Below are 57,671 nucleotides of genomic sequence, written 5' to 3' on the forward strand. Positions count from 1 at the left end.
GAGTAGGAGGAAGAGTTGGAATTGAATCTGTAGTTGAACTTGACTCTGTAGTTGCAGTTGAACTTGACTCTGTAGTTGCAGTTGCAGGTTGAGTTGGATCTGTAGTTGTGCTGGTAACTGTAGTTGTAGTTGTAGTTGTAATGGTGGTTGGTCTGGGGGTACCCGTCCCAGTCACAGCGATAAAATCATTCGCCTCGATCAGCGCCGCCGGAGTGTCTATCAAAATTGCTAAAAGCTTGCCATCTTGCGTCGTAATTACTGTATCCCTGACATTTGCACCGTTACCTTGGCGAACTTGCAGTTGAGCGAAAGATAAATTGCTCGGCAGTCCAAAGAAATCCTCTGTGTCATTGTAATCAGTAATTAAAGCCAAACTGCCAGGCCCGGCTCCCAATCCAAAGACATCGCTGCCGCTGCCGCCAATCAGAGTATCCGAACCCTCACCTCCGATCAGAGAATCATTACCCTCTGCCCCAAATAAATTGTCATTGCCGAAACTGCCCAAAATTGTATCGTCGCCGATACCTCCGGCCAAGGAGTCATCGCCAAAACCGCCGTCGATACCATCATTACCTTTGCCGCCAAACAGGAAGTCATTACCTTCATCTCCCAGTACCGAGTCGTCGGCTTCATCGCCGCGAAGGGTATCGGAACCGCTGCCGCCAAAAGCTGTATCGTCAGCCTTCCCACCGAATATCTGGTCATTACCAGCCTCTCCGAAGAGCGAATCGTTGTCGGCATTGCCGTACAAAGTGTCGTCGCCGTCGCTGGCGCTAAAGTAATCGTTGCCGCCACCGCCCAACATTTGATCCCTGCCACTACCGCCGTTGAAAGAATCGTTCCCAAAATCCCCGTAGAGAAAGTCGTCATCAGCATTCCCGAACACGGAATCGTCGCCGTCATTCCCTGTGAGCGTGTCGTTGCCAGTACCGCCGGCAATCACATCAAAGCCTCCGTTGCCAAAAACTAAGTCGTCCCCAGCATCTCCCACCACGCTGTCTATCCCGTCGTTGCCTTCGAGGATGTCGTTGCCCAAACCGCCGCGAATCGAGTCGTCGCCGTTCCCGCCGGAAGCAAAATCGCGGCCTTGGTTGCCAATGAGTTCGTCATTTCCTTCACCGCCAAGCAACGAATCTGCTCCGTCAGCTCCAAGAAGCTGGTCGTTGCCGCCGTCGCCCTCTAGGGTGTCATCTCCTCCCGCACCCAGGGGCGTGTCATCGCCATCTAAACCGCGAATTCGATCGCCCAGCGGAGTTCCTAGAATAAAGTCGTTGCTGTCTGTGCCGATCAGGTTTGCCATACGGGATACACCGGTCCTCAATAAAATAAATTGTTTGAAATTATGTTAATCGCCTTCGTGACAAGGGATTGCTGCTTGCCTAGGTTAGCATAATTGAGATTTTGGCAATCTGACGAAGGGGCGCTGGAAGTTTTGCTCGTGTCCGCAGTTGCGATCGGGGCTGGTATAATGCCCGATCGGCAATCTAATTTAGTTATTCTGGATTTTTTCAAATAGAAATTAGTCGATCGCACTCAAGAAAGTCAAACTCGACAAACGAAATGAGGAAGAATGAAAAATGAATAACCTTTTTCCTTCTTGCTCCGCCTCAAACTTTTACTTCAGATACCACTAAAAAAAATGCAACTGTAGGCCCGTGTTCCAAATCATTAGGTCATCTGTCCTTCCCAATTCTTCAATCTAAAATCTAAAATCTAAAATCTAAAATGATCGAGAATGTCTTGTAGTTTTATTCGGTAACAGGTAACACTATCTCAAATTCAGTTCCTCCCCCCAAAGTAGAATTCACATTAATTGTTCCGCCGTGGGTTTCGACTACTATCTGGCGGGCGATCGCCAATCCTAACCCCGTGCCTTTTCCTACTGCCTTCGTTGTGAACAGATGGTCAAAAATCCGCTGTTTCACTGATTCTGTCATGCCCGCACCGTTATCGGCAATCTGAATTTTGATGTGCCGATCGCCCCACTGACTGGTACGAACTGTGATACAGTGTGGATTGGCTTTAATTGCCTCCAAACTGCGTCCTTGGTGTGATTCTTCTAGGGCATCGATCGCGTTAGCAAGCAGGTTCATAAAGACTTGGTTCAGTTGACCGGGAAAACATTCGATGGGGGGGAGATTGCCGTAGTCTGTGACGACTTCGATCGCAGGATGGTGTTCGTTAGCTTTCAGCCGATGTTTCAAAATTAAGATGGTGCTGTCAATGCCCTCATGGATATTAAAGGGAACTTTGTAGTCTTTATCGGCCCTGGAGAAGGTGCGGAGGCTGGTGCTAATGCCGCGAATGCGATCGCATCCCACTTTCATTGACAACAGCATCTTTGGCAAATCTTCTAAGGCATACTCTAAATCAATATCCTCAGCATCTTCTTCAATTTCGTCGCCGGGATCGGGAAGTTTTTCTTGATATAATTTTAAGTGCCCAATCAGATCTTTGATCGTAGTCGTTGCTTCCTCAATATTGCCGTTAATAAAGCCGACAGGATTATTGATTTCGTGGGCTATTCCTGTGACGAGATTGCCCAAGGCGGACATTTTTTCGCTTTGCACGATCTGTAACTGTGCTTGCTGCAAATCAAGGAGCGATCGCTCTAATTCTTTTGCATAAGCTTGAGATTGTCGGTACAAGCGGGCATTTTCTAGAGAGATAGCGGCTTGGACGCACAAAAGTTGGATGACTTCAGTGCGATCGTCTGTAAATGCAGCAACTGTCAAGTTATTTTCCAGATATAGCAACCCGATTAATTTACCCTGATTTAAAATCGACGTGCACAGCACACTTTTTGGCTTTTTCTGCATCAAATACGGATCGGCAATAAAATCGTTTTGTACTGCTGCATTATCCAAAACCACAGTTTTCCAAGTCCGCTTAACATAGTTAAGCACAGCAGCGGGAACCTCGTCGCTAGGTGACAGCGGTACAGACATTGAGATGACATCTTGATGGAAGGAAGCTACAGCTTCGATGGCGAGATTCCCATCCTTAACCAACAGCAGAACTGCTTTGGTTGCCCCGGCATTTTCCATCACCACAGACATCAGTGCAGCCAGTAATTTTTCTAATTGGATTTCACTCGATAGAGCCTGGGAGGCTTTGAGAATAGCTGCGAAATCGAGGGCTTCAGGAATACTGCGGCTGCTAGAGAGACTTGTGTGGAAGGTTTGATGTAAAATTGACGATTTATTGATTGTGTGGAGGCGAGTTTCGCTGATTCCAAAACGATTTTCTATTGCCTGCAATATGGGAGCAAGAAGTTGGGGATAGCGTTTTTGTAAGTCATCGATTTTGGCTTTCGCACCCCAGCGAGCATAACAGTAGTAGGCTTCTTGCATATAAGCTTGCGCCACTTTTTCTTTGCCCCAGTCGAGGTAGAATTTAGCTGCTAGTTCGTTAGCGAGGGCTTCTTCTTGGATGTATTCGTTTTCTTTCGCTCCAGAAATAGCGCGATCGTACATTTCAATAGCTTCTGCCCTCTGTCTGGCAACTCGGTATTTCTCTGCTTCTACCAACTGCCACTTATGCAAATAATTCATGGGGGCGTGTTGTGCCCAATGCTGCAACTTCCTTTGATTTTCCTGAACTCGTTGCCCCTGCGTTTCTAACTGAGTCTCGGACTCAGGAGTGGCAAGGGCTATGAGTGAGTCATAGAAATATAAAACAGCTTCGGAAGTAAGTCCTAGGCCTCCCGCTATATACTGTCTTGCTCGATCGACATCTGCCCAGGCCCCAGCAATGTCTTCCAGCAGGAATCTCAACGTCGTCCTGTACAGATAGAAGGTGTAGAGTCGGTACAAATCGTTAGAGGCAAGCGACTGAGAAACCAGCTTCTCCTCATAGCGTTCCTCTTCAAAGGAAATCTCAAACTTGTTTGGATTACCCAATAAAAACAGCGTTGTTTCCCAATAAATCGAACAATAATTTGCCGTCGTTAGTTGGTTGAGGTCGAGTAATTGCTGACGGTATGCCCGAATTTGGGGCTCAAGTTCTGCCAAAGGTTGACCGCACCAGTAGGAATTTAGACAAAATCCATGGCCATTATGCCCGACAAACTCTAGATTGCCTGTTTCTAATCCGGCTTGATAGCCTGCCTGAAAAATGGGGAGGGTCTCCCGCAAATGCGATTTGCGATGGTACAACATGGCTGCGATCACAACACAAGTTGCAGAGCGAATATTTTTGGCATCCGCCCCACTGGCAAGACGATAAGCTAATCGGCCAAATTGATCGGCTACCGTCACATCTTGTAGAAAGTTGTTGAGAATCCCCCCATAAAAACTATAGCTATAAGCTGAAGTACGACTGTTGCCATATTGGATAGATAAATTTACCTGTAAGGCAGTCACCAGTGGAAACAAAGACGAACCAACCAGATAACAAGCTGACACCATACTTGCCGCCACTTGCATCGCAGCCAGCTTTTGGGCATCCACCATCGCTGGCAGATCGAATAACTCTTCAATGGGTCGATCGCCGATCGAGCTCTTAATTTCCTGCACTGCTTGCTGAATATCTTCTGATGTAGGGCTATCGGGCAATTCAACTCCTAATTCTTTGAGACTCAACAAACCGATAGCAATTGCTTCTAAAAACTTGTTCTGGGACGATAAAGCCTGAATTTTGACGGTGTAAACGCTGACTCGCTCTAGGGGAGTTCTGGCATGATGAATCACAGTGTCAATCCACCGATCCATCTCGTCAAAATCCCCACAGAGTGAAGCCACTTCTGCGGCTATTTCGTGCAAGTTCAAGGTCATCTCGTACTGTCGTTGCCAAGCGCTCTCTCCCAGCAAATTTAGCCCGATCGCAGCATACTCGCGAGCAGCTTGATAAGCAGTAGCGCCTCTGGCTTTGCGGCAAGCCGTGAGGTTGAGTTGTGCCAGATGGTCGCGTTCTGTTTGGTCTTCAATCAGCGCAATACCATAATTCAACTGATTGACGACTGAAAAAATTTGCTCTTCTATAGCTGCAGGTGAAATTTGCTGGATCAGCAATTGTCCAATCTGATAGTGAACGCGCGATCGCTCTTGTTCGGGAATTAAAGAATAGGCGGCTTGCTGAACGCGATCGTGCAAAAACTTGTAATTCACCACCTGCGAATTTTCTGCCTCCTCCCGTCTTTCTCGCCCCATATAAAACTTGTATACTTCACTTTCAGGCAGGATTAACCCCTCTTGCAAAGCCTTCCACAAATCCGCCGCCGTTTCCGTTTCCAATTGCTGGGAGACAACTGCCAAAGTCCCCAAATCAAACTGATTGCCAACACAAGCAGCCAACTTCAACACATTCTGAGTCCCTGGCGGCAATTTTTGCAACTGCAACGCCATAAACTCGACCACATCATCCGTCAGCGCTGCCTCCCGAACTCGCACAATATCGCACTGCCAATAACCAGCAACCCGGTCAAACTCAATCAGCCCATCCTGATGCAGTGCTTTGAGAAACTGCGTTGCAAAAAAGGGATTTCCTTGGGTTTTTTGTGCCGCCAAATCAGCCAAAGGTGTTGCCCAAGATCGATCGCAATTGAGCGTATCAGCAACCAAATGATTTAGACTTTGTGAACTCAACGGTTCCAGCGTCAGAGTATTCACCGTCGCCCCAGCTTTTGCCATTGCATCCAGTGTCAGCATCAACGGATGTGCTGCAAATACTTCATTATCTCGGTAGGCACCAATTACTAATAAATAGCCGCTTGCTGACTCGGTAACCAGCAGTTGCATTAACCGCAGCGAGGCGGAATCAGCCCACTGCAAGTCATCCAAAAACATCACCAGGGGATGTTCTGGTTTGGTGAACACGCGAATAAAATTTTGAAAGAGCAAATCAAACCGATTTTGGGCTGCAGTTCCTGATAATTCGAGTGCGGGCGGTTGTGGCCCAATAATTCTTTCTAGTTCGGGGATTACTTCAATAATGACTTGTCCGTTATCGCCCACTGCTTGCAATATTTGAGTTTGCCAATTTTTCAACTGCTGGTCACTGGCGGTCAACAATTGTCCCATTAAATCTCGAAATGCTTGGACAAAAGCTGAGAAAGGAATGTTGCGGTTAAATTGGTCGAATTTGCCTTTGATGAAATAGCCGCGCTGGCGGGCAATTGGTTTGTGAACTTCATTGACAATTGCAGTTTTCCCAATCCCAGAAAAACCCGCGACTAACATTAACTCACAGCCTCCACCCTGTTCTGATGGCTGCTGGGAAAAACCTGATACTCGATCGAATGCGGAGAGTAATTCGGCAACTTCGGTTTCGCGGCCGTAGAGTTTTTCGGGTATGAGGAAGCGATCGCCCACATCCCTCTGCGCGATCGTAAAACTCTCTATCCTACCGTTTTCTTCAAGTTGCTTCAAACAAAATTCTAAATCGAATTTCAGTCCCAACGCACTCTGATAGCGGTCTTCGGCATTCTTTGCCATTAATTTGCTGACAATCTCCGAGATTACGGGTGGGATTTCAGGATTAATTTCATGCAGTGACGGTGGTTGCTTAGCAATATGACAGTGTACCAATTCCATTACATCGTTGGATTGAAACGGCAATTGTCCCGCCAGCAATTCGTAAAAAGTCACGCCCAAAGAGTAAAAGTCTGTGCGGTAGTCAATGCCGCGATTCATCCTTCCGGTTTGTTCGGGAGACAAATAGCCGAGTGTCCCTTCCAGCACGTTAGGATTCATCAGGATTTGAGTTTCCCTTGGCAGCAAAGATGCAATACTAAAGTCAATAAGTTTAACTTGTTTTGTTTGGGAATTAATTAAAATATTGGCTGGTTTAATGTCTTTGTGAATTATCCGGTGGCGATAGAGTATATCTAATGTATTGCTCAGGTCGATCGCCACTTGCAAAAACTCCATGAGAGTCGGCCGAGTTTCCCCTTGTTCCCTCCATTCTTTCAGAGAAATCCCCCCAAAGTCTTCCATTACCAGTGCATAGCTGTTTTGGTAGGGTTCCAAACTGTAGGTTTCGATGATCCCGGGCAAGTTGAGGTTTTTGGCGATCGTGTACTGATTGCGAAATTGCACCAGTTCGCTGAAGGTGGGATACTGAGTCCGCAAGACTTTGATGGCGACGGGCTGTTTGTCACCCCTGCGGAAAGCTCGATAAACTAGGGTGCGAGTTCCTGAGTAAATGCGATCGAGAATTTGATAACCTGTCAATGTAAAATTTATACTTGCCATACTTTTATTCTTCCCGTCCTCCGCGGGCTATTTCCCCATTAGCAGAAGCCAATACACTTTCCCAGTCTCGTAATTGTTATTTTAAATCAATATGACATATATCGCTCAATGTTGGTGATGGGGATCACTGAAGTAAGGTAGTTTAAAAACTGGGCAATTCCTATTTTTATTAAAAATTAAATAGCCTCATCCATATTGGAATAGTGAATAATAAACTAACGCAGCCGAGGCCGATCGCAGTTACGGCTAATTCGCGATCGAGATTGAAAGCTTCTGCCAGCAAAGTAGTACCAAAAGCAGGAGGCATTGCCATTTGTAGCACTAGCACAAGTCGCGGCGCGCCCGCGATGCCAAAAAACGTTAATCCCGTGCCAATTACCAAGGGAATTAACAGCATTTTAATCGCCAGAGAAGCCAAAACTGGTTTGAGGTTGTGCAAGGAATTCAACTTGCTCAACTGCATCCCAATCGTAATTAAAGCTAAAGTAATTACAGTCCAAGCGCCTGTTGTTAACAATTCTGCGATTTGTGCCGACAGCGGCAAGCTGCGCGATACAAATCCTAGACCAAAAGCCCACAGTCCCGGATTCTGAAAAATTGCCCGCAGGGGACTTAACCAACTCTGACGCCGATCGCTTTTACCGCAGTGAGAAGCAATAGCAACTCCCAGTATATTGATTCCCATGGTAGTGCCTAGCAAGTCGTAAAACAACGCCCAGGCAAAGTGTTCCGCGCCTAATAAGGACAAGGTGACGGGAATGCCTAAAAAACCCGTATTACCCACCATCGTTGCCAATAAGAAGCTGCCTTGAGTGGGCAAACTCCAAGCGCTGGTGTGTTCCGGGCTATTGTGGGCGATCGGATTAAGATTCTTGAAACGTTCCTGGCCGACACCGAAATTTATCAAAATCCCAGCGAGTCCTCCACCTGCTAGAATGGCCGCCCAAGCTATCAGCGGCGCCATCCAAATAGCGCCCGACAAATTGGCGCTGCGGATAAAAGCAACAATGCTCAATGGCGTGCCAAAGAAGAAAAGAAACTTGGCTAAATATGTAGAATAGCTTCTTGGTAGCAGGCGGCCGAGAAAAAATCCCAACGCCACCCATCCGATCAGATTTAGATAAAGTTTGAGCAGCGGATTTTCTAAATGAAGCATGATTGACTAAATATTTACTAAATATTTACGCATATCCACTACTTTTGCCAAAAAAGCCCACATTTACCCTACCGCCGCAGTTTTCCCTGGCACCGCAGCGCTAAATATTAATGCTTATTCCGCCTCGCAGATAATTTTCCATACAGGCCTTGACATCCACAGAAGCGCGTGTAATGATGAAGTTGAGGAATAAATCAACATAGGTTAAAACTATGGCACGGCAAGCAAAACAATCGTCTCAAGTCAAAAGTTCCAGCAGCCAAGCAGCCTCCAATACTCGCACCAAATTTACCCTCTACAATTTTGCCGGAAACGCAAAGGCATTCTATCTAGTCGATCGCATTAATTTAGAAAGAAAGCCCGGTGATATCCCAGAAAAATCCGTCGCTCACAGCATCATCATCATCGACCGTTCCGGCTCAATGTATTATGACTTAGAACCGCTGAAAGAAACCCTAATCAAGCTTTTGACCTTAGACGAATACAACAATTACCAGCTAATTGTCAGCCTGATTTCCTATGCTAGCAATGGGGACGTAATTTGTCATTTCCAGCGAATTCCCATTCAAGAAGTGCTGAAGTTTGACTCTCAATACATCAAAGAAATTCAAAAAATCCACACGGCGGGCTGTACCTGCATATCGCAGTCGATGCAACTCGCTAAATCTCTGGTTAAAGCGGGAGAAATGACAGCGATCAATTTGCACACAGACGGCTATGCAAATGACCCCAGTGCCAATTCGGAAGCTGCCAAACTAGGGGAAATTTGCGAAGAACTCAAAGACATGGATGTGTTTGCCAACACGATATCCTATGCCTATGCTGACTTCAAACTTCTCTCCAAAATCGCCAACACATTATCTGGAAATTGCATCCGCGCTGGCGAAGTCAAAATGGTTTATGATGCTCTTTACGACAGCACAAAACTGTTAGGCAGTTCCGTTGCACCTGCGCTGGAAGAACCGTTAATTAAGGAATATGATTATCAAGTTTTTGTTTCCAAAAGCGGCAAGAAAATCAACGGTTCATCGAGCACGCTGAAAATCTGCGGGCTGAAAGCAGACGATCGGGGACTGTTTTACAAATATCAGAAAATCGCCAAAGATGAGTATGACAAACTAGATGTTCCCGTTGCTCAAACTGATGAGTCGGTGTTGGCTTTTGCGAAAGCTAACCTCGCTGACGGCAATTTAAATACGGCTAAGTATGCGCTGGCGAGCACCTTCGACGCTACTTTGACGGAAAAACACGCTAAAGCTTTGACAAATGCCCAAATAGCCGAGTTTACGGAAGATTTGGAAGAGGCTGTTTTTGCGCCTGATGTGGTGAAAAATCATGAAATTGGCGATCGGGTAAAAGTCAGCGAGAAAATTTCCCTGCTGGAGTTAATCAAGATATTGGAGGAAAACAGCAACAGCATCATCATCAACTTGAAACACTTGCAAGAAAATTATCAGCGAAAAGGTTTGAAGCGAATTGAAGGAAAGCGAGACGAAAACGGCAACCTTGTCAAGCCTTGGCTGAAAACTGAATTCTTAGATGGTGGCGAATACGTGCAAATGGGTTCATTTGCCATCAATCAAAATACCGCTACCATCAATATGCTGATTACCCGAAAAGCTAAGCTGGTAAAAGTTGAGGATGAAACTTTAATCGCAGAAGTGGCGGGAATTCTAGTTACAGACCTCAATACTTTCAACAATTATACCATTGTCAGCGACGGCGAAGTTAATATCAAGTCGCTGCGAACCAAAATCAGCAGCAAACCAGTGTTTGATTTGCTCAAGAAATGCGGTGTCCTTGAAAAAGACGGTTCGCCTGTGCAAGAATTTGACTTCCGTTCAGAGTACGATATTAAGTTAGAGACTTTGCCCCTCGTGCCTTTTGACGGGCGTTACGGCAGCCTTGACGGAGTGTTTGAGGAACTCGCAGAAATCAAAATTCTCTCTAGCATTCTCTCGGCTCATTTGAAGGAGGAATCCGAGGCTTACACTGCGGAACAATTGGAAGAATTGAAACAGCATTATCTGTCAAAAAGCCTTTACATCAATTTTCCGACGACGACGGAATACACAGATTTAAAAAGTGCGATCGCCAACGGTTCAGTAGATTCGCGAGTCAGCTACAAAATCGACATCGGCAGCAAAAACATCCTCAACTTCGGCAAATTGCACTCGGCCAACAAATTTCTCGATCGCCTTTATGAAGTTTACCACAAAAACACGGGCGAAAAGCTAGCCAAACCGACATTTGACATCACCTTAGATGAGCCTGTTGTCTTCGCACACAAAACGCTGTCATCCCGAACAAAAATCACCAAAGTTGACGACTTGATGAAACTGATTTTCGATGAGTTTTTGGGGTTGGAGGATAACGGAATTGTTAGCGCTACTTTAGCCAAAGTTGGTGCAGATAGTTTGCTGCGCCTTTTGCAAGCGAAATGGCAGGGAGAAGATGTCAAGCGAGACGAATTTGTCGCTGCTTTAGCTAATGCGAATGAGCGACTGGAAGCTTATGCCGAAAAAGTGTACAGGGAAAAAGTTTCACCGCTGGTTTTCTATATCGGTTCTACCGGACTTATCCCGGATGAAATGGAGGCAAAAGCGGCAACTGCTGAGGAAATTAATTCTAAATACGGCAACTTGCAATTTTCTAAAGATGAGCAAGAGGGGATGTTTTTTGAAGTCGGCGACTGCATTATTAGCGTGTATGCTAAGAATGAGTATTTCACCGTAGGGAAGTAGGAATTAGGGTGGGCATTATTTGCCCACCTTGGTTAAATATTTTTATTTAAAGCGCGATCGAGTCCACGCCGGAGAGTTTGCTGAGAGTTAACTGCTTTACTGCATCAGTTTGTGGAAATTATTAACAGAGCGATCGCAAGAGGATTTTCTATCTATATGATTGCGGGAACTATAACTGCGTTTTAGCGATTTCTGGCAAGATTAGGGCATATTGAGGAGATCATTTTGAACTCGCAATCTGCCTAGCAGCTTCTCGCAGCCGCTCCATATCGCGCATCGGTGGTATACCAAAGAGCCGCTTGTACTCTCGGTTGAAGTGCGAGGAATCGTCATAACCGACACGGTAAGCAGCACTGGTAGCGTCAAGGTTTTGACCCAGCATCAGACGGCGAGCTTCCTGGAGCCGCAGTTGCTTCTGGAACTGCAAAGGACTCATGGCAGTGACAGACTTGAAGTGATGGTGGAAGCTCGATACACTCATTCCCAGCTCTCGTGCGATGCTTTCAATCCGAAGCGGCTGGTTAAAGTCTTTACGAAGTCGATCGACGGCTCTAGCAATTTGGTGGGTAGAGCCACCCAGAACGGCAATTTGACGCAGCCGATCGCCTTGCGATCCCATCAGCAGTCGATAAATGATTTCTCGCTTAATCAGGGGTGCAAGCACATGAGCTTCCACCGGGGAATCGAGCAACCTGACGAATCGCACCGTAGCGTCTAGCAGATTGGTATCCAGTGGACTGACATCGATCGCTTTGACACTAGCCTCCCTTTGAGCTGAGGGATAGCCTGCCTCAACCATGACTGAGCCAACCAGGGTGGGGTCGAGATCCAGACGAAGCCCCAGGTACGGTTTTTCCTGGGTTGCTTCTAGAATTCGGCTGGCAATCGGTAGTTCGACCGTCCCTAATAGATAGTGCATCGGATCGTACTGGTAGCGATCGCTGCCTAGCAGCACTTCTTTGCTGCCCTGAGCAATGACACAAAAGGAAGGAATCGAGACACTATGAACGCATTCCGAAGGTGAGGAGGAGCGGTAGAAGTGCAATCCTTGGAGCGGCTCAATCGTCCCATCATGACGAATCGCCCGTGCAATCCGCTCGGTCAGTTCGTCTCTGTGGGCTTGCGCTCTATCTGCCTCGCGCTTTGCCTGCGGGTCGTTCATTAACTCCATATCGGGCTTTTCACTCAGTTTGGCAGCGTTCATTTCTAAGTTTGCAGGATTGTACAACAATTTTAGACGATCGTTCTATTGCTTGCCCTTGAGGATTCTTAGAATTAAGCTAAAGCAATGAAAAACCATTTCGGCTTCTTATAAGCATTCTGGATTTTTATACAACAGTAAACTCAGTTTTGATTGGGCAACAGATTCGCCGACTGACAACCAAAAGGCCATCAAGGCGAACCTTGCTTCTTAAAAAAATCATCCCGATTGATAGAGCAGGCGCTCGCGTGCTCGATCTCTACAATTGGGGTAGCCAAAGGAATTCAGACGGTCAGGAACCTCAGCCTAAAGGCATGAGGCTTGAAGGAGAAATCTAACAAGCCGTTCCCCTAGGGCCGAGCGTCTTAATTGACTGCGTTTTTTGAGTTTCGAGAACAAAGGACGCCCGATCGAAGGGGCAGAAGCGCCTGCGGTGGGTGCAGAGCGTTAGAAGAGCCGGCGCGAAAAACAAACACTTGTCCAGGGGTGGTTTGAAAATTTTGCAAGGAGAATCATGGACGATAATCAAGAACGGAAAGATTTCAGTTCAACCGAGAGCGATTCGCAGCTCAGCGCGGACGAAGAAACACTGCTCGACCAACTCGGTATTACCGGCGCAGCTCGCCGCAAATTCTTGGGGCAAAGCATGGCTGCCCTACTCGGCACCTTCGCCTTCCACCTGCTGGCTAAAGAGGAGGCCTTTTCCACGCTCGCCGCGGAGGCCGACGCCGTGTTCGCCCAGACCGCTGGGGTTGAAAACGCCGTTAAGGTTCTTTTGAAAATCAACGGCTCGACCCAACGCCTGGAAGTGGATTCGCGCACGGCGCTGCTAGACGCCCTGCGCGAAAGACTTGGATTGACCGGCACCAAAAAAGGATGCGATCAAGGACAGTGCGGCGCTTGTACAGTCATCGTTGACGGGCGCCGCGTGCTTTCTTGTCTGACACTTGCCGCTAGCTGCGAGGGGAAAGAGGTGACGACCATCGAAGGGCTCGCTGACGGCGACAATCTTCATCCGATGCAGGCGGCGTTCATCAAACACGACGGCTTCCAGTGCGGCTACTGCACGCCGGGGCAGATATGTTCGGCGGTGGCGCTTCTGCAGGAAGCCAAAAACGGCGACGCGAGTCACGTCACTAACAATTTGCGGACGAGCACGCAGAATTTAACACTCTCTGATGAAGAAATCAGAGAACGCATGAGCGGCAACATTTGCCGTTGCGGCGCGTATCCGGGCATCGTTGCTGCAGTCAGAGAAGTTCAGTCCGGGCGCGAAACAGCCCAGGCTTGGCATTTTGCGAGCGATGAAGAAATTGCCGTTGCATTAAACGAGGAGGGCAAAGCCGATGCAACCGTTTAAATATTCCAGCGCCACCGACGCGGCAAGCGCCGTTGGCACCGTTTCCGCTAATCAAACGGCAAAGTTTCTCGCAGGCGGGACAAATCTGATTGATTTGATGAAAGAATACGTCGAGCGTCCCAGCGAACTTGTTGACATCTCAGGTTTGAATCTGGCGGAGATTCGATCGACCTCGAACGGAATTTCGATCGGCGCGTTAGCCAAAAATACCGAGACGGCTAACCATCCGCTCATCCGGCAAAATTACCCGCTTCTGTCAATGGCGATTTTAGCCGGCGCCTCCGCGCAGCTTCGCAATATGGCGACTAACGGGGGAAATTTAATGCAGCGCACCCGTTGCCAGTATTTTTACGACATCGCTATGCCGTGCAACAAACGCGATCCCGGCAGCGGATGCGGAGCGCTTGAGGGGCTTAATCGCATTCATGCCATTTTTGGCTACAGCGACAAATGCGTGGCGACTTACCCGGGCGATATGGCGAATGCGCTTTATGCGCTGGACGCAGTAGTGAGGATTCGCGGCACGAACGGGCAAGAACGCACAATCCCGCTCCAGGATTTTCATCGCTTGCCGGGAAACACGCCTGAAAAAGATAACAATCTTCAGCATGGGGAATTGATCGTCGCCATCGAAATGCCGAAGAATAACTTCGCCAACAAATCTTATTACCTAAAAGTTCGCGATCGCGCTTCCTATGCTTTTGCACTGCTTGCCGTGGCTGCTGCTTTAGAAACAAGCGGCAACACCATCAAACAGGCACGTGTTGTTTTGGGCAGCGTCGCGCATAAACCTTGGCGTTCACCCGAAGCGGAAAGAGTTCTGATTGGAAAACCTGCTACGGAAACAACTTTTCAGGCTGCTGCCGAAGCGGCTCTCAAAGATGCGAAACCGCTTGAACATAACGGTTATAAAGTCGAACTCGGAAAACGCGCCATTGTTCTGGCTTTGCAGCAAGCGATGACGAGCGGTGCGGCCTAATTAGGGAGAATAAACGAAATGGCAAGATACATCGGAAAAGAAATGAGCCGCGTGGACGGCGTAGCCAAAGTTACGGGTCAGGCTAAATACGCGGCGGAATTCCAGGTTCCCAATCTCGCTTACGGTTTTATCGTGCTGGGAACCGTAGCAAAGGGCACGATTAAATCAATCGACACGCGTGAGGCTGAAGGCGCCGCAGGCGTAATTCGCGTCTTCACGCACCTGAACGCACCGAAGCTTGGTCCGAAGTCTTCCACGGAGCAGGCCCCGCCCCGCGCCACCGAGGAGGAAGACAAGTCGTTTCGGGCGCTCCAGTCCGACAAAATCTTCTTCAATATGCAGCCCGTGGCACTCGTCGTCGCCGAGACATACGAGCAGGCACGTTATGCGGCACGTCTGGTTAAAGTCTCCTACAACTCACAGCAGCACGCGACCGACACTGAGGCGGTGCGCGGGAGCGCGCGCGTCCCCACTAAAGGGCAGCCTCCGAAGCCGCGCGGTAATCCCGAAGAGGCGATGCGCGCAGCGGCCGTGAAGGTAGAGGCCGAGTACCGCATCCCGATCGAGCACCACAACCCCATGGAGCCGCACGCGGCGATCGCGGTCTGGCAAGGCGATAATCTCACCATCTTCGACAAGACGCAGGAAGTCTATGGCGTCCGCGAACATTTGGCTTCGAGCTTCGGCCTGCCCGAGGAAAACGTGAACGTCGTCTCGCCCTTTGTCGGCGGGGCTTTCGGAGCGTCGCTGCGCCCGAACTATTATCCGGCGCTGACAGCGATGGCAGCCCGCGAACTCAGGCGCCCGGTCAAGGTTGTCTATACGCGCACGCAAATGTTCACTGGCCACGGCTATCGTCCGCACACGATTCAGAAGATCGCGCTCGGCGCGGAGCGATCGGGAAAGCTCTCCGCGATGATTCATGAAGCCGTGCACAACACCTCCACCCTCGAGGAATTCTCAGACGGCACCACGGGTTTCACGCGCCAAGTCTACGCGTGCCCGAATCTCTACGCGCCGCTGAAGATTACCAACACGGACCTCGCCACCCCGACCTGGATGCGCGCACCGGGGGCCGTTAGCGGTATGTTCGCGCTCGAATGCGCGATGGACGAGCTGGCCTACGCGCTGCGGATCGACCCGCTCGAACTTCGGCTGATCAACTATGCCGAAACCGACCCCGAGAGCGGCAAGCCATTTTCGAGTAAGGCGTTGCGGGAGTGCTACCGGCTGGGCGCGGAAAAATTCGGTTGGAAGAATCGCAAGTTCGAGCCCCGATCGATGCGCGACGGACGCCTACTCGTCGGTTGGGGAATGGCGACCGGCGTCTGGGGCGCTTTCCAGATGCCCGCTGCCGCCCTCGTCACGCTGCAGGCGGACGGCACGGCGCGAGTCGCCAGTGCGACCAGCGACATCGGACCTGGCACCTACACGGTGATGACCATGATCGCTGCCGAGTATCTGGGGCTGAAGTTGGAGCAGGTGAAATTTGAACTCGGCGACACGAAGTTGCCTCGATCGCCGTCGCAGGGGGGCTCTTGGACGACGGCGAGCGTCGGCTCGGCCGTGTGCGGGGCGGCTCTGGCGATCGGCACGAAGTTGCTCGCGCTGGCGAACCAGGAACCGAATTCTCCGCTCAAGGGGGCAGCCTCCTCCGATGTCGAGATGCTCGACGGGCGACTGCGACTAAAAAGCGACCCGGATCGTTTCGTCAACATCTCCGCAGTGATGAAGCGTAATGATCTCACCGAAATCACGGAAACATTCGAGTCGCGTCCCTCAGAGGAGCGCAAGAAGTATGCGACGTTGGCGCACGGCGCGCAGTTCGTTGAAGTGAAGGTCGATCCGGATGTGGGGACTGTCCACGTTACGCGCGCCGTTGAAGTGACTGCTTGCGGCAAGATCATGAATCCGAAGGCCTCGCACAGTCAGGAAATCGGCGGTGTTGTCTGGGGCATTGGTATGGCGCTGCAAGAGGCGACAGAAATCGACCACCGTTACGGGCGGATTATGAATCCGAATTTGCAGCACTATCACGTGCCGGTTAATGCCGATGTCTTGGAGATCGAAACTATATTCGTTGAGGAGGAGGATAAAGTCGTCAATCCGCTCGGTGTCAAGGGCATGGGCGAACTCGGCATGGTCGGCATCCCGGCGGCGATCGCCAACGCTGTTTTTCATGCCACGGGCAGACGCATCAGGGACCTGCCGATTACGCCGGACAAGCTGCTTTGAGTGAGATCCTGGGATGAATGAAGTGCCAGCGGTAGTCGCAGCGATCGCCTCCACGAACCTCAGGGGGAACGGTGCGCGCTGGCAACGGTGGGCAGTGTGGAAGAATCTTCGTACCGCCGCCTTGGTGCAACGCATGGGAAGGGGTGCAAGACTGGTCCTGAAAAAAGTTAATTATAGATATTGAACTATTATGTAGTGTGCTATATAATAGTGATTGACTGGATTTTTAAATGGATAACAACTCGAACATCAACGAACGGCGACGCGTGGGGAGGCAGCTTTCGTTTGCCCTCTATAGTGCGTCGAACCGCTTCATTCGGCTTCATCGGCCCTTTCTTGAGCCTTTGGGCCTGACCTATCCTCAGTTTCTGGTCATGCTCGCTCTCTACGAGGGCACCCCGCGCACTGTTGGGGAAGTAGGGCAAGAACTCGGTATGGATAACGGAACCTTGACGCCGCTCTTAAAGCGCCTTGAGAGCGCGGGGTTGGTGACGCGCACCCGTGACCTGCTGGACGAACGTCGGGTTCTTATCGATCTGACAGAAGCGGGCGAGGCACTCCGCGAGGCAGCGTGCTCGATCCCTGAAAAGATCGAGACGGCCTGCCGTCTCTCCGATGAAGACCTTGCCGAGCTTCGCGACACCTTGAACGGGCTAGGTCATCCCCGTTCGGCCAAGGCTCTCGACCACGAACCACCTTCCAACTGACACCATCTTTTGAGGTTTCACGATGTCAAACGCAACACACCTTTCAAACGGTCTCATTGAATTAGAAAATGAACCATCACAAACGCTCTCTTTTGAAGAGACAGTTCGAGCGCGCCGCTCATTCCGCTCATTTTTACCAACACCCGTCCCTAACGCTCAAATTTTGCAAGTCTTGGAAGATGCACAATATTCTCCATCGAATTGCAACACGCAGCCGTGGAACACACACATCGTTTCGGGCGAAAAGATCAAAGAATTGGGCCGCATTCTAACCGAGCAAAACGAAGCGGAGAATTTCACGCCGGATTTTAGCTTCGATATGGAGTGCTTTTATGGCGCCTATAGTGAACGCCGAATTGAACACGGCAAAACCTTTTATGAGGCGATGGGTGTGGCGCGGGGCGACAAGATCGCGCGTCATAAAGCCGCTGCAAAAAATTACACCTTCTACGGTGCACCTCATGTCGCTCTGCTCTTCATGCCTTCCTTTGGAGATAATGTGCGCGTTGGCGGTGACATTGGAATGTATGGCCAGACGTTTTTGTTGTCTCTGACGGCGCGCGGTTTAGGAGGTATTCCGCAGACCGCCATTGGCTTTTTTGCACAGACCATCCGCGAATATTTGGGTATCTCCGATGAACTCAAGCTGATGTTTGCCATTGCGTTTGGCTATCCAGACTTCACAGCACCAGTCAACAGTGTTCGGATGGGGCGCGTTCCCGTCTCAGAGAGCGTGACCTTTCACCATTAAAAAATGTTCGGATGGGGATGATTGGTCATTTAACAGATGTAACCCACAGACCAGAAGTAAAAGCCACGCTGGCGCAGGCTGACGCCGGGCAGATTGGTGGCTACCGCGCGCCCGGCGGACGAGGCCGCGCGCCCCTACTTCGAGAATCACTCGGGGTAAGACCGGCCCAAATGATGTACAGCAGTGGAATGAGACTCTTACCCAGTACAAGGAAATCGTTTTATGAAGATAGGCATTCTTGGCACGGGCCATATCGGCACGACGCTGGTGACAAAACTGAGCGCGGCCGGACACGACGTGAAGGTCGCCAATTCGCGCGGTCCCGAGACAATCGACGTCGACATCCTCAAGAACGGTGCCCGTGCGGTCACCTCCGCGGAGGCGGTCACACGGGTTGATGTGGTGATCGTGTCCACGCCGCTTGGCGCCATCCCCCGGATCGCACCACTGTTCGCAGACGTGCCCGCCGAAACGGTGGTCATCGACACGTCCAACTATTATCCCAAGCGTGACGGCGAAATTGCGGCGATCGAAGGCGGGCAGGCCGAGAGCGAGTGGGTCGCCGAGCAGATCGGTCGCCCAATTGCCAAGGCATGGAACGCGATCACGTCCGCATCCTTCGCCGACAAGGGCGCGCCTGCAGGGGCAGCGGGTCGCATCGCAATCCCCGTCGCCGCCGATGGCGACCGGGAGCGCGACGTGGCGATGACGCTGGTCGACGAAACCGGTCTCGACGCGGTCTATTCAGGCACGCTTGCCGAGTCCTGGCGCCAGCAGCCCGGCTCGCCCTGTTACTGCACAGACCTCAGCCGCGAGGAGATGCCTGCCGCGCTCGCCTCGGCAGAACGTGAGCGCTTGCCCAGGCGCCGCGAGCTTGCGATCGAGGCGATCGTGGAGCGGGTGGGTGATAGCACTACCAACCCTGATTCTGACTATGCCGTGCGCCTGACCCGCGCGCTGTTCATGTGAAGGCGGTCATGGGCTGGAGAACAACTTCCCCGCCCGTCACGCCGATCGTCCCGACCGACCACAACAGTGAGACGTAACATGGCTCGTCACATGATCATCGCATCATGCGTTGAGCCGCGCCACGCCTCTTCCCGTTCGACATCCACACAAACAACCCGAGAGCAATCATGGCGACCGACAACAGCCCACTCATCTTCCTTATGGGCGTCACCGGCCAGACCGGCCGGCTAATCCTAGAGGATTTCGATCGCACGCCCGGCAATGCCCGCATCCGCGTCGGCGTGCGTAAGCAGAAGGATCTGGAGCGTCTGCGCGGCGAAGGCCGCGACGCCGTCCTGTTCGACCTCGACGATCCGCGAACCTTCGGCCCGGCGCTTTGTGGCGTCGATCGCATGAACATCCTCACCGGCTACACCATCGCAATGACCCACCAGACCAAGACCGTGGTCGACGCGGCGAAGAAGGCGGGCGTGCAGCACATCGTCAACCAGGGCGTCTTCGCGGCGGAAGACGCTACCGACTCGAAATATTGCTGGTTCGCCCTGGTCGAAGCCTACATCGAGGCCAGTGGCATCGCTTGGACGCACTTGCATCCGAATGTGTTTCTCGAAAACATGCTTAGCATGTCGCCGCCCATCGGCGGCACCTTCTCGACCTTCTGGGGCGAGAACCGAGTCGGTTACGTCGCGCTTCACGATTTGGCCGCAGTGACCGCCAAGGTCTTGCGCGACGGTCCGGAGCGCCATGGTGCGAAGGACTATTATCTCAGCACCGAAACCATGACGGGAACGGAACTGGCCACCGCACTCAGCGAAGTGCTGGACCGTGAGATCCGCTGCAACGTGCTCGGTGCGTCGGAGATGGAGGCGCTGTTCAAGCAAGGCACGGTGGAAGTCGAGGACTGGTATGCCCGCAGTTCGTTCGAGCTTCTGACACAGTTCGCCGATGGACGGATGGGCTATATGGGCACCGTCAAGGACGACGTGCCTTTCCTGCTCGGGCGGCCCGCCACCAGCGTGCGCGACTGGGCAAGGGCGAACAAGGCGCAGCTGCTCGATCTGGTTGATCGGCGCGCCGACGAAACTCCCACGGAATAACCCTCTTTTATCACTAGCGCGGGAGTATAATTCACTCCGGGTAAGACCGGCCCAAATGATGTACAGCAGTGGAATGAGACTCTTACCCAATACAAGGAAATCGTTTTATGAAGATAGGCATTCTTGGCACTGGCCATATCGGGAAGACTTTGGCACGCAAACTCAGTGCAGCCGGACATGACGTGAAGGTGGCCAACTCTCGCGGCCCTGAGACGATCGAGGCCGATGTGCTGGCTTTCGGCGCACGCGCGGTCTCGACGGCCCAAGCTGTGGAGGACGTTGACGCGGTGATCCTCTCGATCCCTCTCAACCGCATTCCCACAATCGCGCCGCTAATCGCTAACCTACCAGCCGAGACAGTCGTCATCGACACGTCGAATTACTATCCCCACCGCGACGAAAAGATCGATGCTATCGAGGCCGGGCAGGTTGAGAGCCTTTGGGTGGCCCAACAGCTAGGCCGGCCGATCGCCAAGGCGTGGAACGCGATCGGGTCTGGCTCCTTCGCCACCTTGGGCAAGCCTGCTGGAAGCCCTGACCGTATCGCCCTCCCTGTGGCTGCTGACCGCCAGAACGATCGCTCCGTGGCGATGGCGCTCGTCGAAGACACCGGGCTTGATGCTTTCGACGCGGGCACGATCGCCGATTCGTGGCGTCAGCAACCCGGCACGCCCTGCTATTGCACCGATCTCACGCGCGAACAGATGGCGGCAGCGCTGGCATCTGCCGACGCATCACGATCGCCAAAGCGCCGGGACTTAGCAGTTGCAGTGATTCAAGAGCGGCTTGGGGACGCCACGACAAATCCGGATGCCGATTTCGGGGTTCGTCTGAGCCGTGCGATTTATATGTAAAAGCCACAAATTGCGGTGAGGCCAAAAGGGAAAGTGAAGGGCATATATGCCATTTCCCTTTTCATTGTGCGACCTGACCACACAACAGTGTTACCGACCTAGAACGCTTGACTGAAAAAAGAAACGTGATGACGAAGCTTTCGGTATTAGACCTTGTGCGGATCAAGCAGGGTGGAGATGCCCGCTCCGCCCTCGACGACACGCGAGACCTTGCGGCCCACCTGGAGCGGTGGAATTACGGGCGCATCTGGATCTCGGAGCACCACAACGCCTCCGGGATCGCGAGCGCCGCGACCGCGCTCGTGCTTGCACACATCGGCGCGGCGACGAGCACGATCCGCCTCGCCGCGGGCGGCATTATGCTTCCCAATCACGCTCCCTACGTGATCGCGGAGCAGTTCGGGACGCTCGCCCAACTCTTTCCAGGCCGCGTCGATCTAGGGCTCGGCCGCGCGCCCGGCACCGACCAAATGGCAGTCCGTGCGCTGAGACGGCCGCCCCAAGCCTCCGACTCGTTTCCCCAGGACGTGATCGAGCTTCAGGCGTACTTTGAACCTTCGTCGCCCGGACAACGGCTCGTGGCGGCTCCCGCCGATGGGACGGAAGTCCCTTTGATCATCCTGGGTTCGAGCCTGTTCGGCGCGGCGCTGGCAGGAGATCTCGGCCTGCCCTACGCCTTCGCCTCGCACTTCGCTCCCGACCTTCTCCTGGACGCGCTGAGGATCTACCGCGAGCGGTTCAAGCCTTCCAAGCAGATGGCTCGCCCTTACGCGATGGTCGGCGTGAACGTTGTGGCCGCTGACACCGACTATGAGGCGCGCCGCCTCGCGACCTCGCAGCAGAAGTCGTTCGCCGACCTTTTGCAACACGGCACGTCCGGTCCCCTGGAGCCACCAATCAACAACATCGACGACTACTGGTCGCCCCGAGCAAAGGCGCAGGCGGGGCGCCTGCTCGCACGCTCGGTAGTCGGTGGGCTGACCATCGTCAAGGAGGGACTGGAAGCACTGCTACAGGAGACCTCCGCGGACGAGCTTATCCTCGTGTCCGATGTCTACGAACGTGCAGCCCGGCTTCGGTCGTTCGAGATCGTGGCATCGGTCATGGGTTTGACGACACCTTAGAGCTAGAAATTAGTCGCTCCTCAGTAACGATGGCGCTCGTCGAAGACATTGGGCTTGATGCTTTCGACGCCGGCACGCTCGCCGATTCGTGGCGTCAGCAACCAGGCACGCCCTGCTATTGCACCGATCTCACGCGCGAACAGATGGCGGCAGCCCTGCTGGCATCTGCCGACGCATCACGATCGCCAAAGCGCCGGGACTTAGCAGTTGCAGTGCTGCAAGAGCGGCTGGGTGACGCTACGACAAATCCGGATGCCGATTTCGGGGTTCGCGTGAACCGTGTGATTTGTATGTAACGTGAGTTCGGGATAAGAAAGGGACAAGCAAGTAAGCTAAAAGTCATCACACCAAAGCTTTACAGGCTTGTCCCATGATTAGTTTAGAAGAATAATTTTGCAGGATTGTACAATAACTTGCAAGTATCGTTATATCGTGTCCTATGCTGAAGTCCTTATAATCAAACTTAAACAGTGAGATACAAAAATTTTTAGGCTGAGCAATGAAAGAAATACACGATATTAAGGCTGCTTTAGAGCAAGTAAAAGACACCACGAAAAAGCTAGCCTTGGCAACTTTAGTTAAAGTGGAAGGTTCAACTTATCGCCGTCCTGGTGCGCGAATGTTGATGGGTGCAGATGGCTTGATAGTAGGTGCAATTAGCGGTGGCTGTTTGGAAAGTGATGTATTTGAGAAAGCACAGCAGGTAATGAACACTGGTAGTCCTTGTGTGGTTAAGTATGACTCCACCTCCGAGGAAGATTTAATTTGGGGATTGGGGCTTGGCTGTCAAGGCATTGCTTATGTTTTGATTGAATCGTTGCCAGTAAACGAGCCGAACCAAATTAGTTTTGTCCACAAATGCCTTGATGCTCGGTTTGAGAGCGCTATTGCAACTGTATTTAATATAGAGGGTGAAAGCAAATCTAAAATAGGCGATCGCTTGCTACTAAATTCAGATATCATCAACCACATCAGCGATGAGGAATTAGCAGCAGCGGTTTTAAGGGATACACAAGCAGCACTTCAACACAAAACCTCGGTAGGGAAACAATATCAGTTAATAGGCGGGAAAGTTGAAGTTTTTATTCAAGTCATTCAGCCGCCGCTGTCGCTGGTAATTTTGGGTGCTGGGTATGACGTTCTTCCCGTTGTTCGCTTTGGCCAACAGTTAGGATGGCATATTACTGTAGTTGATAACCGCCAACGGGAAGCAAGCCGCAAGCGTTTTCAAGAAGCCGATCGAGTTGAATTTTGTTCTCCTCAGGATGTATTAAAAAAAATCGATATAGATGAGCGTACTGTTGCTGTAGTTATGACTCATAATTATTTAGACGACCTGGAATTGCTGAGAGTGTTATTGCCTTCTGGCTTAAAATACTTAGGTGTACTTGGCCCTAAGAAAAGAACAGCCCGATTATTGCAAGAGCTACAAGAAGAAGGAGTTATCCCCACTCCACAACAGCAACAAAATTTATATAGTCCGGTGGGACTCGACATTGGGGCCGATAATTCCGAAGAGATTGCTCTGGCGATTATCGCCGAAATTCAAGCAGTAACAGCAAAGCATCAAGGTGGTTTTTTAAGAAATCGCACTGTACCAATTCATGATTCAATCAATAGTCAATTATCAAAAAATTAATGGCTAATACGAGTATGTTCTTAATAATCAAAAATTCACAACTTGGGTATGGTATTTAAAATTGGTCTAATTATTCTCGCTGCTGGAGCTGCAACCCGCATGGGAAGACCAAAACAATTGCTTTCTTATCAAGGACGCAGCCTGATACTCCATGCGGTTGAAGTTGCCTTAGCTTCTATGAGCCAACCTATCATAGTAGTCCTGGGAGCTTATGTAGAACAAATTAAACCGGAACTAATGCCAAAGGCAGTGCAAGTTGTAGAGAACTCCCAATGGCAAGAGGGAATGTCTTCTTCTATTCGCGCTGGTATTAGTATGCTACTGAAAACTCACTCTAAACTTGATGCAATTATCATCTCACTTGCCGATCAGCCGCTAATTTCTCCCCAGATTTTCAATCAATTGATTCAGTCTTATCAAGAAACGCAAAAAGTAATTATTGCCTCAAAGTATAACGAAACTACAGGTGTACCTGCCCTGTTTAGCAATGCCTTATTTCCAGAACTGATGCAGCTTAAAGGAGATCGAGGTGCAAAAGCGTTAATACAAAAATATATAGATACAGGATTGATTCTGCTAATACCAGAAGCTGCGATTGATATTGATACCCCGGACGATTACAAGCAGTTGCTATTAAATAATTTTAAAGAGTGAAGAGATTATGAAAACTAACGATCGCCACATTTACCAACAAGTAATTTTGACACACGCCAGAAAACCGCAAAACAAAGGAAAAACTAACCCAGTACATCGTCAACACCGAGGAGAAAATCCCTATTGCGGTGATGTGGTTGATTTAACGCTGTTACTAGATGAAGCAGAAAGTAAAATTGCAGACATTAAATTTGAAGGTGCAGGTTGTGCTTTGTGCCTTGCTTCTGCTGACTTAATGGCGATCGCTATCAAAGGTAAAACTATTTCACAGGTGCTTTTAATGGTAGAACAGTTCCGCGAGATGGCAGCGGGAAATACTCAGTTTGAGCCTCCGTTGGAGAAACTCAATATCATGCAAGGTGTTTCCCGATATCCGATGCGGGTTAAGTGTGCAACTTTGGCTTGGCATACCCTCAAAGCGGCGCTGAGTTCGGTTGAAACGAGGAATGAACAAATATAGTCACCTCCAGCAGAGGCACATCCAATAAACTCACGTCAATCGCTTTTACATTGGCACCCCTTTGTGGTGAGGGCTCGCCCGCCTCAACCATGACTGAACCAACAAGAGTGGGGTCGAGATCGCGGCGAAGGCTAAGGTACGGTTGCCCCTTGGAGGCTTCCAGAATTTGGCTGACAATCGGCAGTTCGATCGTAGCTAGCAGATAATGCCTCGGGTCGTACTGAAGCGATCGCTGCCCAGAAGAACTTCTTTGCTGCCCTGAGCAATGACACTAAAGGCAGGGATAGAGACACTATCAACGCATTCCGAAGGTGAGGAGAAGCGATTGAAGTGCAATCCTTTAAGCAGATCAATCGTCCCATCCTGACGAATAGCCGATTGCACAGGCTATTCGTCAGTTCGTTTCTGTGGGCTTGCGCTCTATCTGCCTCGCGAAGAGCCTGCTGGTCGTTCATTAACGACCTAGCCGACTTTTCAGTCGTTTTGGCAGCGTTCATTTCTAAGTTTGCAGGATTGTACAACAATCTTAGACGATCGTTCTATTGCTTGCCCTTGAGGATTCTTAGAATGAAGCTAAAGCAATGAAAAACGATTCCGGCGAATTGCAAACGTCTGGATTTTTATACAAGAGAAAACTCTGTTTTGATAGGGCAAGAAACCTGCTGAGTGACAACCAAAATGCCATCAAAGCTAACCTTGCTTCTTAAAAAATCCATCCCTATTGATAAGGAAAAAATAATGACGATGAAAAAGAATGAAAACTACACAGGAAAAGTTGCGTTTGTGACCGGAGCAGCGAACGGCATCGGTCGAGCTACAGCGCTGGCGTTTGCCCGTGAGGGCGCTAACGTGGTGGTCGCTGACATTTCAGAACAGGGCAATCAAGAAACGGCCCGCACGATCGAGGAACTCGGCAGGCGGGCGATCGCCGTCAGGTGCGACGTGACCCGAGCCGAGGACGTGAAGGCAGCGCTGGATAAGACCATTGAGACTTTCGGGCGACTGGACTTTGCCTTCAACAACGCCGGCGTGGAACAGAAGATAGCGGCGACAGCCGACCTTACAGAGGAGGAGTGGGACCGCATCGTCAACATCAACCTGCGCGGCGTGTTCCTGTGCCTGAAGCACGAAATCCCGCTGATGCTCAAGCAAGGCAGCGGCGCGATCGTGAATACCTCTTCAGGTGCTGGAGTCAAAGGCTTCAAAGGTCAAGCTGCTTACGCGGCTGCAAAGCACGGCGTGGTCGGACTGACCAAGGGGGCGGCACTCGACTACGCCGGGCAGAACATTCGCATCAACGCTGTGTGTCCCGGAATCATCGACACCCCGATGATGGATCGCTTCAGCGGCGGCACTTCCGAAGGACGAGAACAAGTGATCTCGCAGGAGCCAATTGGAAGGATGGGTCAACCCGAAGAGATCGCCAATGCCGTCGTCTGGCTGTGTTCGGATGCGTCCTCCTTCGCCGTCGGGCACGCGCTGGTCATTGATGGCGGTCAAACGGTGTAGTGAAGTTCGTCGCCAACCCGATCGAACCCTAAACGCACGACAACAAAGCATTGTCGCCATCGTCACCTTCACCGCCAGCGGCGATGACTCATATCGCCACTCAGGAGGTACTCGACGGCAAACCCGTGGACTGGATGGAAAAGGTCAGCGACGAACAATACGAAGGTTGACCTTAATGCTTTCTGTCAATGTCTCTGAGCCACAGATTTATGAAGTTGGAGATGTGATTGGACTCCTGGCCCTGCTGTAGCGATCTTTATATCGTCCTAATGGTTCAGTCAATTAGCAACGGCATCATCGTAATTGAGAGGATATGACTATGAACAAAGCTTGGTTCATCACAGGCGCTGGTAGCGGTATCGGTACCGGAATTGCTAAGGCGGCATTACAAGCAGGTGACCGTGTCGTCGCGACCGGAAGAAACCTCGACAAAGTGCGCCATGCCTTGCGCGATGTTGCAAGCGAGAAGCTTGCGTTTGTCCAGTTGGACGTTGCCGACGAGGTACAGGCGAAAACGGCCGTCGGTGAGGCGGTGAAACAGTTCGGTCGCATCGACATTTTGGTTAACAACGCGGGCTACAGCCTGCTGGGTAATTTTGAAGAGATGACCACCGCCGACATCGAAAGCCAAATGTCTACAAACTTCTACGGCGTGGTGTACGTCATGCGAGCCGTGCTCCCGGTCATGCGTCAGCAGCGGTCGGGCCACATCATCAATATCAGCTCGATGGCGGGCGTAATCGGATTCGAGCACTGCGCCGCCTACGCCGCATCAAAGTTCGCGGTCGAAGGTCTTTCGCTGTCGGTCGCGGCCGAGGTCGAGCGCTTCGGCATCAAGATCACGCTCGTCGAACCGGGCTTCTTCCGTACGGAACTGCTGGACGCGCAGAACGCCAAATGGACCAGTCAGACTATTGAAGACTACGCGGCCAAGGGCAGTGTTCAAGAGACGTGGTCAACCTACAACGGCACACAACAGGGCGACCCGGCGAAGTTGGGTGATGCTCTGGTCAAGATTGCTGGAATGGAGAACCCGCCGAAGCAGTTTCACGCGGGCAGCGATGCCGTCACGATGATTAAGCCGGCCCTGGAGGCCCGTCTGCAAGAGATCAAAGACCACGAGGCGCTTTCCACGTCTACGGATGGAAACTTCTAGCACACGTACTATTTAGGAGCATTAATTCATGTACAACACAAAAGCTTATTCCGCTGCTAGTGCAACATCACCATTGGCATCCGACACGATCGCACGGCGCGATCCAACCGAACATGACGTTCAGATCGAAATTCTCTTCTGCGGCATCTGTCACTCCGATGTCCATTCGGTGCGTAATGAGTGGAGCGACTTCATGTCTACTACCTACCCGATCGTCCCCGGTCATGAGATCGTCGGACGGGTCACTCAAGTTGGTTCAGCAGTGACGAAGTACAAGCCCGGCGACCTCGCGGGGATAGGCTGTATGGTCGATTCGGATGGTACCTGTCCCCATTGCAAAGCTGGCTTTGAGCAGTTTTGCCAAAATGTGATCTTCACCTACAACTCCCCAGACAAGCACAAGACTGCTCCAGTCACCTATGGTGGTTACTCCGATAGCGTCGTCGTCGATGAACGCTTCGTTCTGCGCGTTCCAGATCACCTCGATCTCGCCGGGGTTGCGCCGCTCCTCTGCGCCGGGATCACCACCTACTCGCCCCTGCGCCACTGGGGCGTCACTAAGGGCAAGAAGGTCGGCGTAGTCGGTCTTGGCGGGCTGGGTCACATGGGCGTGAAGTTCGCCCGTGCGTTCGGTGCCCACGTCGTCGTCTTCACCACCTCGCCCGACAAGACGGAAGACGCGCTCCGCCTCGGTGCTGACGAAGTGGTCGTTTCCCGTAATGCTGACGAAATGCAGCAGCACGCTGGCAGCTTCGATTTCATTCTCGATACCGTCTCCGCCAAACACGACATCAACGCCTATCTCAACCTGCTCCGCCGCGACGGCAACATCACCCTTGTCGGCGCACCTGAGAAGCCTCTGGATGTCTCGGCATTCAGCCTGATCATGGGCCGCCGCAGTCTCTCCGGCTCTAACATCGGCGGCATCGCGGAAACCCAGGAGATGCTCGACTTTTGCGGCGAACATAACATCACTGCCGATGTCGAAGTCATCCCCATCCAGAAGGTCAACGAAGCCTACGAGCGAGTGCTCAAGTCCGATGTGAAATATCGCTTTGTAATTGATATGGCATCTCTGAAATCTGAATAACTGAGGCCGCCCCTAGAAGGCAGGGCTGTTTCATTCTCTTGTAGGGGCAAACCCCCCGTGGTTGCCCCGATCGCTGAAATGCCCAATTTATCGTGTCTGGGCCGGGGCGGGCACTCTTAGCATTGACCCTACAAAATCCTGGTTTTTCTAAGAATGAAACAGCCCTGCCCCAAAGCCGGGAAGTTCTGCCTAAAGAACAAAGCAAAAAATACCGCAGACGGAGTATCTTTGGCGTTGGCGCAAGATGGAGAGCAGTGGGTGAATTATTTGGATAAATATTCTGAATCTGTACAATAGTTAATCAATTTAACTCGTAATAAACATCGCTTTTATCAACAGGTATACAGGATGCAACCCCCCCTTACTTGGCATTATTTCTAGACCTCTTTCTCACCCTCGTATACCCTTGATAACACAGAAAAATGAGAGGAAACGTGATATTTTAGTAGTTAAAAAGGGATTTCATCATCATCTTCCTCTTCCATAGTCTTAGCCGTCATCCGCCAACTCGTAATATACTCAATTTGCACATCAATTTTGTTAATCGCTTCCCCTAACCGCTTTTGGATGTATTGAGTCAGCGTCACCATAAAATCTAACTCAACTCCCACAGATAGCGCAAGTTTTGCCAATTTAGCAAAATCTACCTTCAAAATCGACGAACTGGATAACTTAAAATGGGGAGTATTTTCCTGATTTTGCACCAACATTGCTTTTTTAATGCGCTCTTTCAGGTGCTCAACTTCAGAATCCCGCAACTTCCATTCGGGCAAAATTGCTTTGTACCTTTCCCCCAATGCTGTTAAATCCTCACTCTCCGGTTCCGGCGCAATTTTCTTAGTAGATTTTCGCCGCTGCTGTACATTAGAATTCAACCGCCAACTAGCAATATCCTCCACTTCCAAAGATGGATGAGCGATGAGTTTGCCTAACTGTTTTTGAATTTCTTTCGTCAGCGTCACCGGAAAATTTAACTCAATTCCCTCACTTTGCGTCAGTCTTGCCAGGGTTAGAAAATCTACTTTCATAGCTATCGAACTGGAAAGCTCAAAATAAGAACTGTCTTTGAGCTTTTGGGCCAACATCCCTGCTTTAATGCGTTCTTTCACTTCAGCGATTTCTGAATCCAGCGGCTTCCACTGAGATTCTATTTCCTGATATTTTTCGCCCAATGCTGTCAAATTTTCCGTTGCGGGTTCGGGGTAACATTGGGCAAGGATTTCTACCAGGCGGCGATGCACTCCAGCTAAATAAACCGCGTCCATCTTGGCATATTCTAGCTGCTTCTGTGTCAGGGGACGCTGGCCCCAATCGCCGCTTTGTTCTGTTTTATCAACATAAGCAATGTCGCAAAGTGTTTCTATTAAAGTTTTGAGTTGTCGATTAGGTAATGGCAGGATGTAATAAGGAATCTGTCTCGCCATTTTCAATGTGCAAGTGACATTTTGAGCGTCGTCATTGCCTAGAAATCTGATGTCATAGCTGGCGTTGTGCAAAACTTTTTCAATATGTGGATTGACCATGATTTGGTTGATAAAATCTTTTGCCAATTCAGGTTTATCCAAGACATCTAGTAGAAAAGTGCCATCTCCACTCGAATCTGTGGAGTCAGCTAACACCTGAATCAGAGATAATCTGGGGTTGGATTTATAGTCTGCTATTTCTGTGTCAACCCACAGGACTTTAGCTTGGGCAAATTTAGCGATGAGTGCTTTGATGTCGTTTTCTGCTGTTAAATAAGGCATTTTTACAGACTTTTGCTATTAACTTTTTGATTCTCTTATGCTATAGCAATTATTGGATCGATTGTCAACGATCGCATTAAGGACACGGCATTGCCGTGTCCCTAGAGGTATTTTTTCATAATTAGTATTAAATGTTGACCAGTCTTGGAAGCAGAAACCGGGAATAGACGATCGCATTTTTACCATTCAGCAGTAAGGTACGCAGCGCGTACCTTACAAACTATTAACCTATGACTATTCTGCCACTTCCTCAGATTCCGATTCTTCGGCCGATTCTTCACCAGCAGGCGGCACTAAAGCCACAGCTACGATCGAATCATCCTCATCCAACCGCTGCACCCGCACGCCCGTTGCAGTTCGCGATTGTGTAGAAATTGCGCTCACAGCCTGACGGATAATAATACCTCGGTTGGTAATGATCATCAACTCGTCATCTTCATTGACAATTCGCAGCGCAGCTACCTGATCCTTACCCTTTTTCGACTTAAATTTAGTAGCCGTCAATCCCTTGCCCGCCCGTCTTTGTAGGCGGAATTGAGAAACTGGAACCCGCTTACCATAGCCGTTGGTGGTGATTACCAACACGGAAGGAACTTCGCTGCTAACTGTCGAAATTTCTTCAGCATCTTCGCCTTCAATTTCCTCGGATTGCAATTCTAATTCTTCATCTTCCAATTCCGAATCTTCCGTTTCCAATTCAGCAATTTCTGCCCCTTCAAATTCCGAGTCGCCCGTTTCTAATTGAGCAATATTAGCTCCCTCGAATTCCGAATCTTCAGTTTCCAATTCAGCAATCTCGGCAACAATTGAACTGGGCAATATGTCCATGCTGATCAACTCATCGCCCGATCGCAATTTCATTGATTTTACACCCCGCGTCGCGCGGCCGACTGGGCGCAACTGTTCATGATTGGTGCGGAAATGAATTGCCATCCCTTGGCGCGTACCAATGATGATGCTGTCACCCACTTTTGCTCTCCGCACCCAGCGCAGTTGGTCGCCTTCTTCTAGAGAAATCGCGATTAATCCATTAGTACGGATGTTGCCAAAAGCGGAAAGTGCGGTTTTCTTGATGTAGCCGCCGCGAGTCAACATTACCAAGTATTCTTCGCTGGTGAATTCTGTCACTGACACCATAGAAGTGATTTTTTCTTCTATAGGAATCGGCAGCAGTTGCACCACAGGAGTGCCGCGGGCCGTCCGCGAACAGACGGGGATTTGATAAGCTTTGACAGAGTAAACTACACCTCTGTCGCTGAAGAACAAAACGCTATCGTGATCGCAGCAGGAAAGGAAATGTTCTACTCCGTCGTCTTCTTTCATTTTCGCGCCTGCTTTGCCGCGAGTAGCCCGACTTTGGGCCTCGAAAGTGCTGACAGGCATCCGCTTGATGTAGCCTTGCTCTGTGATCAGAATAATTGCTTGTTCGTTGGCAATTAAATCTCTTTCATCGATTTCTCCTTCGGCGTGTTCGATGACGCTGCGTCTAGGAGTGGCGATTTTTGTTTGGATTTCGACTGCTTCAAATTCGGCGATTTCTAAGATGCGTTCCCGGCGCGCTAAGATATCTTCCAAATCGGAGATTTTAGCTCGCAGTTCTTCGTGTTCTTGCTGAATTTTTTGCGCTTCTAATGCTGTCAAACGCCTGAGCTGCATTTGCAGAATAGCATCGGATTGCTGTTCGGAAAGACCGTAATTATCCATCAATTCTTGTTTCGCTGCGGCGGAGTCGGCAGCGGCGCGAATTAGGTGAATAATTGCATCTAAGTTGTCTAGGGCAATTAATAAGCCTTGCAGAAGGTGGTCGCGTTCTTCTGCTTTCCGGAGTTCGTATTGAGTCCGGCGAGTAATTGTCTCAATGCGGAAATCTAGGAAGACATTGAGGAATTGGGAGAGCGTAAGTAGTTGGGGTTCCCCGTTTACTAGCGCTAACATATTGGCTCCAAAGTTGGCTTGGAGTGGTGTTTGTTTATAGAGGTTGTTAAGAACGACGCGGGGATAGGCGTCGCGCTTAAGTTCGATCACGATCCGCATTCCGTCTCTATCGCTTTCGTCGCGAATGTCGGAAATTCCATCTAATCTTTTGTCGTTGACAAGTTCGGCAATTTTCTCAATTAGCGCTGCCTTGTTTGTTTGGTAAGGCAATTCGGTGATAATAATTGCTTCTTTGTCGGGGCGGCCGGGATGTTCAATGGTTTCAATGCCCGCGACTCCGCGCATTGTAATCGAACCGCGACCGGTGGTGTAAGCATCGCGAATGCCGGATCTCCCCAGAATTTGCCCTCCGGTGGGAAAGTCCGGGCCGGGGATGTACTGCATCAATTCCAGGTCGGTAATTGCTGGATTGTGAATTAGTGCTACTAAACCGTCAATTATTTCGCCTAAATTGTGCGGCGGAATGTTGGTTGCCATCCCCACAGCAATCCCGGAGGAACCGTTGAGCAAAATTTGGGGAATGCGTGCCGGGAGTACGAGGGGTTCTTGCTGGGAACCGTCGAAGTTGTCGCCGAAATCAACTGTTTCCGAGTCGATGTCGCGCAGCATGGAGTCGCTCGTCAAAGCTGTGAGGCGACATTCGGTGTACCGCATGGCAGCGGGCGGGTCGTTGTCAACGGAGCCGAAGTTGCCGTGGCCGTTGATCAGGCGTTCCCGCATGGAGAAATCCTGAGCCATCCGCACCAGGGCGTCGTAAACCGCTGTATCTCCGTGCGGGTGATACTTGCCCAGCACCTCCCCCACGACGCGGGCGCATTTGCGGAAAGGTCTATCGGGAGTCAAGCCCAATTCGTTCATGGCGTAGAGAATGCGTCGGTGAACGGGCTTGAGACCGTCCCTGGCATCTGGTAGCGCCCGACCGACAATTACGCTCATGGCGTATTCCAAGTACGATCGGGACATCTCATTACCCAGATCCGTCGGGATTATCCGCGACTCAGAGGTGCTCATAGGTTGAAAAACTCCGTTAAAAATTTAAATTTGACCGCTATAAATCTCAAAAATGCGATAAAATCGGTTTGGATTCAGTAGAGCTGCCAAATATTGCAAATTACTCCTGAAATTATATCACAATTTGCCTTTGAGTTTATGGAAAAGTTGCCAGAAAAATTAAGGGACGAAACAAGGACAATTGATGATTTGTCAGTTGGTGATTTTGTCAGCGGTTCGCAAAAGCTAGAAAGGTTTTTTTAGGCGGTCGGGTTTCATGCTTTGGTGAGTTTTTTTGAGGGCTATATAAAAAATTAAAATGGTGGCCCGATCGCAATTTTAATTTCACAAAACCGAAGGCCTTCTTAAAGCAAACTAAAAATCTAAAATCTAAAATCTAAAATCTAAAATCAGCCGATGCTACCCGTCATCTACTCCGAAGATTTCTTGCTGCACAAGACTGGAATGCTTCACCCAGAGCGACCAGAACGTTTAACGGCGATCGCCAACGCTCTGAAAGCTGCTCCTTGGGCGGCTCAAATTGAGTGGCAACTGCCCACCCCAGTGGCGCAGCGCGAAAAAGCACTGTTCTCGGCTATCAAAAAAGTTCACTCGCAAAGATACATCAAAGAAGTCGAACATTTGGCTCATCGGGGAGGCGGCTACCTCGACGGCGATACGCCGATTTCTGCTGAAAGTTACGACGTAGCGCTGCTAGCGGCGAGTGCTTGGCTCGATGGGGTCGATCGAGTGGTGGCTGCGGGGGAACCGGCTTTTGTGCTGGCAAGGCCGCCGGGACACCACGCCGAAAACGCCCGCGCGATGGGTTTTTGCTTGTTTTCCAATGCTGCGATCGCTGCTCACTACGCCCTGGAACAGCCGGGAATCAACCGCGTCGCCGTCCTCGACTGGGACGTGCACCACGGCAACGGCACTCAATCTTTGGTGGAAAACTGCCGGCAAATTGCCTACTGTTCCCTGCACCAATCTCCGTGCTATCCGGGAACGGGAGATGCCGAGGAGCGCGGTGCCTACGAGAACGTGCTGAACATTCCCCTCTATCCGGGCGGTGGCATAGCTGAATACCTGAGCGCCTTTGAATCTCTTGTAGTGCCTTTTTTGTCCAAATTTGAACCGGATTTGTTGATTGTCAGCGCTGGTTATGACGCTACTGCGTCCGATCCCCTGGCGAGCATGACTCTGGCTCCGTCAGATTTCGGTACTTTCACCGGATACTGCCTGCAACTCACCCGCCGCATCGCCTTTGGTTTGGAGGGGGGTTACGCGCTGAAAGAGTTGGCCGAGTCGGTTGTGGCGACTATTGACCGATGCCTCAATTAGCTGGAAAATTGGGATAGGGAAAAATAAGGTTGAGAAGCGGTGAGGACGGGATGGAGAGTTTTTGAGGGCGATCGGCGAAGCGATTATTTGGCGATCGTGCTCGAAGGTCTTTTTCCCTCTTCCTTCTGAGTTCTTCCTCCTGACTTCAGTGACAAGCATCACAAATTTAAGAGATCCAAGTCACTTGGCATCAAAGTCTCGGTCACAGATTTTTAACCAAAAAATCACACTGTGTCAATGTTTTCGATCGCCTGTGAAGTCGCTGGCAAAGAGCATAATAGGATTACAGTCAGCCTGTGAAAATTTTATCTGTCTCAATCAACTAGGAGGTTTATCATGTCAGTATCCCAAATGACACTGGAAGAGTTATTTGGTCAGGTCATGTTCTCCAGCGTCGTGACTCGCCACGACCGGAGACAGCTCAGATCTGCACTTTTAGAAAGAACACTGAATGAAGATGAGTATGCCATCATCAACCGACTGCTGTACAACGTTCGCCGCGGTTGGGTAAAAATTGTCGATTAAAGACCTGGCAGCCACTCCCTTTAGGGGAGTTAATACCATTTTCGATTTTCGATTAAAGAATTGGTAATAACTGATAACTATCGGGGTTGAGAACACGGGCATACAGTTACATTTTTTGGAGAACTCGTTACAAGTATAACTTGCCGCTTCGGGAAGTTTTTTGTGTTTAATAGTGGACTCGAAAGTGTGATGTGTTTGACCAGTGTGTTAATTATCAAAATCTCGCTACACATCAGCCTATAGGTAGAGATAATTATAAAATAACAGGTTTCGGGTGCATCTCTACTTGTTGAAAAATTGTGAGTTTTGAGTTACTAACTGAAAAGTTATAATTAACTCAAAACTCATAATTTTTTGGATTTGAGAGGGGAGATTGGAAAGTGGGAAAACTGATGAATATAGCCTTTCTCAGTAACATGAGGTGCACGCTTGATATAGGGCATAGGGCATAGGGCATAGGGCATAGGGAAGACCTCACTTTATTGAGAACTGCTAGATCAGGGTTGAAAACCGCTAGAAAATTGATATTTGTTAAACTGATATTAAGAATCGAAACTATAAGCAGTTTCCGGTTGAGGAGGAGTGTGCGATCGTTACCAGCACAGCCAGTCGCATTAGTCGATCGAGCATTCCGGCAATTTGAGCTCAGAAGTGTCAAAATATTAACAACCAGTTCATCCCCAAAATATATGGCTCCCGCCGTTTTAATTGAAAATCTTCAGAAACGCTACGGCACTGTAGAAGCCGTTAAAGATGTTTCCTTCAAGGTAGAACCGGGGGAAATATTTGGTTTGCTAGGCCCCAACGGTGCAGGCAAAACCACAACCCTGCGGGTACTTTGTACTTTGAGTGCGCCCGATAGCGGACGCATTGAAGTGTCTGGCATTTCTGCTGTCAGCCAGCCGAGAATTGCCAGACAAAAACTCGGCTACGTCGCCCAAGAAGTTGCTCTCGATAAGGTGCTGACGGGGCGGGAACTCCTGCAACTGCAAGCAGCGCTTTACCATTTGCCACGCAATACGATTAAAGGGCGGATTGACGAAATGGTAAAACTCCTCGGTTTGGAGGAGTGGCAAAATAAAAAGACGGGTACTTATTCCGGCGGTATCCGCAAACGCCTCGACTTAGCTGCTGGGTTGCTTCACCAGCCGGATGTTTTGGTGTTAGACGAACCGACTGTCGGGCTGGATATTGAAAGCCGGGTGGTAGTGTGGGATTTCCTGCGTCGCTTGCGGGAGGAAGGTACGACGGTTTTGATTACGAGTCACTATCTCGAAGAAGTTGACGCTTTGGCCGATCGCGTGGCGATTATTGACAAGGGTACGGTGATTGCTCAGGGCACGCCGGAAGAGTTGAAAAATCGGGTTGGCGGCGATCGGGTGACTCTGCGGATTCGGGAGTTTTCGCCGATCGAAGAAGCTGAAAAAGCTAAAAATCTGATGCAATCTCTGCCTTTTGTGCAGGAAGTAATTGTCAACACGGCTCAAGGAAATTCTCTGAATTTAGTAGTAACACCGCAAAGTGATGCGCTGGTGAGTATTCAGCAAGCTTTGAAAGATGCGGGACTTCCTACTTTTGGGATTGCTCAATCTCGGCCGAGTTTGGATGATGTGTATTTGGCTGCGACTGGTAAGACGCTGTTGGATGCGGAGTTGGCTGCTGCTAGCAACCGCGATTTGAAGGCGGAGCAAAAACAGGCGATGCGATCGTAAATTATACCCGCTGGTGGAAAGCGGCATCTGTAGGGACACGGCACCGCCGTGTCCTTGTAATACGGTAAATTTTCATTATCAGAGCAACCCTTCACGAAGATCGCAACACTCTCATTCAGGATGACAATTATAGGACTTACGCAAAGCCTCTATATATACCGGTTTGTAGCGGCCATCCCCCGTGGTCGCCCCCGTCTGCGGTGATGTTGCATCCAGGATTGTTTTATATAACATACTGCCCAAATGGCATAAGAGTTTATTTTTCAATTATTATCGAGTTTCATAGCTGTGACTCTCTTTCAGAATTTTTTTCACAACGAACTTCCCGGAAAAGTTCACAAATTTCATCGATTGTCATCGGATTGGGATCGGGTGCTAATGAGTTTCTACGTCGCCGCAACTCCTCCCAATCAAAACCTGCTTTTAGCTTCTGAAAAACAGTGCTATATGCTGTAACAGTAACTGTATATCTATCCCCGGGCTTCAGTTGACTTTCAATCTCAGCCGGAATTTATAACTTACTGTCGGGATTCAAATAAACAGTAAGTAATATTAAATTTGCCAATGAATTATTGCAGGTGTTGAAAAATTATATTTTTCACAGTTTCCGGCAAAGATTCCATGATTTTGACCCAAGTAGCGATCGCCCTTGAGGACATCAATTTATCCTCAAATATTGTTAAGACTTCCGAAACTAAATTAATATGTAGCCTTTACCCATTTTACTACAATTTTCTCCTTTCATTCCAGCTACTCGATGAACAGCAATAGCAGCAGCTACCCCGCCCTCTCAACTCCAAATAGCCTATAATCAAAGCATCCTGCCAAAATCGCTTTCAACATATTTCCTGTAAACATAATCACAACAGTCAAAATCAACAACAAGCAATTATGAGCGGTACTGTTACATCCCCCAACAACCTCAACCAGCAGCGGCCACTCTCCACGGCATCCGCTGACACTTCCAGTTCCCTGCTGGGCGACTTCATCCAAGAAACACTCGCCTTAACCAAGCGCCTGTTTATTCAATTGCAGCGCCGCCCCTCGACGCTAGTTGCAGGAATTATTCAGCCGCTGATGTGGTTGGTTTTGTTCGGAGCTCTGTTTGAAAATGCACCCGCCGGCTTGTTCGGCGAAAGCCAGAATTACGGACAATTTCTCGGCGCTGGCGTTATCGTTTTTACTGCCTTTGCAGGGGCGCTGAATGCTGGTTTGCCGATTATGTTCGATCGCGAGTTCGGATTTCTCAACCGCTTGTTAGTCGCGCCGCTGGCTTCCCGATTTTCGATCGTCCTAGCTTCGGCTATTTTTATCGTCACCCTCAGCTTTATCCAAACCGGCACAATCGTTACAGCGGGAGCGTTTTTGGGCGCGGGATTCCCCGGAATTGCCGGACTAGGGGCGATCGCCCTAATTGTCCTGCTATTAGTTTTGGGCGTCACCGGCTTGAGTCTGGGTTTAGCCTTCGCTCTCCCCGGCCACGTAGAATTAATAGCGGTAATTTTTGTTACTAACTTGCCGCTGTTATTTGCCAGCACAGCCCTCGCGCCGCTGTCATTTATGCCAGAGTGGCTGCAAGTTGTGGTGACTCTCAATCCTCTGAGTTACGCGATCGAACCGATCCGCTATTTGTACCTGCACAGCGATTGGTCGCTAGCGAGTGTGGTGATGCAAGCTCCTTGGGGTAATGTTACCTTTGCAGGAGCGCTATTAGTATTGCTAGCCTTTGATTTGGTGGCGCTGCTGAGCATTCAACCGCTGCTGAGACGCAGGTTTGCTTAGGGTGATCGCGGCAAATCTGCGGGCGATCGTTTAGCCTGCACCGTCAATTGTAGGGACACTCCAAGAGCCCATTGGTGTCAACTTAACGTCAAACCCAGTCACACAATGGTGTTGGACTATTAAGCCTAGATCCCCCCTAGCCCCCCTTAAGAAGGGGGGAACCGGAAATGGATCAAAGTCCCCCTTCTTAAGGGGGATTTAGGGGGATCTGGACTCAGGTAAAAACGAGATTTATCAAGGCTTTCAGGCTTAAGTTGACACCAATGGGCATTGCTGTCTCCTTAGCCCCAGCGAAGTAATATAATATTTAGTCGCAAGTCAGAATATTGTTTAGATAGAATTGTTTTTTTGAACGTTCAACTAATAAATTATGAACACCAAAACTTCCAAATCGGGCAAATTGATGATTGGGATTGCTGCAAGCGCGATCGCATCCTGTGCTCTGTTCTCCCCTCAAGCAAGCTTCGCTCAAGCCAGCGGTTTAAATAATGCCCAACCGCTGCAAGACTTTCAAACTCAAGACAATACCGACCCATTTTCCGGCCGCAGCAGCGGCAGCGGAATATTTGATTTAATTCACAGATCCAATTTGGGAGGTGGCCGCAGCATGGAAGAATTTAATAGCGAACAGCGCCAAAATTTGAACGATGCGGCCACAGAATATCGGAACAAACAGCGCCTACTACTGGAAAAGCAAGCTGTACCTTCAGAAGGGGCGATCGCACCAGCAGAAATTACCGCCCCCGTCCCTTAAATTTACAACTGCTGTTTGCTCATTTCTCAGTCCGCGTGAGCGTAGCCAGCGCTTAGGCGGGCTTCGTTTCTCTAGCAGCGATTTCAAGATCCGAATCTTATCTAAAAACCATCCCCCTTAATCCCGTTCCAACCACGCCCGCATTTTACCCGGATTAAGCAAACCGTAAGGATCGACCAACTCTTTAAACTGCAACTGTTCCACATTAATACTTTTCATCCCTCCATCTTCCAATATATAAGTGTGAGGATTTGCAATCAGCGCGCCTTGCTCTTCGTGATAGCGAATAATTTCATTGAGCCGTGATTCCGTAGTGTAGCGAACTATTTGCAAAGCTGCGGCGAGCGCCTTGCCATTCATCCGCAAAAACTCCAAGTGCATCATCACCTCATCCCCATAATAATTATACAGTTCCTCAATCAATTTCAAACCTTTATCTGCGGGAAAAAGCGTCTGCAAATAAGTCAGAGAGGGGTCAGCGCTGCGAGCGTGCAGAGTTGTATGATTCCAAGTAAATTCAGCAATTGCTGCACCTTTGCTCGCTGCTTGCCCGTTTTTTTGATAGCAAATTGTGCCGCCATATTCGCGCACTAAATCTTGCAGCGGTTCCAGACAAGATTCAGCTACCATTAATAAAGCGCAGTGCTTACCTTCAGGAATCTCCTCGCGGAAAGCAGCAAAATAAGCAGGAATCGGCCAAGCACAAACACAAATTAGTTTTTTGATAATTCCGTCAGCATCGCCCAAAGCTTGACCGAAGTTTGCCGCTGTCATAAAATCGTCAAAAGCGACAATGATTTCCGCCCAAGGATAAGCAGGGGCGAGGGGAATTTCTAACTCCGTAATAATCCCATTTGTGCCGTAAGCGTGATTGACTTTTTGCACTTCATCGCCGCGCAATTCGATGACGCGGGGATCGTCTTCCATTGTAACGACTCGAACGGCATGAAGATTTCCCCGATCGCGCAATTGCCCGTAAGTTATCGAACCAATTCCCCCGCTACCGCCGCCGATAAATCCCCCAATCGTTGCGGTGCGATAGGTTGAGGGAACCATCCGCAATTCCCAACCCGTTTCTCGCGCTTGTTTGTCGAAAACCGACATTTTCACCCCCGGTTCTACGCAAGCTAAACCCGGTTTAATCCAGCGGATACCGTTCATTTTGCTGGTATCTAAAATGACCCCGCCCTTGAGGGGAATGCACTGCCCGTAATTGCCCGTTCCTGCACCTCTAACAGTTAGCGGAATTTTGGATTTGACGCAGGCTGCTGCAATCCGCAAAACTTCGGCTTCGTTGGCGGGACGCACTACTAAATCTCCTGTTTTATCACTTAAGAGAGGTTGCAAAACTGGACTGAAGTGATAATAGTCTTGAGATAGCTTGACAACTTGCGCGCGATCGCTAATTATTTCGATTCCCGATAGTTCCGAAGAAAAAGCATCCCAGTCAATACTTTGAATCGCAGTTGCAGTCATTTTGTTTCCTCAATGCTGGCAGTATTATATATTTTCTCAAGCAGAACTTAGTAACATAAAATACTAACTGCAATCTTTCTTTAAGCAGTAAGGTGCTTATTCGCGCACCCTACATATAGAAGTTCCGCCTCCAGGACTGCTTTTCTCAATTAACAAATCCCCCAAACACCGCCATACCGTAGTATTTCCAAGGAACTGCAACAGTGTCAAATCTAGCTTTTACCAGCATTTCCAACTGTGCCGAAAGTGTAGCTAGGCGATCGGGATTAGAATACCCGTAAGAGACACTCGTTCCCACATTTGCGCGAATTTGTGCTAAGGTTTCCCCCTGAGTCCGCGCCCAATCTTCTCGCGCCGCTTGATAAATATCTTTCATTGCTGCTGATTCTGCTAAAAGAGGATCGGCATTCCAAAAACAGCCACCAGCATTTAAACTTTCGCGAATCCGTTGAAACAATTTCAACTTCATCTCATCCTCAAGATGATGAATTGCCAGAGAGGAAATGCAAGCATTGAATTTATCGCCCAAGCCTGAGAAATTTGGATTGTTCGCCCATTCTCCAAAATCCATTTCTAGGCCAGTCCACCGGGCTGCGTATCCTGCCGACTCTATTTTGGCACGGGCAAAATCAAGCATTCGCGGCGAGTAATCGACAGCCACTATTTCCGCTGATGGGTAGCGTTGGAGAACTTTTAAAGTGAGTTCCCCGGTACCGCAGCCGAGTTCTAAAATACGAGGGTTTGTGTTAGCAATGCAGTCGGCTAATACATCCAGCATTTCGTCATACTTAGGTAAAAGTCGCCGAATGCCGGTATCAAAATCAGCAGTATTGACGAAAACTTCTCCCGGAAAAATTTCCTTGTTAGTAGGTGAGACAGTAGAGTCAGAATTCACGATCGCCAACCATAGAGTACAATTGCTATCCTAACCGAAGTAGAACAAAAAATGCGTGAACTAGGGACACGGTAGTGCCGTGTCCTTACTCGATCATCTGTACTTCACTCAACAGAAAAGCACTATCAAGTTATGCGTATTCTTACGGATAAGCGAAACACTTGGGGTAAACCATAATTAACCCTCGGTTGCACCCAGAGAGTATTGGTTTACCCCGGACGCCAGCAAAACAGTCTGAACAAGCAGTGTTATGTTAGTAGTGCATAAATTGAAATAAAGATTAAAGCTCAGGCTTGAGGATACCATGCGCCAGTTGATTTCTCGCAGTCGGGCTGCCATCAGCCAATTAATTTATAAGCGGATTCTGCTTGCGCTGACAATTTTATTTTGTGTAGGTGTAGGAGTAGCGATGGCAAATATGTCTCGTCTTTCCTCCACCCTAATCGAATCCCAAGCCCTCCAAAATGCCACCCTCTATGCCCAAGCAGTTAAAGAAGCCCGCACCCTTTACAGTTCCGATGTTGTCAATCCTCTAAACACCGCTAAAGCGATTAACTTTACCCACGACTACAACCCGACAAAAGTAACAATTCCGGTACCGGCTGCTTTCTTAATAGAAGTCGGTCAAAATATCACCAATAAAAATCCCGAAGTATCACTTCGTCTCTACAGCGACTACCCGTTTCCCTGGCGGCGAGGAGAAGGCGGAGCCAGAGACGATTTTGAACGGCAAGCTATTACGTATTTGACGCAAAATCCGACACAAAAGTTTTTTCGCCGTGAGGATTATCGCGGCAAACCAGCATTTCGATATGCCGAGGCAGATATTCTAAGTTCTAGCTGCGTGAACTGTCACAATACTCACCCTGACAGTCCTAAAACTGATTGGAAATTGGGAGATGTGCGGGGAATATTAGAAATTACTCAACCTCTCGGTACCATCACCCAAAACACTCAAAGTGAACTTAAGAACCTGTTTTTACTGTTAGTAGGACTTTCAACTTTAGGGGTCACAGGATTAACTTTATCTATCAGCAGGTTGCGCCAAAATGCTAAACAATTAGAACAGCGCGTCTGGGAACGCACGGCACAATTGCAAGAAACTAATGTAGAATTGGTAAAAGAACAGGAAAAGAGCGATCGCCTGCTGCTCAATATTTTACCAGAATCCATTGCTGCCAAGCTAAAAGACGGTCAAAGCAGTATTGCTGACGGCTTCGCAGAAGTCACGATTTTGTTTGCAGATATCGTAGGCTTTACGGTGCTTTCATCACAAATCTCTCCCGAAGAATTGCTCAAGTTTCTCAACGAAATTTTTTCAGCCTTCGATGGTTTAACGGAAAAGTACGGCTTGGAAAAAATCAAAACAATTGGAGATGCTTACATGGTAGTGGGAGGTTTGCCAAATCCCAGCACCAACCACGCCGAAAGCATTGCGGAAATGGCTTTAGATATGCAGGAGGAATTAGCCAAATTTAATGCCAAACATCATGCAGGAATTAACATTCGCATCGGCATCAATACCGGGCCTGCCATTGCCGGGGTTATTGGCACTAAAAAATTTATTTACGACCTCTGGGGCGATGCCGTCAATACAGCATCTCGCATGGAATCCCACGGAATTTCCGGGGCGATTCAAGTCACACAATCAACTTACGATCTCTTGCAAAATAAGTATCTGTTTGAAGACAGAGGAATTATCCACATCAAAGGCAAGGGCGATATGAATACTTATCTGCTTGCCGGCAGGCTAGTCAGCGCAGTTTCTGTTTAATTTGTTTATTATATTATTAAGGGGTATGCTACTTAGTCCGAAGTCATCAGTCATTCGTTGTTAGTCGTCAGCCAAGAACTAACAGTTAATAGCTGCTGGCTGTGGACTGCTGAAAATTACAGGAATTACACAGGGGATGTGAGAAACCCGGTTTCTGCGCGGTTGCTTCGTTGACACACCCAAAATTGGTTACCAGAAACCCGGTTTTTTTCCTATGTCCTACATTAGCCATTGGCAAAATAGTAAATTTTATGCGGTCGCGGATTTTATCGTTCTTAAAATTTTTCCAATCTCGCTTGTCTAGGCAAATAGCTTTGTGGGTATTTGCTAGCATTCTTGTCATAGAGGGAATTATTTTAGTTCCCTCTTATTTTCGGCGAGAAAATGAACTTTTAAGTCAACTGGAACAGGTATCTCGCGCGACTGTTGATTCCCTAGAGTTTTTGCTTCAACAAGATATTTCCGATCGCACTTTCTTGCAAGAAGAAGTAAAAAATATTATTAAGGATTCTCAAGTAGTGTTAGGACTATCTATTTACCAAGCTAACGGTCAGCTAATCTATACACTTGGCGAACCCCCAGAAATCAGTTTAAAGCAATTAAAAAGAGCTCGTATAGTTCACAGTCACAATTTCGATGGCAAGCGCTACGATATTGCTTGGACGGAGCGACATTTTGGAGGCGATTACATCTTAATTGTTCGCCACGATGCTTCCACCGTTCAACCCGAACTCTACGCATTTATCGGGCGGATTGCCGTTCTAGTCATCATTATATCAGCCTTTGTCACTTCTGTGACTATGTTTTTTTTAGGGGTGACAGTAATTTCACCTCTCTTGAGATTGCGCGATGACTTGATCGCTGCTGGAGACGCTTTGAGCAAAGATCGAGAACAACCTGATTTCTACTCTCTGTCTGTCAAGCGGGATGACGAGTTAGGAGAACTCATGGTCGCATTCAATCAAATGTTTCACCGAGTATACAAGGAAATCGCACAGCGTAAACAAGCTGAGGAAGTATTGCGCGCTGAACAAGAAAAGTCGGAACGTTTATTACTAAATATATTACCGGTAATGATTGCCGATCGCCTAAAACAAGGTCAGATAAATATTGCGGACGGATTTGCCGAGGTTACGGTTTTGTTTGCTGATATTGTGGGCTTTACCGAAATATCGTCGCGCACGTCTCCTGAAGAATTAGTAGAATTACTTAACAAAATTTTTTCATCTTTCGATCGCTTAAGCGAACAATACGGCTTAGAAAAAATTAAGACGATAGGCGACAATTATATGGTAGCAGGCGGTTTGCCACTTCCCTGTACAAATCACGCCGAATCTATTGCCGAAATGGCGCTGGAAATGCAGGAAGAAATTATGAAATTCCGCGACGAATGCGGTAAACCTCTCAATATCCGCATTGGCATTAATACTGGGCCTGTGGTAGCAGGGGTCATCGGCACTAAAAAGTTTATTTACGATTTGTGGGGAGATGCTGTGAATACAGCAAGCCGCATGGAATCTCAGGGGCTTCCGGGTAAAATTCAAGTTAGCAGCTCAACTTATGAGTTGCTGTGCGATAAGTATTTGTTGGAAAAGCGCGGTAAAATTAATGTTAAAGGCAAAGGAGCAATGACGACTTATTTGCTGAAAGGCCGAAAATTGTAACTGACAAATTTAACCATCGCTGGGGAATACGCGATCTGGCGGCAGACGCTGCAGCGCAGCCGCCCTCGACACCCAACTAGATTTTTTTTGAACGAACCGCGAAGACGCTAAGGACACGAAGGAAGAGAAGAAGAAAGAAGAAAAAATAAAAAGTTCATAAGTGAGGGGAAATTGCTATATTAAAAGGCGACTTAATATTAGTTTGATTTGTAAAAATGACTGCGGATCAGGAACATAATTATTCAAATTCACCGATTTGGCAGCCCTTCACGCAAATGAAAACGGCTGCCCCGCCGCTGAAGGTAATTCGCGGCAAAGGATCGGTGCTGGAATTGGCAGACGGGCGGCAAATTCTCGACTGCATTTCTAGTTGGTGGGTGACTGTTCACGGGCACAGCCATCCGGTTCTCGCTGAGGCTCTTTACGAACAAGCCCAAAAATTAGAACACGTAATCTTTGCGGGGTTTACTCACGAACCTGCCCAGAAACTGGCGAGTAAGTTGCTAACTCATACGCCTGCTTCTTTAACGCGGATTTTCTTTTCTGATAACGGATCGACTGCTGTTGAAGTGGCTCTGAAAATGGCATTTCAATATTGGCGCAATCTCGGAGAAACTAACCGCACTAGCTTTATTAGTTTTGAGGGAGGTTATCACGGCGATACTGTGGGTGCGATGTCTGCTGGCAGAAGTTCGCTGTGGTGGGAATCTTTTGCACCTTTAATGTTTGCTGGGGATGTTGTTCCTTTTCCGGCGACTTTTGACGGCGACGAGGAGGTGGAAAGCAAGGAGGCGGCGAGTTTAGAGAAATTGGAGTTTTTGTTAAAGCAGGGCGGCTATGCGGGAATTTTTATCGAACCTTTGGTGCAAGGTGCCGCGGGAATGCGAATGTGCCGCCCTGAGTTTTTGCAGGATCTCGCACAACTTGCCCGCCAGTTTAATGTATTGTTGATTTACGATGAAGTAATGACGGGTTTTGGCCGCACGGGCGAACTGTTTGCCTCGCTTAAATCGGGAACTTCACCGGATATCTTGTGTTTGTCTAAAGGATTGTCTGGCGGCTGTTTGCCAATTGCTGTCACAATGGCATCGGAGGATATTTATCAAGCTTTCTGGCGAGATGAACCGGACAAAGCTTTTTTTCACAGTCATTCTTACACCGGAAATCCCTTAGCTTGTGCGGTGAGTGTAGCATCCTTGGAGCTTTTGGAGCAAAACCCAAATGTGTATCAAGGGATGGAAAAATTGCACCGCCAATACCTGAATCAATGGCTGAGAAATCATCCTAAACTCGAACGGATTCGGACTTGCGGCACCATCGCAGCAATGGATGTGAAAACCGAAAGCGTTTCGGGGTATTTTAATGACATTGCTCCTGTATTGAAAGCCAAATTTCTCGAAGCGGGGTTTTTGCTCCGTCCCTTGGGAAATACGCTTTACTTGATGCCTCCCTACTGCATTTCTCCTGATGAACTCGAATCGATTTATCGGATAATTCGTCAGGTTTTGGATACTCTGTAACCCCTTTAATTTTAGTAATGAATTTACCCAATTGGAACGATTTGGCTGACGACGCGCTGGCGGGCCAATGTATCTCTCGCGAGCAATCTTTAGCCGTATTGCGCGCACCGGATGAGGTTTTGCTGGAACAACTAAACGCAGCTTATCGGGTGCGCCGCCACTACTGGGGAAACCGAGTCAGGCTGCACTATTTGTTAAACGCTCAAAGCGGCCTTTGTCCTGAAGATTGCCATTATTGTTCTCAGTCAAAAATTTCGACTGCGGAAATTGAGAAATATCCGCTTTTAGCTAAGGAAAAAATTCTGGATGCCGCCCAACGCGCAGCAGACTTAAAAGCTGGTACGTTTTGTTTGGTGATTTCGGGCCGCCAACCCAGCGCATCTACTTTCGATCGCGTTTTGGATGCTGTCGAGACTGTGAAGGCAAATCATAACCTGAAAATTTGTGCTTGTTTGGGATTGTTGAGCGAGGAACAAACTCACCGTTTGGCTAAAGCAGGAGTCGATCGCGTAAATCACAATCTCAATACTTCCGAATCATATCACTCGGACATTTGCACGACTCACACTTTTGGCGATCGGGTGGAAACTGTCGAACACGTAAAAGCAGCGGGAATCACAACTTGTTCCGGCGGAATTTTGGGGATGGGCGAATCGGATGATGATGCGATCGATTTAGCGCTTTCGCTTCGCAAGTTGGGCGTTACTAGCGTGCCGGTCAACTTTTTCATTCCGATTCCCGGCACGCCATTTGCAGATGTGAACAGGTTAACTCCCCGCCAATGTTTGCGAATTCTCTGTTTGTTCCGATTTTTGCTTCCCAGTCAAGAAATTCGGATTGCTGGGGGACGGGAGGTGCATTTGCGATCGCTGCAACCTCTCGGACTCTACCCCGCTAATTCTATCTTTGTTGGCGATTATCTGACAACTCCCGGACAAGCTGCCCATCAAGATTGGGACATGATTCGAGATGCGGGATTTGCGATCGAATCCCCCGAAGGTTCTCTTTTAGAAGTTGATTCAGCCGTTACAAAATCCGCACAAAAAACCCTGGCTGTTTAACTCTTACACCAGTTATCAACCGGATAAAATAGAGTAGGACACGGCACGGCCGTGTGCCTACCCAATATCTCTACTTCACGTTTACGCAGGGGCAAAAGAAACCTGGTTTCTGACGTAGCAAATGCGTAAGCCTTAAGTTCTTAGATTGTAGTCAGAAACCCTTATTCTAAGGTTGACATTCTTCAATCTAAAATCTAAAATCTAAAATCTTACAACAGGGGGAAATTGTGGACAAACGCGAAGAAATTACGATCGCAGAATACCAGCTAACTGCCGAATCTTTCCGAGAAGGAACTTGGCATCACGACGTATCCCAAAATCGCGATGCACTGACCGCTGCTATGCCCCGCAATCCCGGTAAAATTCTCGATATAGGATGCGGCCCGGGACGAGATTTAGTAGCGTTCAAGAGCCAAGGACACACAGTTGTAGGCTTAGATGCAACTCCGGCTTTTGTAGAAATAGCTAAGAAGTTATCGGGATGCGAAGTTTGGCAGCAATCTTTTCTGAACCTAGACTTGCCAAAAGCAGAATTTGACGGTATTTTTGCCAATGCTTCCCTGATTCACGTTCCCAGCGACGAGATGGTGAAAGTGCTGCAAGATTTGCACAAAGCCTTAGTTGTTAACGGTGCAATTGTCATGTCAATGTGCCGGGGAAATTGGGAGGGATACGACGAGCGGCCGACGGGAAAACGCTATACTGCCGGATGGGAATATCATACTTTAGCGCCTTGTTTAGAACAAGCGGGATTTGCAATTGTCAATCACTACTATCGCCCCCCCGGCTTACCCCGCGAAGCTCAATCTTGGGTAGTAATGGTGGGCAGAAAAATCTAACGTAAATTGGAAATTGGGAATAGGTAATTGCGAATCATTCCCCTCTCTTCCTCTGCGTACTCTGCGCCCTCTGCGGTTAAAAAAAACTAATTCAAAAATTTACAGAGGATTGTTGTATACTGTTCCACAGTCAAAACAACCAATTTATGCACAACTTAAAACACAATTAATATGACAGAGAAATCCCACATTTTTTTAGCGGGTGCTAGCCGAGGCGTAGGGCTAGAAATCGCGAAGTTGTTGGTAGAACAAAAGATGCAAGTAACTGCACTTTTGCGATCGTCCGCAACCAGCACCGAATTAGAAACCAGGGGCATCAAAGTCGTCACTGGCGATGCTTTGGATGCTGCCGGTATGGAAGCGGCGATGGCTGGCGGCGAGCCAATTCATGCCGTAATCAGCACAATTGGCAGCTTGCCAAAAGATCGAGAAATATCCGATTATTTGGGCAACAAAAACTTGATTGATGCGGCTGTCAAAGCAGGCGTGCAAAAATTTATTTTAGTTTCATCCATCGGTAGCGGTAATAGTGCCGGCGCTTTGCCGCCCCAAGCTTTAGAAACTTTGCGCCCGGTTTTAATTGAGAAAGAAAAAGCCGAAAATCATTTGATAGAAAGCGGGATGATTTATACAGTGATTCGTCCGGGGGGACTAAAATCGGAACCTGCCACAGGCAACGGTATTTTAACAGAAGATTGTCGAGTTGCTGGAAGTATTCACCGGGCGGATGTAGCGCAGCTAGTTTGTCAGTGTTTAGTTTCTGATGCTGCTAACAATAAAGTTTTGTCGGCGGTAGACAGGCAAATGCTTTACGGCAATCCAGAATTTGAGGTATTAAATCTTTAGGGGCTGGTTTAGCGCACAATAAGCTGTTTCGCATCTAAATTGTATTTTTTGGGCGGGCTAGGAGCAACGCCCCACAATAAAATTGAACTTTTGTGGAACAGGCATCTTGCCTGTTCCTAAAAATGCTGCAAGATTTTGCACTCAAGAATCAAACGGCTTAATCCACGATCGCCCGATCGCCCAATCCAAAACCAAACCCGCGATCGCAAACAATACCACACTCTCGGCACCGCGAACAGCAAACGGCAATAACTCCAGTAGGGCGGGCATCTTCCCGGGTTCAAAAAACAATCCAGCATCCAATTGTCCAAAAGCCCGCACCAACCCAAAAGCCAACACAGCACCAGATTTAAGCTGCGGGTTAACATCTCGGCGAATCGCATAGCGGTAAGTCACGCCGAACAAAAAACCGCCTAAAAGTGCGATCGCCCCTCTGAAGGCAAAATTTAGGTCAATTTCCCTTACCTGCAAACTCGCCAGAGAATCCAACCTATCCGCTAGAATTAAGCTATTACCAAGGGCGATAGCCCCAAAACCAAGCAAACAAGACAAACCAGCAACAGTCCCTGCCTTCAAAGATTCTACCCGTTCAGCCGCACTAAAATTTGACGAGTCCTTCACAGCGCCCTCATTTCAAAAATGGCTCAAATTGACTTATCATAAGGTTTGGAGTCACTTTGTACAGTTTGTTCAATAAATAGCTATGGATATTTTGTCACTCGGTTGGGTTTCGGTGCTAGTTCTGTTCTCCTTCTCAATTTCAATGGTCATTTGGGGACGCAACGGTTTCTAGATTCCAGAATAGCTTGCGGGGCAGGCTTTTTAACAGCCCCGCATTTTTTTAAATCCTATTTAACCAAATCAAAATAACAGGAGTAGGAAACATGACAGCAAAAAAAATCTTAATGCTAGTCGGCGACTTTGTAGAAGACTACGAAGTAATGGTGCCTTTCCAAGCACTGCAAATGGTAGGTCACACCGTCCACGCCATCTGCCCGGACAAAGCTGCAGGCCAAACAATTCGCACCGCAATTCACGACTTTGAAGGCGATCAAACCTACAGCGAAAAACCCGGTCACAACTTCACTTTAAACGCGACTTTTGACGAAATCAACCCGGCAGACTACGACGCTTTGATTATCCCGGGAGGGCGCGCCCCAGAATACATCCGCCTCAACGAACAAGTGCTGCAAATTACCCGCTACTTTGCCAACAGCAAAAAGCCGATCGCATCTATTTGTCACGGCTTACAGGTTCTAACTGCAGCAGGCGTACTCGAAGGCAAACGCTGCACCGCATACCCCGCTTGCAGCCCCGACGTACTCCGGGCCGGCGGCAAATATACAGAAGTTCCCGTTACCGAAGCCGTAGTCGATGGCAATTTAGTCACCGCCCCCGCGTGGCCAGCACATTCTAACTGGCTGGCTGAATTCCTGAAAGTTTTGGGAACGAAGATCGAACATTCAGAGAAAGTCGAAGTATGACTATTTTCCCAGTCAAAGTTAAACCTAATTCCCAACAGCAAAGCATCGAAGAACAACCCGATGGCAGCCTCACAATACATCTCAAATCGCCCCCTGTTAATGGTAAAGCCAATCAAGAATTAATCATCCTGTTAGCGAAAAAGTTTAAAGTGCCTAAATCTGCGATCGGCATTAAATCCGGTTTTTCCTCCCGAAATAAACTTGTGGAAATACCAATCGAACCTTTAACTTTGAAATAAAGCTAATAACACATCTATCTAAAGAGGGATTCAGACTAAACTTTAAAATCATATATTAGTAGTTGTAGAGTTAGAATATAAAATTATGAGCATTGAAAATAGAGTCGAAGCAACAGCGAAGAATATTGAAGGCAAAATCCAAGAAGCTGCTAGCGAAGTTACAGGCAATCAGAAAGATAAATTAGAAGGTCAAGCCAAGCAGGACGAAGCATCAGCAATTCACCTGAAAGAAGACCTCAAAGATAAAGCAAAAGAGATTGTAGACAAAGCTTAGTAACAGTATTTGCTACAAGTTTCCTGCCTACTCAATCCAGCAAACATATCGTTTGCTGGTTTTTTTATAGATATTTTTCCGAGATTATAGTCCTGGACGCATTGGAACCCAGAAACCGCGTTTGATGGACGAAAAGACGCGTTGCAGCCAGCCGATTCGGTAAAAAACCCGGTTTCTTTGCCGGAGCGCGTCCAGCGCTGAGTATAAAGCAATACGCTTGGGTTAAAACTGTTTATTCCTCGGAAATCCCCGTAAATTCCCATTAATAAGGGCGACTTTCAGTAAGTTCTTCTCACCCCTTCATTCCCCCCTTGGAGAAGTAGGGGGTGGGCTGCGGAGGGTGGGACTAGGGGGGATCGGGCTTAACAGAACTGTGTTCAGAAACCGGGTTTTTCAACCAAAATATTTGTTTCACACCCTTAATCTTGGTGAAAAAACCCGGTTTCTTTAGTCCCGGTGCGTAAGTCCTGATAAAGATTATTGGTGCCTGGCAAAATTCATTGGCGAACCGCCCCTACAGATGCTACTAATTCATAATGTAAAAGCATTAACATTGTGGCGGGAATTGTCTCCATTTCATAAGTTGTGCCCTCTGGAGGATAAAATTATACCTCCAAAGCACTGCCATTAAATTCCATCACAACTGTTCCTACTTGTCCTTTATGTAATTTAATGATTTATTTTTTTTACAAAATGGCTTGCTTCTAAATCTTCTGTTAAAGCAACAATATCTAGGTCTTTAATTGTTTTCCTTATTTGTACCTCACTTTTTGACTGCACTGGGGGCGGGTTTATCAAGCTTAGTCTTGGAGGCAGAAACCGGGTTTTTACCGAAATACTGCATCCCGGCTTTTAACTAGGAGTGAAAAACTTGGTTTCTTTGGTTCTGATGCGTCAGTTCTAAAGATTATTGGGTCGTGGCCAAATTCACCGGTGAACCCGTTCCATACCCCATTCGATTTTCGATTAAAATTACCAATCTAAAATCTAAAATGTAAAATCTAAAATTGCCCCATGCTAATGCCCACAAAAAAGCCAGGGATGGATATCCCCAGCTCGAAACATAGCACAATTAGTTTTTGGAGTTGGTAGGGCGATGTTTCAGAATTGACCCCACCCGCTTTTACCCAAATTAAATCAGGGTAATGTCAGCAGCCGTCAGGTTCGGTCTGCCATTGAGTCTTGCCAGCGTAACTTCTCCGCCAGTAGTACCAACACCGTTAGAGTCAAATCCTAGTCGTCCGGTGCCATTTTCATAAAAGAGGAACGCCTGTGACGCGAGCGCCCCGGCTGGACCAAACTGGCCAGTGTACTCCCCGTTCTCAAGCACCAAGAACGACCTCGAAGAAAGTCGATTCGTACCTTCGACTGCTGACAAGCCGGGGAAACTGTTGAATTGCAAGATAAACTTGTCTTGACCTACCGTAAAATCGCCGATTTGGTCTATGTTAGTACCCACGGCGCCCTCGCCGAAGTTGTTGTAGTAGAAGCTGTCATTACCCGATCCGCCAATCAGGGTGTCAGCACCAGGCCCGCCGCCGAGAGAGTCGTTACCGTCGCCCCCGATCAAATAGTCGTTCCCAAAGCCGCCCAGCATCGTGTCGTTCCCGGCGCCAGCATTTAAGGTATCGTCCCCGAATCCTCCGAGGGTAGTATTGGATGTGTCGCCGAACAGTATGTCATCCCCGTTACCAGTCGTGATGACATCAGTGCCGTTGCCACCAATAATGAAGTTGCTGCCTAAGGTATCGGTAATCAAGTTGGCGACTGTGCCGGTAAAGGTGACGCCGCTAGCGTAGGAGATGAAGTCGTTACCGGCAACGTTGCCAATCACGCGATCGCGCTGGCTGCCAAAGATGATGGTGTCACTTCCCTCGCCACCGTTCATGAGGTTGGTGACGGTGAAGTTGCTGCTAGGAGTAGGAGCAGGATTGGTGTAGCCAATTAACAGATCGTTGCCCAGCGCGCCATCGAGAGTAATCAAAGCACTACCAGTACCAGCAAAGAAGGCCCTGGTAGCATTGATAGTATCGTTGCCATCTCCACCGGCTGCGTTAGTAAAGGTACCGCTCAGGCTGTCGTTGCCTTCACCGCCAATCATCGTATCGCTGGAGAAGGCAGCGACGATCGTGTCATTGCCCACTCCGCCGTCGAGCAAGTTGCGACCCGCGAAGCCGGGAAATGAACTGGAGGCGCCTACGCTCGAAATTACATTCGGCACCGACGCCGACACGATGAAGTCGTCGCCTGCACCTCCCAACGCAGTATCAGAAGTGGCAAAAACGTTGATCGTGTCGTTACCGTCGCCGCCCTCAAAGAAGTTTCTGCCGGCACCAAACTCGCCGATCGCCCCGGTGAGAGAATCGTTGCCGCCACCACCAATCAAGGTGGTTCTCTCAATTCCGATGGTGATCACGGCGGAAGTAAATGGGCTGCTTTGTGTACTGTTGGTAATGACTAAGATGTCGTCGTCATTATCCCCGGACAGGTAGCTGCTGCTTGCCACACCTCTTAGGGTGTCGTTGCCTCTACCGCCAAAGAGAGTGTCTCTTACATTGATACCTACAACTAAGTCGTCGCCCAAATCACCCCGCAAGTAGTTGCTGCCTTCATTGCCAGCGAAGCCAATACCCAAGCCACCCTGTAAAGAAAGGTTGTTGCCACCGCCTGCGATGAAGAAGCCGATCGCGTCATTGTCCTTACCGCCGTAGAGGGAATCTCCTCTCTGCGCCCCTCCGAGCATGGTATCTGCGCCCTGATTACCAAACATCAGGTTAGCTTCGACAGTACCTTGGAGGATGTCGTCTCCCAAACCGCCGGCCACGGTAGCGCGGGCTTCAGCGACTATGGTGTCCGAGCCTGCGTCGCCAAACAGCAAAGCCGGAGTGCGCTGGGATCTGATTGAGTCTTCGTCGTCGCCGCCGTATATGGTATCGTTCGGGCCAACTGAAACTAGAGTATCGTTATCGGCTTGGCCAAATATTAAGCTGCCGCCCAGGGTGGAAGTTCTAACGAAATCCGCCCCGGCTCCGGCGAATACTGTATCCGGGCCTAGTCCCGGAAGGTTTAAATCTAGTTGATTAGGATTGTCATCTAACGTTGTCATAAAGCTTCACTCCTCTACTTGTTGGTCATCGCTGGTGCGACTACAGACACTGCCTAGAACACCGAATGTTTGGATTCCGCTGTAGTTTAACCTGTTTGCCAGCCGCAAGTCTAGCCTACTGGCGTTAACCCTGTCTAGACTTTCTCCCTCGCGGACTTTTTGCTTGTAAGCTTTTATTTTCAAAGTCTTCACCCTTTAATAATCCTGGTGCACTGTCTCAGGTGCTCACGCTCAAGAAGACGCGGCTCATATTCTTAATGTTCCATTCTGGATTGGCGGTCGGGGATCGCGTCCAGGGGAGGAAATTAAAGATTAAAAAAGGCAGATCAGGGTGATCGGGAAGACAAGGGAAATTGGGAGATTTGTTACTTGGTAACAAGGCTTTGTGGCAATTTCCGGTTTTCCAGGCAGGGCCGTCATTTAATAATTCTGGCCCGGATTGAACTCGGTACCGCTCCGGGCTTTAAAAGTCTACGCCCCGCTTTAGTTCTACGCCCCGATCGCCGTAGTGTTTGTGACAGTATACCTCGGAGTGTACGCTTGCCAAGTCAAAGTAAGCGTGGGGTTTGTGGCAGCGCCCGGTGATTATAATTTCTGTATCCCGCGGCTTGCGTAGCAGGGCTTCTACGATCGGCTCTACTGCCAGCAGTTCTAAGTCTACTGTGGGATTGAGTTCGTCGAGAATAATCGTTTTATACCAGCCGCTGGCGATCGCACATTTGGCGATTTCCCAGCCGCGTTCTGCTTCTATGCAGTCTAGCTCTTGCTGTTGCCCCCGCCAAACTATAGCATCTCGGCCGCACCGCTGGTGGTCTACTAGCTGTGGATAGCTTTGCCGCAAAGCTGCGATCGCCGCATCTTCTGTATAACCGGTGCCACCTTTGAGCCACTGCACGATTAACACCCGGTGAGATTGGTCTTGACTGATACCCCGACCTATTGCCTGCAAAGCTTTGCCCAAAGCGCTCGTAGACTTGCCTTTCCCCGCTCCAGTGTATATTTCGATACCTGAAATATGATGCTCTGCCGCTGCGGGGTGATAGTGGGGCTTCATTTCTGAGTGCAAGTCGGCAATCTCCAGCAAAGCTTCCGGGGCCGCTCGGCCTGTGGCGATGACTTCTAAATATTCTGGTTTGTTTTTGAGGGTTTGGACTACTTCGTCAACTGGCAGCAAACCCAAGTCCAATAAGGGGTTTAGTTCGTCTAGTACCACGACGGAATAAAGTTCGCTGGCGATCGCTCCTTTGGCGATATCCCAGCCTCGCTGAGCTTCTGCGCGATCGAAGCGGGTGATTGCTTCGGCCCCAAAATATTCGGCTCTGCCGGTACGCACTTGGTCGATCAAGTGGGGAAATGCGCGTTGCAAGGCTTCTATTGCCCCGTCTTCGTCGTAGGAGCGGCCGGGGCCTTTGAGAAAGCGCAGCAACAAGACTCGCGTGGGCGAGTCAGAATTAATACCCAGCCCGATCGACCGCAACACTACTCCCAAAGCTGCCTGAGACTTGCCTTTACCAGCGCCGTCGTAGACGTGAATCTGGCCCGCGGCGCGTTCCGACCGGGATGAGGCTGTCCGAATACCAATGCCATTCCTTACCATAATCAGCAGTTGTTTGAGTCTGTAGCGGGGTGGGTATTCGATCGCGCGCCTTGAATGTTTAATTTTTCCATTCTCTTGGCGGATCTCAACAGATTATACGATAACTCCTAACGCCCAATCTTTTAAGCATCGATCTAACGCAATCAGGTGCTCAAACCTCCAGTTAAGATTATTCCGTTTGTGCTGTACAATTAAAATTTAACACGGGCTGATATACCTAAAAGCTTATGATTGCGAGTGTTTTCCCATTTCGGACTGTTTTGGTGCAAATTTTAATTATGTTTTTGGCGATCGCGATCGAATCGTGGTTTTTGCAAAAACTACTTAAACTTGGCCCCAAAACCAGCATTGAATATACAGCCATCCTCAATCTCTCTTGCACTTGTGTGGGCTGGTTAGTTTTCTTGGGCATTGAAAGCGTTCTTACCAAAGATTTACGGGAACAGCTTATCGGTTATATTTTATTAGGCAGAGGGGATAATGTTTACGCTCCAATAACTCTGATAGCACTCTCAGTATTAGCAGTAACTTTTATAGCTAAATGGCAGGGATTAGAATTCATAGAAAACATGGTTTCCGGCAATAAGAAAGCTTCCAAGCCTCAGTTTTTAGGGCCGCCAACCCTCACCCGCCGTGCTCCCAAAAGAACTTTTCAAGTAACTACCCAATTTGGGGGAATTTTAATCGCCCACACTGTTAGCAATGTCGTTATTTTAACCGTGTTGTTTTTGCAAAGCGTCTACTGAAATTTATGATGAAGCAATTTTTGGATGTCACTCAGCAACTCACTAAACTGACAAACAACCTTTGGGAAACCAATAAAAAAATCCAAAAGGCGATGATTCCGCCTAAAGTTGTCCACTGGAAGACTCCTTTACTGCTCAGCATCTTTTTAGCTTTGCTGACAGTGGCGACAGTCACTGACTGGCGGACGAGAACTCTGCTTTTTGATATGAGCTGGTTATTTTTTACACTTTCAATGGGTTTGCTGACCAGTCAGCAACCTTTTGTGATTAAAGGAGTAAGTCTGAGTCCGTGGGTGACAAGCATTTTAATTGGATTGTGGTTGCTGGTAAGATTGCCGTCGGATAGGAAGGAAATAGCATGGATATCCGGCCCAATTATAGCAGTAGTAGTTCTTGCTACAATAGAGGTTTGGAATAGCGAGTCAAAACGGGAAGGTATCAGGTCGTTGGTGCGCCCTCAGTTTGTGATGATTACTCTAGTTCACCTG

The 57,671-nt window shown here is 49.0% G+C and carries 47 protein-coding genes and 1 pseudogene (1 of these 48 cut by a window edge); 35 read left to right on the top strand and 13 right to left on the bottom strand.

What is annotated here, in order from left to right; all coding sequences use genetic code 11:
• From QUA62_RS02625 to QUA62_RS02635, 3 genes are all read right to left on the bottom strand, one after another.
• A partial coding sequence (locus tag QUA62_RS02625; protein ID WP_333402246.1) for a calcium-binding protein occupies positions 1 to 1,300 on the bottom strand: 1,300 nt, incomplete at its 3' end.
• Positions 1,301 to 1,748: 448 nt separating this feature from the next.
• Positions 1,749 to 7,193, bottom strand: a complete 5,445-nt coding sequence (locus QUA62_RS02630; protein ID WP_333402247.1) for an AAA family ATPase — start codon at positions 7,191 to 7,193, stop codon at positions 1,749 to 1,751.
• Positions 7,194 to 7,362: 169 nt separating this feature from the next.
• Positions 7,363 to 8,349, bottom strand: coding sequence for an AEC family transporter (locus QUA62_RS02635; RefSeq protein WP_333402248.1), 987 nt, complete (start codon positions 8,347 to 8,349; stop codon positions 7,363 to 7,365).
• A gap of 212 nt (positions 8,350 to 8,561) precedes the next feature.
• Between QUA62_RS02635 and QUA62_RS02640 the strand changes: the two genes are divergently transcribed.
• Complete coding sequence (locus tag QUA62_RS02640) at positions 8,562 to 11,093, top strand: vWA domain-containing protein (RefSeq protein WP_333402249.1); 2,532 nt, start codon at positions 8,562 to 8,564, stop codon at positions 11,091 to 11,093.
• A gap of 220 nt (positions 11,094 to 11,313) precedes the next feature.
• On the opposite strand, the gene QUA62_RS02645 is transcribed toward QUA62_RS02640, so the two are convergent.
• Positions 11,314 to 12,297, bottom strand: a complete 984-nt coding sequence (locus tag QUA62_RS02645) for an AraC family transcriptional regulator (RefSeq protein ID WP_333402250.1) — start codon at positions 12,295 to 12,297, stop codon at positions 11,314 to 11,316.
• A 511-nt stretch (positions 12,298 to 12,808) separates the two neighbouring features.
• Here QUA62_RS02645 and QUA62_RS02650 point away from each other — a divergent pair.
• The 14 genes from QUA62_RS02650 to sufU all read left to right on the top strand — a co-directional run bounded on the left by QUA62_RS02650 (position 12,809) and on the right by sufU (position 25,123).
• Entirely contained in the window at positions 12,809 to 13,654 is an 846-nt protein-coding gene (locus QUA62_RS02650) for a 2Fe-2S iron-sulfur cluster-binding protein (protein WP_333402251.1), read from the top strand.
• On the top strand, positions 13,641 to 14,633 hold the full coding sequence (locus QUA62_RS02655; RefSeq protein ID WP_333402252.1) for a xanthine dehydrogenase family protein subunit M: 993 nt from the start codon (positions 13,641 to 13,643) through the stop codon (positions 14,631 to 14,633). The genes QUA62_RS02650 and QUA62_RS02655 overlap by 14 nt, the downstream gene beginning before the upstream one ends.
• An 18-nt stretch (positions 14,634 to 14,651) precedes the next feature.
• Positions 14,652 to 16,868 carry a xanthine dehydrogenase family protein molybdopterin-binding subunit gene (locus tag QUA62_RS02660; RefSeq protein WP_333402253.1) on the top strand — a complete coding sequence of 739 codons (2,217 nt, stop codon included), beginning with the start codon at positions 14,652 to 14,654 and terminating at the stop codon, positions 16,866 to 16,868.
• A 13-nt stretch (positions 16,869 to 16,881) separates the two neighbouring features.
• A complete protein-coding gene (locus tag QUA62_RS02665; RefSeq protein WP_333402254.1) occupies positions 16,882 to 17,052 on the top strand; it encodes a hypothetical protein in 171 nt (56 codons plus the stop codon).
• 46 nt (positions 17,053 to 17,098) lie between these two features.
• Positions 17,099 to 17,575 (top strand): MarR family transcriptional regulator, encoded by a 477-nt coding sequence (locus tag QUA62_RS02670; protein WP_333402255.1) that lies wholly within the window; start codon positions 17,099 to 17,101, stop codon positions 17,573 to 17,575.
• A 22-nt stretch (positions 17,576 to 17,597) separates the two neighbouring features.
• On the top strand, positions 17,598 to 18,326 hold the full coding sequence (locus QUA62_RS02675) for a nitroreductase (RefSeq protein WP_333351224.1): 729 nt from the start codon (positions 17,598 to 17,600) through the stop codon (positions 18,324 to 18,326).
• Positions 18,327 to 18,548: 222 nt separating this feature from the next.
• Entirely contained in the window at positions 18,549 to 19,295 is a 747-nt protein-coding gene (locus QUA62_RS02680; RefSeq protein ID WP_333402256.1) for an NAD(P)-binding domain-containing protein, read from the top strand.
• Positions 19,296 to 19,462: 167 nt separating this feature from the next.
• Positions 19,463 to 20,392 carry an NmrA family NAD(P)-binding protein gene (locus QUA62_RS02685; protein ID WP_333402257.1) on the top strand — a complete coding sequence of 310 codons (930 nt, stop codon included), beginning with the start codon at positions 19,463 to 19,465 and terminating at the stop codon, positions 20,390 to 20,392.
• Positions 20,393 to 20,499: 107 nt separating this feature from the next.
• The gene (locus QUA62_RS02690) at positions 20,500 to 21,246 is read left to right on the top strand and encodes an NAD(P)-binding domain-containing protein (RefSeq protein WP_333402258.1); all 747 of its coding nucleotides are present in this window, start codon (positions 20,500 to 20,502) and stop codon (positions 21,244 to 21,246) included.
• A gap of 107 nt (positions 21,247 to 21,353) precedes the next feature.
• The gene (locus tag QUA62_RS02695) at positions 21,354 to 22,370 is read left to right on the top strand and encodes an LLM class flavin-dependent oxidoreductase (RefSeq protein WP_333221403.1); all 1,017 of its coding nucleotides are present in this window, start codon (positions 21,354 to 21,356) and stop codon (positions 22,368 to 22,370) included.
• A 29-nt stretch (positions 22,371 to 22,399) separates the two neighbouring features.
• Positions 22,400 to 22,666, top strand: coding sequence for a hypothetical protein (locus tag QUA62_RS02700; RefSeq protein ID WP_333402259.1), 267 nt, complete (start codon positions 22,400 to 22,402; stop codon positions 22,664 to 22,666).
• Positions 22,667 to 22,869: 203 nt separating this feature from the next.
• A complete protein-coding gene (locus tag QUA62_RS02705) occupies positions 22,870 to 24,009 on the top strand; it encodes an XdhC family protein (RefSeq protein ID WP_333402260.1) in 1,140 nt (379 codons plus the stop codon).
• A 48-nt stretch (positions 24,010 to 24,057) separates the two neighbouring features.
• Entirely contained in the window at positions 24,058 to 24,663 is a 606-nt protein-coding gene (locus tag QUA62_RS02710) for a nucleotidyltransferase family protein (protein ID WP_333402261.1), read from the top strand.
• Between the two features lie 7 nt (positions 24,664 to 24,670).
• On the top strand, positions 24,671 to 25,123 hold the full coding sequence (gene sufU, locus QUA62_RS02715) for a Fe-S cluster assembly sulfur transfer protein SufU (RefSeq protein WP_333402262.1): 453 nt from the start codon (positions 24,671 to 24,673) through the stop codon (positions 25,121 to 25,123).
• Here sufU and QUA62_RS29320 read toward each other — a convergent pair.
• Together QUA62_RS29320 and QUA62_RS02720 are read right to left on the bottom strand one after the other, a co-directional pair.
• Positions 25,077 to 25,328: pseudogene (locus QUA62_RS29320) on the bottom strand (AraC family transcriptional regulator N-terminal domain-containing protein); the annotation flags it as partial. The gene sufU and the pseudogene QUA62_RS29320 overlap by 47 nt on opposite strands.
• Positions 25,255 to 25,620 carry a hypothetical protein gene (locus tag QUA62_RS02720; protein ID WP_333402263.1) on the bottom strand — a complete coding sequence of 122 codons (366 nt, stop codon included), beginning with the start codon at positions 25,618 to 25,620 and terminating at the stop codon, positions 25,255 to 25,257. The gene QUA62_RS02720 and the pseudogene QUA62_RS29320, both read right to left, overlap by 74 nt.
• 181 nt (positions 25,621 to 25,801) lie before the next feature.
• On the opposite strand from QUA62_RS02720, the gene QUA62_RS02725 reads away from it, so the two are divergent.
• From QUA62_RS02725 to QUA62_RS02735, 3 genes are all read left to right on the top strand, one after another.
• Complete coding sequence (locus tag QUA62_RS02725) at positions 25,802 to 26,632, top strand: SDR family oxidoreductase (protein ID WP_333402264.1); 831 nt, start codon at positions 25,802 to 25,804, stop codon at positions 26,630 to 26,632.
• A 319-nt stretch (positions 26,633 to 26,951) separates the two neighbouring features.
• Positions 26,952 to 27,788, top strand: coding sequence for an SDR family NAD(P)-dependent oxidoreductase (locus QUA62_RS02730; protein ID WP_333402265.1), 837 nt, complete (start codon positions 26,952 to 26,954; stop codon positions 27,786 to 27,788).
• Positions 27,789 to 27,816: 28 nt separating this feature from the next.
• Entirely contained in the window at positions 27,817 to 28,878 is a 1,062-nt protein-coding gene (locus tag QUA62_RS02735; protein WP_333402266.1) for an NAD(P)-dependent alcohol dehydrogenase, read from the top strand.
• A gap of 449 nt (positions 28,879 to 29,327) precedes the next feature.
• Here QUA62_RS02735 and QUA62_RS02740 read toward each other — a convergent pair whose 3' ends face one another.
• Together QUA62_RS02740 and gyrA are read right to left on the bottom strand one after the other, a co-directional pair.
• Entirely contained in the window at positions 29,328 to 30,623 is a 1,296-nt protein-coding gene (locus QUA62_RS02740; RefSeq protein ID WP_333402267.1) for a ribonuclease D, read from the bottom strand.
• Between the two features lie 234 nt (positions 30,624 to 30,857).
• Positions 30,858 to 33,569, bottom strand: coding sequence for a DNA gyrase subunit A (gyrA, locus tag QUA62_RS02745; RefSeq protein WP_333402268.1), 2,712 nt, complete (start codon positions 33,567 to 33,569; stop codon positions 30,858 to 30,860).
• Between the two features lie 396 nt (positions 33,570 to 33,965).
• Here gyrA and QUA62_RS02750 point away from each other — a divergent pair, with 396 nt between their 5' ends.
• The 5 genes from QUA62_RS02750 (at position 33,966) to QUA62_RS02770 (ending at position 39,662) form a co-directional block, all read left to right on the top strand.
• The gene (locus QUA62_RS02750; protein ID WP_333220108.1) at positions 33,966 to 34,889 is read left to right on the top strand and encodes a histone deacetylase; all 924 of its coding nucleotides are present in this window, start codon (positions 33,966 to 33,968) and stop codon (positions 34,887 to 34,889) included.
• Positions 34,890 to 35,225: 336 nt separating this feature from the next.
• On the top strand, positions 35,226 to 35,414 hold the full coding sequence (locus tag QUA62_RS02755; RefSeq protein WP_015175516.1) for a hypothetical protein: 189 nt from the start codon (positions 35,226 to 35,228) through the stop codon (positions 35,412 to 35,414).
• 689 nt (positions 35,415 to 36,103) lie between these two features.
• The gene (locus tag QUA62_RS02760) at positions 36,104 to 37,126 is read left to right on the top strand and encodes an ATP-binding cassette domain-containing protein (RefSeq protein ID WP_333402324.1); all 1,023 of its coding nucleotides are present in this window, start codon (positions 36,104 to 36,106) and stop codon (positions 37,124 to 37,126) included.
• An 891-nt stretch (positions 37,127 to 38,017) separates the two neighbouring features.
• Complete coding sequence (locus QUA62_RS02765) at positions 38,018 to 38,908, top strand: ABC transporter permease (RefSeq protein WP_333402269.1); 891 nt, start codon at positions 38,018 to 38,020, stop codon at positions 38,906 to 38,908.
• 370 nt (positions 38,909 to 39,278) lie between these two features.
• Complete coding sequence (locus QUA62_RS02770; protein WP_333402270.1) at positions 39,279 to 39,662, top strand: hypothetical protein; 384 nt, start codon at positions 39,279 to 39,281, stop codon at positions 39,660 to 39,662.
• Positions 39,663 to 39,779: 117 nt separating this feature from the next.
• Here QUA62_RS02770 and QUA62_RS02775 read toward each other — a convergent pair whose 3' ends face one another.
• Together QUA62_RS02775 and QUA62_RS02780 are read right to left on the bottom strand one after the other, a co-directional pair.
• Positions 39,780 to 41,138, bottom strand: coding sequence for an FAD-binding oxidoreductase (locus tag QUA62_RS02775; RefSeq protein WP_333402271.1), 1,359 nt, complete (start codon positions 41,136 to 41,138; stop codon positions 39,780 to 39,782).
• 145 nt (positions 41,139 to 41,283) lie between these two features.
• Positions 41,284 to 42,033: a methyltransferase domain-containing protein gene (locus QUA62_RS02780; protein WP_333402272.1), complete on the bottom strand. Its 750-nt coding sequence runs from the start codon at positions 42,031 to 42,033 to the stop codon at positions 41,284 to 41,286.
• Between the two features lie 304 nt (positions 42,034 to 42,337).
• Between QUA62_RS02780 and QUA62_RS02785 the strand changes: the two genes are divergently transcribed.
• The 6 genes from QUA62_RS02785 to QUA62_RS02810 all read left to right on the top strand — a co-directional run bounded on the left by QUA62_RS02785 (position 42,338) and on the right by QUA62_RS02810 (position 49,737).
• Positions 42,338 to 43,807: an adenylate/guanylate cyclase domain-containing protein gene (locus tag QUA62_RS02785; protein ID WP_333402273.1), complete on the top strand. Its 1,470-nt coding sequence runs from the start codon at positions 42,338 to 42,340 to the stop codon at positions 43,805 to 43,807.
• Positions 43,808 to 44,058: 251 nt separating this feature from the next.
• Positions 44,059 to 45,471 carry an adenylate/guanylate cyclase domain-containing protein gene (locus QUA62_RS02790; protein WP_333402274.1) on the top strand — a complete coding sequence of 471 codons (1,413 nt, stop codon included), beginning with the start codon at positions 44,059 to 44,061 and terminating at the stop codon, positions 45,469 to 45,471.
• Positions 45,472 to 45,686: 215 nt separating this feature from the next.
• Positions 45,687 to 46,991 (top strand): adenosylmethionine--8-amino-7-oxononanoate transaminase, encoded by a 1,305-nt coding sequence (gene bioA, locus QUA62_RS02795; protein ID WP_333402275.1) that lies wholly within the window; start codon positions 45,687 to 45,689, stop codon positions 46,989 to 46,991.
• Between the two features lie 17 nt (positions 46,992 to 47,008).
• A complete protein-coding gene (gene bioB / locus QUA62_RS02800; RefSeq protein WP_333402276.1) occupies positions 47,009 to 48,052 on the top strand; it encodes a biotin synthase BioB in 1,044 nt (347 codons plus the stop codon).
• Between the two features lie 227 nt (positions 48,053 to 48,279).
• Positions 48,280 to 48,891: a methyltransferase domain-containing protein gene (locus QUA62_RS02805; RefSeq protein WP_333402277.1), complete on the top strand. Its 612-nt coding sequence runs from the start codon at positions 48,280 to 48,282 to the stop codon at positions 48,889 to 48,891.
• 171 nt (positions 48,892 to 49,062) lie between these two features.
• On the top strand, positions 49,063 to 49,737 hold the full coding sequence (locus QUA62_RS02810) for an SDR family oxidoreductase (protein WP_333402278.1): 675 nt from the start codon (positions 49,063 to 49,065) through the stop codon (positions 49,735 to 49,737).
• A gap of 141 nt (positions 49,738 to 49,878) precedes the next feature.
• Here QUA62_RS02810 and QUA62_RS02815 read toward each other — a convergent pair whose 3' ends face one another.
• Positions 49,879 to 50,358 carry a hypothetical protein gene (locus tag QUA62_RS02815; RefSeq protein WP_333402279.1) on the bottom strand — a complete coding sequence of 160 codons (480 nt, stop codon included), beginning with the start codon at positions 50,356 to 50,358 and terminating at the stop codon, positions 49,879 to 49,881.
• A gap of 82 nt (positions 50,359 to 50,440) precedes the next feature.
• Here QUA62_RS02815 and petN point away from each other — a divergent pair, with 82 nt between their 5' ends.
• The 4 genes from petN to QUA62_RS02835 all read left to right on the top strand — a co-directional run bounded on the left by petN (position 50,441) and on the right by QUA62_RS02835 (position 51,734).
• Entirely contained in the window at positions 50,441 to 50,530 is a 90-nt protein-coding gene (gene petN, locus QUA62_RS02820; protein WP_071883976.1) for a cytochrome b6-f complex subunit PetN, read from the top strand.
• Between the two features lie 91 nt (positions 50,531 to 50,621).
• A complete protein-coding gene (locus tag QUA62_RS02825) occupies positions 50,622 to 51,221 on the top strand; it encodes a DJ-1/PfpI family protein (protein ID WP_333402280.1) in 600 nt (199 codons plus the stop codon).
• The gene (locus QUA62_RS02830; protein ID WP_333402281.1) at positions 51,218 to 51,460 is read left to right on the top strand and encodes a DUF167 domain-containing protein; all 243 of its coding nucleotides are present in this window, start codon (positions 51,218 to 51,220) and stop codon (positions 51,458 to 51,460) included. The genes QUA62_RS02825 and QUA62_RS02830 overlap by 4 nt, the downstream gene beginning before the upstream one ends.
• Positions 51,461 to 51,545: 85 nt before the next feature.
• Positions 51,546 to 51,734, top strand: coding sequence for a CsbD family protein (locus QUA62_RS02835; protein WP_006631016.1), 189 nt, complete (start codon positions 51,546 to 51,548; stop codon positions 51,732 to 51,734).
• A gap of 1,132 nt (positions 51,735 to 52,866) precedes the next feature.
• Here the strand turns inward: QUA62_RS02835 and QUA62_RS02840 are convergent.
• Both QUA62_RS02840 and QUA62_RS02845 read right to left on the bottom strand, forming a co-directional pair.
• Entirely contained in the window at positions 52,867 to 54,840 is a 1,974-nt protein-coding gene (locus tag QUA62_RS02840) for a calcium-binding protein (protein WP_333402282.1), read from the bottom strand.
• Between the two features lie 463 nt (positions 54,841 to 55,303).
• A complete protein-coding gene (locus QUA62_RS02845; RefSeq protein ID WP_190731861.1) occupies positions 55,304 to 56,437 on the bottom strand; it encodes a cob(I)yrinic acid a,c-diamide adenosyltransferase in 1,134 nt (377 codons plus the stop codon).
• 227 nt (positions 56,438 to 56,664) lie between these two features.
• Between QUA62_RS02845 and fraC the strand changes: the two genes are divergently transcribed.
• Together fraC and QUA62_RS02855 are read left to right on the top strand one after the other, a co-directional pair.
• The gene (gene fraC, locus QUA62_RS02850) at positions 56,665 to 57,183 is read left to right on the top strand and encodes a filament integrity protein FraC (protein ID WP_190657547.1); all 519 of its coding nucleotides are present in this window, start codon (positions 56,665 to 56,667) and stop codon (positions 57,181 to 57,183) included.
• A gap of 5 nt (positions 57,184 to 57,188) precedes the next feature.
• Positions 57,189 to 57,671, top strand: the 5' portion of a protein-coding gene (locus QUA62_RS02855; RefSeq protein ID WP_333402283.1) for a DUF5357 family protein. The gene runs 516 nt beyond the window's last position; the window shows 483 of its 999 coding nt (coding positions 1-483); the start codon lies at positions 57,189 to 57,191; the stop codon falls past the right edge of the window.

It is taken from the genome of Microcoleus sp. MON1_C1 (assembly GCF_036701945.1).
Taxonomy (GTDB): Bacteria; Cyanobacteriota; Cyanobacteriia; order Cyanobacteriales; family Microcoleaceae; genus Microcoleus.

What these genes read in the sequence shown, in the direction of transcription:
- QUA62_RS02630 (WP_333402247.1), bottom strand. Translation starts at nt 7,193, where the DNA reads ATGGCAAGTATAAATTTTACATTGACAGGTTATCAAATTCTCGATCGC.
- QUA62_RS02635 (WP_333402248.1), bottom strand. Translation starts at nt 8,349, where the DNA reads ATGCTTCATTTAGAAAATCCGCTGCTCAAACTTTATCTAAATCTGATC.
- QUA62_RS02640 (WP_333402249.1), top strand. Translation starts at nt 8,562, where the DNA reads ATGGCACGGCAAGCAAAACAATCGTCTCAAGTCAAAAGTTCCAGCAGC.
- QUA62_RS02645 (WP_333402250.1), bottom strand. Translation starts at nt 12,297, where the DNA reads ATGAACGCTGCCAAACTGAGTGAAAAGCCCGATATGGAGTTAATGAAC.
- QUA62_RS02650 (WP_333402251.1), top strand. Translation starts at nt 12,809, where the DNA reads ATGGACGATAATCAAGAACGGAAAGATTTCAGTTCAACCGAGAGCGAT.
- QUA62_RS02655 (WP_333402252.1), top strand. Translation starts at nt 13,641, where the DNA reads ATGCAACCGTTTAAATATTCCAGCGCCACCGACGCGGCAAGCGCCGTT.
- QUA62_RS02660 (WP_333402253.1), top strand. Translation starts at nt 14,652, where the DNA reads ATGGCAAGATACATCGGAAAAGAAATGAGCCGCGTGGACGGCGTAGCC.
- QUA62_RS02665 (WP_333402254.1), top strand. Translation starts at nt 16,882, where the DNA reads ATGAATGAAGTGCCAGCGGTAGTCGCAGCGATCGCCTCCACGAACCTC.
- QUA62_RS02670 (WP_333402255.1), top strand. Translation starts at nt 17,099, where the DNA reads ATGGATAACAACTCGAACATCAACGAACGGCGACGCGTGGGGAGGCAG.
- QUA62_RS02675 (WP_333351224.1), top strand. Translation starts at nt 17,598, where the DNA reads ATGTCAAACGCAACACACCTTTCAAACGGTCTCATTGAATTAGAAAAT.
- QUA62_RS02680 (WP_333402256.1), top strand. Translation starts at nt 18,549, where the DNA reads ATGAAGATAGGCATTCTTGGCACGGGCCATATCGGCACGACGCTGGTG.
- QUA62_RS02685 (WP_333402257.1), top strand. Translation starts at nt 19,463, where the DNA reads ATGGCGACCGACAACAGCCCACTCATCTTCCTTATGGGCGTCACCGGC.
- QUA62_RS02690 (WP_333402258.1), top strand. Translation starts at nt 20,500, where the DNA reads ATGAAGATAGGCATTCTTGGCACTGGCCATATCGGGAAGACTTTGGCA.
- QUA62_RS02700 (WP_333402259.1), top strand. Translation starts at nt 22,400, where the DNA reads ATGGCGCTCGTCGAAGACATTGGGCTTGATGCTTTCGACGCCGGCACG.
- QUA62_RS02705 (WP_333402260.1), top strand. Translation starts at nt 22,870, where the DNA reads ATGAAAGAAATACACGATATTAAGGCTGCTTTAGAGCAAGTAAAAGAC.
- QUA62_RS02710 (WP_333402261.1), top strand. Translation starts at nt 24,058, where the DNA reads ATGGTATTTAAAATTGGTCTAATTATTCTCGCTGCTGGAGCTGCAACC.
- sufU (WP_333402262.1), top strand. Translation starts at nt 24,671, where the DNA reads ATGAAAACTAACGATCGCCACATTTACCAACAAGTAATTTTGACACAC.
- QUA62_RS02720 (WP_333402263.1), bottom strand. Translation starts at nt 25,620, where the DNA reads ATGAACGCTGCCAAAACGACTGAAAAGTCGGCTAGGTCGTTAATGAAC.
- QUA62_RS02725 (WP_333402264.1), top strand. Translation starts at nt 25,802, where the DNA reads ATGCCATCAAAGCTAACCTTGCTTCTTAAAAAATCCATCCCTATTGAT.
- QUA62_RS02730 (WP_333402265.1), top strand. Translation starts at nt 26,952, where the DNA reads ATGAACAAAGCTTGGTTCATCACAGGCGCTGGTAGCGGTATCGGTACC.
- QUA62_RS02735 (WP_333402266.1), top strand. Translation starts at nt 27,817, where the DNA reads ATGTACAACACAAAAGCTTATTCCGCTGCTAGTGCAACATCACCATTG.
- QUA62_RS02740 (WP_333402267.1), bottom strand. Translation starts at nt 30,623, where the DNA reads ATGCCTTATTTAACAGCAGAAAACGACATCAAAGCACTCATCGCTAAA.
- gyrA (WP_333402268.1), bottom strand. Translation starts at nt 33,569, where the DNA reads ATGAGCACCTCTGAGTCGCGGATAATCCCGACGGATCTGGGTAATGAG.
- QUA62_RS02750 (WP_333220108.1), top strand. Translation starts at nt 33,966, where the DNA reads ATGCTACCCGTCATCTACTCCGAAGATTTCTTGCTGCACAAGACTGGA.
- QUA62_RS02755 (WP_015175516.1), top strand. Translation starts at nt 35,226, where the DNA reads ATGTCAGTATCCCAAATGACACTGGAAGAGTTATTTGGTCAGGTCATG.
- QUA62_RS02760 (WP_333402324.1), top strand. Translation starts at nt 36,104, where the DNA reads ATGGCTCCCGCCGTTTTAATTGAAAATCTTCAGAAACGCTACGGCACT.
- QUA62_RS02765 (WP_333402269.1), top strand. Translation starts at nt 38,018, where the DNA reads ATGAGCGGTACTGTTACATCCCCCAACAACCTCAACCAGCAGCGGCCA.
- QUA62_RS02770 (WP_333402270.1), top strand. Translation starts at nt 39,279, where the DNA reads ATGAACACCAAAACTTCCAAATCGGGCAAATTGATGATTGGGATTGCT.
- QUA62_RS02775 (WP_333402271.1), bottom strand. Translation starts at nt 41,138, where the DNA reads ATGACTGCAACTGCGATTCAAAGTATTGACTGGGATGCTTTTTCTTCG.
- QUA62_RS02785 (WP_333402273.1), top strand. Translation starts at nt 42,338, where the DNA reads ATGCGCCAGTTGATTTCTCGCAGTCGGGCTGCCATCAGCCAATTAATT.
- QUA62_RS02790 (WP_333402274.1), top strand. Translation starts at nt 44,059, where the DNA reads ATGCGGTCGCGGATTTTATCGTTCTTAAAATTTTTCCAATCTCGCTTG.
- bioA (WP_333402275.1), top strand. Translation starts at nt 45,687, where the DNA reads ATGACTGCGGATCAGGAACATAATTATTCAAATTCACCGATTTGGCAG.
- bioB (WP_333402276.1), top strand. Translation starts at nt 47,009, where the DNA reads ATGAATTTACCCAATTGGAACGATTTGGCTGACGACGCGCTGGCGGGC.
- QUA62_RS02810 (WP_333402278.1), top strand. Translation starts at nt 49,063, where the DNA reads ATGACAGAGAAATCCCACATTTTTTTAGCGGGTGCTAGCCGAGGCGTA.
- petN (WP_071883976.1), top strand. Translation starts at nt 50,441, where the DNA reads ATGGATATTTTGTCACTCGGTTGGGTTTCGGTGCTAGTTCTGTTCTCC.
- QUA62_RS02825 (WP_333402280.1), top strand. Translation starts at nt 50,622, where the DNA reads ATGACAGCAAAAAAAATCTTAATGCTAGTCGGCGACTTTGTAGAAGAC.
- QUA62_RS02830 (WP_333402281.1), top strand. Translation starts at nt 51,218, where the DNA reads ATGACTATTTTCCCAGTCAAAGTTAAACCTAATTCCCAACAGCAAAGC.
- QUA62_RS02835 (WP_006631016.1), top strand. Translation starts at nt 51,546, where the DNA reads ATGAGCATTGAAAATAGAGTCGAAGCAACAGCGAAGAATATTGAAGGC.
- QUA62_RS02840 (WP_333402282.1), bottom strand. Translation starts at nt 54,840, where the DNA reads ATGACAACGTTAGATGACAATCCTAATCAACTAGATTTAAACCTTCCG.
- QUA62_RS02845 (WP_190731861.1), bottom strand. Translation starts at nt 56,437, where the DNA reads ATGGTAAGGAATGGCATTGGTATTCGGACAGCCTCATCCCGGTCGGAA.
- fraC (WP_190657547.1), top strand. Translation starts at nt 56,665, where the DNA reads ATGATTGCGAGTGTTTTCCCATTTCGGACTGTTTTGGTGCAAATTTTA.